Source organism: Streptococcus sp. CM6, from assembly GCF_000526095.1.
Lineage (GTDB): Bacteria > Bacillota > Bacilli > Lactobacillales > Streptococcaceae > Streptococcus > Streptococcus oralis_BW.
The window spans coordinates 1-57,671 of the sequence record NZ_JATS01000020.1 but is presented as its reverse complement, the minus strand read 5'-3'; the positions used below and the strand labels follow the sequence as shown (position 1 = coordinate 57,671).

The 57,671-nt window shown below is 41.2% G+C and carries 54 protein-coding genes (1 of these 54 running past the window's edge); 51 read left to right on the top strand and 3 right to left on the bottom strand.

Annotation, left to right across the window (positions count from 1 at the left end; translation table 11 throughout):
- A protein-coding gene (locus HMPREF1516_RS06900) for a hypothetical protein (RefSeq protein WP_033606155.1) crosses the window boundary here: on the top strand, window positions 1-552 show its 3' portion. Its footprint begins 1,044 nt before the window's first position; the window shows 552 of its 1,596 coding nt (coding positions 1,045-1,596); the start codon falls outside the window, past its left edge; it ends in the stop codon at window positions 550-552.
- Between the two features lie 76 nt (window positions 553-628).
- On the top strand, window positions 629-1,357 hold the full coding sequence (yaaA, locus tag HMPREF1516_RS06895) for a peroxide stress protein YaaA (RefSeq protein ID WP_033606154.1): 729 nt from the start codon (window positions 629-631) through the stop codon (window positions 1,355-1,357).
- Window positions 1,358-1,388: 31 nt separating this feature from the next.
- On the opposite strand, the gene HMPREF1516_RS06890 is transcribed toward yaaA, so the two are convergent.
- Window positions 1,389-1,937 (bottom strand): NADPH-dependent FMN reductase, encoded by a 549-nt coding sequence (locus tag HMPREF1516_RS06890; RefSeq protein WP_033606153.1) that lies wholly within the window; start codon window positions 1,935-1,937, stop codon window positions 1,389-1,391.
- A gap of 91 nt (window positions 1,938-2,028) precedes the next feature.
- Complete coding sequence (locus HMPREF1516_RS06885; protein WP_050595437.1) at window positions 2,029-2,475, bottom strand: MarR family winged helix-turn-helix transcriptional regulator; 447 nt, start codon at window positions 2,473-2,475, stop codon at window positions 2,029-2,031.
- Between the two features lie 118 nt (window positions 2,476-2,593).
- Between HMPREF1516_RS06885 and HMPREF1516_RS06880 the strand changes: the two genes are divergently transcribed.
- From HMPREF1516_RS06880 to HMPREF1516_RS06790, 19 genes are all read left to right on the top strand, one after another.
- Window positions 2,594-3,070, top strand: coding sequence for a cell wall elongation regulator TseB-like domain-containing protein (locus tag HMPREF1516_RS06880; protein ID WP_000776862.1), 477 nt, complete (start codon window positions 2,594-2,596; stop codon window positions 3,068-3,070).
- A gap of 9 nt (window positions 3,071-3,079) precedes the next feature.
- Window positions 3,080-4,258 carry a pyridoxal phosphate-dependent aminotransferase gene (locus tag HMPREF1516_RS06875; RefSeq protein ID WP_033606152.1) on the top strand — a complete coding sequence of 393 codons (1,179 nt, stop codon included), beginning with the start codon at window positions 3,080-3,082 and terminating at the stop codon, window positions 4,256-4,258.
- A gap of 152 nt (window positions 4,259-4,410) precedes the next feature.
- Complete coding sequence (gene asnS, locus HMPREF1516_RS06870; protein WP_033606151.1) at window positions 4,411-5,754, top strand: asparagine--tRNA ligase; 1,344 nt, start codon at window positions 4,411-4,413, stop codon at window positions 5,752-5,754.
- Between the two features lie 149 nt (window positions 5,755-5,903).
- Complete coding sequence (gene rpsF / locus HMPREF1516_RS06865; RefSeq protein ID WP_033606150.1) at window positions 5,904-6,194, top strand: 30S ribosomal protein S6; 291 nt, start codon at window positions 5,904-5,906, stop codon at window positions 6,192-6,194.
- A gap of 11 nt (window positions 6,195-6,205) precedes the next feature.
- A complete protein-coding gene (gene ssbA, locus HMPREF1516_RS06860; protein ID WP_000609595.1) occupies window positions 6,206-6,676 on the top strand; it encodes a single-stranded DNA-binding protein SsbA in 471 nt (156 codons plus the stop codon).
- 31 nt (window positions 6,677-6,707) lie between these two features.
- Window positions 6,708-6,947: a 30S ribosomal protein S18 gene (rpsR, locus tag HMPREF1516_RS06855; RefSeq protein ID WP_000068664.1), complete on the top strand. Its 240-nt coding sequence runs from the start codon at window positions 6,708-6,710 to the stop codon at window positions 6,945-6,947.
- Between the two features lie 230 nt (window positions 6,948-7,177).
- Window positions 7,178-7,687 carry a GNAT family N-acetyltransferase gene (locus HMPREF1516_RS06850; RefSeq protein ID WP_033606149.1) on the top strand — a complete coding sequence of 170 codons (510 nt, stop codon included), beginning with the start codon at window positions 7,178-7,180 and terminating at the stop codon, window positions 7,685-7,687.
- Window positions 7,688-8,117: 430 nt separating this feature from the next.
- Window positions 8,118-9,272: a non-hydrolyzing UDP-N-acetylglucosamine 2-epimerase gene (gene wecB / locus HMPREF1516_RS06845; RefSeq protein WP_033606148.1), complete on the top strand. Its 1,155-nt coding sequence runs from the start codon at window positions 8,118-8,120 to the stop codon at window positions 9,270-9,272.
- Window positions 9,272-10,051 (top strand): hypothetical protein, encoded by a 780-nt coding sequence (locus HMPREF1516_RS06840; RefSeq protein ID WP_033606147.1) that lies wholly within the window; start codon window positions 9,272-9,274, stop codon window positions 10,049-10,051. The genes wecB and HMPREF1516_RS06840 overlap by 1 nt, the downstream gene beginning before the upstream one ends.
- A gap of 142 nt (window positions 10,052-10,193) precedes the next feature.
- A complete protein-coding gene (locus tag HMPREF1516_RS06835) occupies window positions 10,194-11,504 on the top strand; it encodes a glycosyltransferase family 2 protein (protein WP_033606146.1) in 1,311 nt (436 codons plus the stop codon).
- An 8-nt stretch (window positions 11,505-11,512) separates the two neighbouring features.
- Window positions 11,513-12,616, top strand: a complete 1,104-nt coding sequence (locus HMPREF1516_RS06830; RefSeq protein WP_033584484.1) for a glycosyl hydrolase family 8 — start codon at window positions 11,513-11,515, stop codon at window positions 12,614-12,616.
- A 122-nt stretch (window positions 12,617-12,738) separates the two neighbouring features.
- A complete protein-coding gene (locus tag HMPREF1516_RS06825; protein WP_033606145.1) occupies window positions 12,739-14,139 on the top strand; it encodes a bifunctional Cof-type HAD-IIB family hydrolase/peptidylprolyl isomerase in 1,401 nt (466 codons plus the stop codon).
- 1 nt (window position 14,140) lies between these two features.
- The gene (locus HMPREF1516_RS06820; RefSeq protein WP_033606144.1) at window positions 14,141-14,500 is read left to right on the top strand and encodes a S1 RNA-binding domain-containing protein; all 360 of its coding nucleotides are present in this window, start codon (window positions 14,141-14,143) and stop codon (window positions 14,498-14,500) included.
- Between the two features lie 53 nt (window positions 14,501-14,553).
- Entirely contained in the window at window positions 14,554-15,303 is a 750-nt protein-coding gene (locus HMPREF1516_RS06815; RefSeq protein ID WP_033606142.1) for a tRNA1(Val) (adenine(37)-N6)-methyltransferase, read from the top strand.
- Window positions 15,293-15,577: a GIY-YIG nuclease family protein gene (locus HMPREF1516_RS06810; protein ID WP_033606141.1), complete on the top strand. Its 285-nt coding sequence runs from the start codon at window positions 15,293-15,295 to the stop codon at window positions 15,575-15,577. The genes HMPREF1516_RS06815 and HMPREF1516_RS06810 overlap by 11 nt, the downstream gene beginning before the upstream one ends.
- Window positions 15,578-15,662: 85 nt before the next feature.
- Window positions 15,663-16,598, top strand: coding sequence for a manganese-dependent inorganic pyrophosphatase (locus HMPREF1516_RS06805; RefSeq protein ID WP_033606140.1), 936 nt, complete (start codon window positions 15,663-15,665; stop codon window positions 16,596-16,598).
- A gap of 85 nt (window positions 16,599-16,683) precedes the next feature.
- Window positions 16,684-17,196, top strand: coding sequence for a YiiX/YebB-like N1pC/P60 family cysteine hydrolase (locus tag HMPREF1516_RS06800; RefSeq protein ID WP_033606139.1), 513 nt, complete (start codon window positions 16,684-16,686; stop codon window positions 17,194-17,196).
- The gene (locus HMPREF1516_RS06795) at window positions 17,180-17,830 is read left to right on the top strand and encodes a DUF1803 domain-containing protein (RefSeq protein ID WP_033606138.1); all 651 of its coding nucleotides are present in this window, start codon (window positions 17,180-17,182) and stop codon (window positions 17,828-17,830) included. Before HMPREF1516_RS06800 ends, HMPREF1516_RS06795 begins: the two co-directional genes overlap by 17 nt.
- A 101-nt stretch (window positions 17,831-17,931) precedes the next feature.
- The gene (locus HMPREF1516_RS06790; protein ID WP_000051178.1) at window positions 17,932-18,132 is read left to right on the top strand and encodes a CsbD family protein; all 201 of its coding nucleotides are present in this window, start codon (window positions 17,932-17,934) and stop codon (window positions 18,130-18,132) included.
- Between the two features lie 31 nt (window positions 18,133-18,163).
- Here the strand turns inward: HMPREF1516_RS06790 and HMPREF1516_RS06785 are convergent, their stop codons facing one another.
- Window positions 18,164-19,609, bottom strand: coding sequence for a UDP-N-acetylmuramoyl-L-alanyl-D-glutamate--L-lysine ligase (locus HMPREF1516_RS06785; protein ID WP_033606137.1), 1,446 nt, complete (start codon window positions 19,607-19,609; stop codon window positions 18,164-18,166).
- Between the two features lie 105 nt (window positions 19,610-19,714).
- Here HMPREF1516_RS06785 and HMPREF1516_RS06780 point away from each other — a divergent pair, with 105 nt between their 5' ends.
- The 30 genes from HMPREF1516_RS06780 to HMPREF1516_RS06635 all read left to right on the top strand — a co-directional run bounded on the left by HMPREF1516_RS06780 (window position 19,715) and on the right by HMPREF1516_RS06635 (window position 57,564).
- Entirely contained in the window at window positions 19,715-21,337 is a 1,623-nt protein-coding gene (locus tag HMPREF1516_RS06780; protein ID WP_000064201.1) for a putative polysaccharide biosynthesis protein, read from the top strand.
- Between the two features lie 202 nt (window positions 21,338-21,539).
- Window positions 21,540-23,498 (top strand): peptide ABC transporter substrate-binding protein, encoded by a 1,959-nt coding sequence (locus tag HMPREF1516_RS06775; RefSeq protein ID WP_000748550.1) that lies wholly within the window; start codon window positions 21,540-21,542, stop codon window positions 23,496-23,498.
- Between the two features lie 145 nt (window positions 23,499-23,643).
- The gene (locus tag HMPREF1516_RS06770; protein ID WP_000031953.1) at window positions 23,644-24,738 is read left to right on the top strand and encodes a cystathionine gamma-synthase; all 1,095 of its coding nucleotides are present in this window, start codon (window positions 23,644-23,646) and stop codon (window positions 24,736-24,738) included.
- 7 nt (window positions 24,739-24,745) lie between these two features.
- Window positions 24,746-25,912, top strand: a complete 1,167-nt coding sequence (locus HMPREF1516_RS06765) for a MalY/PatB family protein (RefSeq protein WP_000521345.1) — start codon at window positions 24,746-24,748, stop codon at window positions 25,910-25,912.
- Window positions 25,913-26,004: 92 nt separating this feature from the next.
- Window positions 26,005-29,100: a DEAD/DEAH box helicase gene (locus HMPREF1516_RS06760; RefSeq protein ID WP_033606136.1), complete on the top strand. Its 3,096-nt coding sequence runs from the start codon at window positions 26,005-26,007 to the stop codon at window positions 29,098-29,100.
- A gap of 47 nt (window positions 29,101-29,147) precedes the next feature.
- Complete coding sequence (locus HMPREF1516_RS06755; protein WP_033606135.1) at window positions 29,148-29,759, top strand: hypothetical protein; 612 nt, start codon at window positions 29,148-29,150, stop codon at window positions 29,757-29,759.
- A gap of 11 nt (window positions 29,760-29,770) precedes the next feature.
- On the top strand, window positions 29,771-31,105 hold the full coding sequence (gene murC, locus HMPREF1516_RS06750) for a UDP-N-acetylmuramate--L-alanine ligase (protein WP_000048097.1): 1,335 nt from the start codon (window positions 29,771-29,773) through the stop codon (window positions 31,103-31,105).
- 9 nt (window positions 31,106-31,114) lie between these two features.
- Window positions 31,115-31,582 (top strand): GNAT family N-acetyltransferase, encoded by a 468-nt coding sequence (locus HMPREF1516_RS06745; RefSeq protein WP_033606134.1) that lies wholly within the window; start codon window positions 31,115-31,117, stop codon window positions 31,580-31,582.
- Window positions 31,579-32,067, top strand: a complete 489-nt coding sequence (locus tag HMPREF1516_RS06740; RefSeq protein ID WP_033606133.1) for a GNAT family N-acetyltransferase — start codon at window positions 31,579-31,581, stop codon at window positions 32,065-32,067. The genes HMPREF1516_RS06745 and HMPREF1516_RS06740 overlap by 4 nt, the downstream gene beginning before the upstream one ends.
- A gap of 90 nt (window positions 32,068-32,157) precedes the next feature.
- Window positions 32,158-33,909 (top strand): endolytic transglycosylase MltG, encoded by a 1,752-nt coding sequence (gene mltG, locus HMPREF1516_RS06735; RefSeq protein WP_084647658.1) that lies wholly within the window; start codon window positions 32,158-32,160, stop codon window positions 33,907-33,909.
- Window positions 33,910-33,971: 62 nt separating this feature from the next.
- Window positions 33,972-34,454: a transcription elongation factor GreA gene (gene greA, locus HMPREF1516_RS06730; protein WP_000818770.1), complete on the top strand. Its 483-nt coding sequence runs from the start codon at window positions 33,972-33,974 to the stop codon at window positions 34,452-34,454.
- Between the two features lie 76 nt (window positions 34,455-34,530).
- Window positions 34,531-35,895 (top strand): amino acid permease, encoded by a 1,365-nt coding sequence (locus HMPREF1516_RS06725; RefSeq protein ID WP_033606132.1) that lies wholly within the window; start codon window positions 34,531-34,533, stop codon window positions 35,893-35,895.
- Between the two features lie 99 nt (window positions 35,896-35,994).
- Window positions 35,995-36,405, top strand: coding sequence for a GNAT family N-acetyltransferase (locus HMPREF1516_RS06720; protein WP_084647657.1), 411 nt, complete (start codon window positions 35,995-35,997; stop codon window positions 36,403-36,405).
- A gap of 59 nt (window positions 36,406-36,464) precedes the next feature.
- A complete protein-coding gene (locus tag HMPREF1516_RS06715; RefSeq protein ID WP_033584516.1) occupies window positions 36,465-37,061 on the top strand; it encodes an HAD family hydrolase in 597 nt (198 codons plus the stop codon).
- Between the two features lie 147 nt (window positions 37,062-37,208).
- A complete protein-coding gene (locus HMPREF1516_RS06710) occupies window positions 37,209-37,418 on the top strand; it encodes a helix-turn-helix transcriptional regulator (protein WP_001107495.1) in 210 nt (69 codons plus the stop codon).
- On the top strand, window positions 37,408-37,896 hold the full coding sequence (locus HMPREF1516_RS06705) for a DUF6773 family protein (protein ID WP_033606131.1): 489 nt from the start codon (window positions 37,408-37,410) through the stop codon (window positions 37,894-37,896). Before HMPREF1516_RS06710 ends, HMPREF1516_RS06705 begins: the two co-directional genes overlap by 11 nt.
- A 116-nt stretch (window positions 37,897-38,012) precedes the next feature.
- A complete protein-coding gene (locus tag HMPREF1516_RS06700; RefSeq protein ID WP_033606130.1) occupies window positions 38,013-39,473 on the top strand; it encodes a nicotinate phosphoribosyltransferase in 1,461 nt (486 codons plus the stop codon).
- Window positions 39,470-40,294 carry an ammonia-dependent NAD(+) synthetase gene (gene nadE / locus HMPREF1516_RS06695; RefSeq protein WP_033606129.1) on the top strand — a complete coding sequence of 275 codons (825 nt, stop codon included), beginning with the start codon at window positions 39,470-39,472 and terminating at the stop codon, window positions 40,292-40,294. Before HMPREF1516_RS06700 ends, nadE begins: the two co-directional genes overlap by 4 nt.
- Before the next feature lie 349 nt (window positions 40,295-40,643).
- Window positions 40,644-41,195, top strand: a complete 552-nt coding sequence (locus tag HMPREF1516_RS06690) for a GNAT family N-acetyltransferase (protein WP_033606128.1) — start codon at window positions 40,644-40,646, stop codon at window positions 41,193-41,195.
- Between the two features lie 163 nt (window positions 41,196-41,358).
- Window positions 41,359-42,069: a thiol-disulfide oxidoreductase-associated membrane protein CcdA2 gene (ccdA2, locus tag HMPREF1516_RS06685; RefSeq protein ID WP_033606127.1), complete on the top strand. Its 711-nt coding sequence runs from the start codon at window positions 41,359-41,361 to the stop codon at window positions 42,067-42,069.
- A 13-nt stretch (window positions 42,070-42,082) separates the two neighbouring features.
- The gene (locus tag HMPREF1516_RS06680) at window positions 42,083-42,646 is read left to right on the top strand and encodes a redoxin family protein (protein WP_000759267.1); all 564 of its coding nucleotides are present in this window, start codon (window positions 42,083-42,085) and stop codon (window positions 42,644-42,646) included.
- Between the two features lie 9 nt (window positions 42,647-42,655).
- On the top strand, window positions 42,656-43,768 hold the full coding sequence (msrB, locus tag HMPREF1516_RS06675; protein ID WP_033606126.1) for a peptide-methionine (R)-S-oxide reductase MsrB: 1,113 nt from the start codon (window positions 42,656-42,658) through the stop codon (window positions 43,766-43,768).
- A 70-nt stretch (window positions 43,769-43,838) separates the two neighbouring features.
- Window positions 43,839-44,576 (top strand): response regulator transcription factor, encoded by a 738-nt coding sequence (locus HMPREF1516_RS06670; protein WP_033606125.1) that lies wholly within the window; start codon window positions 43,839-43,841, stop codon window positions 44,574-44,576.
- Window positions 44,573-46,264 (top strand): cache domain-containing sensor histidine kinase, encoded by a 1,692-nt coding sequence (locus tag HMPREF1516_RS06665; protein WP_033606124.1) that lies wholly within the window; start codon window positions 44,573-44,575, stop codon window positions 46,262-46,264. Before HMPREF1516_RS06670 ends, HMPREF1516_RS06665 begins: the two co-directional genes overlap by 4 nt.
- Window positions 46,265-46,373: 109 nt before the next feature.
- Window positions 46,374-46,937: a TIGR01440 family protein gene (locus tag HMPREF1516_RS06660; protein WP_033606123.1), complete on the top strand. Its 564-nt coding sequence runs from the start codon at window positions 46,374-46,376 to the stop codon at window positions 46,935-46,937.
- Window positions 46,938-46,939: 2 nt separating this feature from the next.
- A complete protein-coding gene (locus HMPREF1516_RS06655; protein WP_033606122.1) occupies window positions 46,940-52,873 on the top strand; it encodes a ZmpA/ZmpB/ZmpC family metallo-endopeptidase in 5,934 nt (1,977 codons plus the stop codon).
- A gap of 74 nt (window positions 52,874-52,947) precedes the next feature.
- A complete protein-coding gene (gene pabB / locus HMPREF1516_RS06650; protein WP_033606121.1) occupies window positions 52,948-54,669 on the top strand; it encodes an aminodeoxychorismate synthase component I in 1,722 nt (573 codons plus the stop codon).
- A gap of 96 nt (window positions 54,670-54,765) precedes the next feature.
- On the top strand, window positions 54,766-55,566 hold the full coding sequence (locus tag HMPREF1516_RS06645) for an excalibur calcium-binding domain-containing protein (protein ID WP_084647655.1): 801 nt from the start codon (window positions 54,766-54,768) through the stop codon (window positions 55,564-55,566).
- Between the two features lie 100 nt (window positions 55,567-55,666).
- A complete protein-coding gene (locus HMPREF1516_RS06640; RefSeq protein WP_000078550.1) occupies window positions 55,667-56,626 on the top strand; it encodes an ROK family glucokinase in 960 nt (319 codons plus the stop codon).
- A 98-nt stretch (window positions 56,627-56,724) separates the two neighbouring features.
- On the top strand, window positions 56,725-57,564 hold the full coding sequence (locus tag HMPREF1516_RS06635; RefSeq protein ID WP_033606120.1) for a thymidylate synthase: 840 nt from the start codon (window positions 56,725-56,727) through the stop codon (window positions 57,562-57,564).
- The last annotated feature ends 107 nt before the right edge of the window (window positions 57,565-57,671 follow it).

Sequence of the window (57,671 nt, the reverse complement as noted above, 5' to 3'; positions counted from 1 at the left end):
ACGGGTGTGACTTCAGCAAATGCTGACGAAAGTAATCTAGGATTTATCCTTGAAAACATGCGCACTGGTGAAATCACCAAGTACAATCTAGCTTCAGCAACTGAAGAATCAGCCCGTGCTTCCGCAGAAGGAGCAGTTCAGGAGAAGGCCTACAAGGCGACCTTCCCTATTCTTGTCAATCTCAATGACAAACCTCTCTATATCATGGGCTTGAAGGACAATGCAGGCTTGGTCAAGGAGTATGCATTGGTCGATGCAGTGGAGTACCAAAACGTCATCGTAGCAGCTACGGTAGATGAACTCCTCATCAAATATGCCAATAAAAATGACCTCGAGCTGGATAATGAAACGATAGAAAATATCAAGGGTGTGGTTGCGGATCTGAAATCAGCTGTTATCAAGGGTGACACCGTCTACTTCTTTAAAGTTGATGGCAAGATATACAAGGTCAAGGCTTCGGTATCAGACGACCTTCCTTACCTTGAAAATGGCCAATCTTTCGAAGGTCAAGTCGGTAAAGATAATTATCTCAAAACCTTTAAAGTCAAGTAAAAGAAACCTCGGTATGAGCCGAGGTTTTTAAGATGAAATTCTTGGTCGTGATTGAAAAATATGCTACACTAACAATATGAAAATTTTAATCCCAACAGCCAAAGAAATGAACACAAACCTTCCTCTTGTCGAAGCGCTACCCTTGAGTGAAGAAAGTCAGGCAGTCCTTGACTCACTGGCGCACTACTCAGCTAGTGAATTGGAAAGCTTTTATAAGGTATCTGCCGAGAAAGCAGAAGAAGAGTACGCTCATATTCAAGCTCTAAAAGATCAGAGCGCTAAGAATTATCCAACCTTGAAACTTTTTGATGGTCTCATGTATCGCCACATCAAACGAGATGGGTTAACCGAGGCTGAACAAACCTATCTTAAAAATCATGTCCTAATTACATCAGCTTTGTATGGCGTAGTTCCAGCCCTATCTCCAATGGCTCCTCACCGTTTGGACTTCTTGATGAAGTTAAAAGTCACTGGTAAGACTTTAAAGAGTCATTGGAAGTCAGCCTACGATGAGGCGCTAGAGGATGAGGACTTGATATTTTCTCTCTTGTCATCAGAGTTTGAAACAGTATTTTCTAAGGAAATCAGAGAAAATATGGTGACCTTCAAATTTATGGAGGACAAGGCAGGCCAGTTGAAAATCCACTCAACCATTTCAAAAAAAGCCCGTGGCGCCTTTTTGACAGCCTTGATAGAAGGGCAAGTTCAAACAGTCGAACAAACTCGTAAGCTCCGCTTCGCCGGCTTTGAATACCAACCTGATTTATCAAGTGACTTAGAACTCGTCTTTGTGAAACAAGCATAAAACCAGCTCGAATGAGCTGGTTTTTGCTGGATTAGTTGATGGCTGCAAGAAGGTTGTCAGCTTGTTTTTCAAGTGATGAAGCAGTTGCTTCTTCTAACACCAATTTTCCGTCTGCCCAAGCAGAGTCATTGACACGAGCGGCAGTAAAGTCACCAACGACTTGTGTGCGGATAAATGGCAAGAGGTCTTTATAAATCGCAAAGAGTTGTTCGTGACCGGCATTGGCTACAGATGAGACAGTAACAAACTTGTCTTGGAGGGCAGAAGCACCACGTGTATCAGACAAATCAATGGCACGAGAGAGCCAGTCAAGCAAGTTTTTCACTGTTCCAGGGATAGAGAAGTTGTAGACTGGAGAGAAGATCCAGATTGCATCCGCAGCAAGGACTGCTTCACGAGCAGCAGCTACAGCTGGATGAGTTGGAACTTCCAAATCTTGGCTGAAGAGAGGAACAGCTGAGTAATCAAGATAGCTGACTTCTGCTTTTCCGGCAAGTGCTTTCTCAGCTTCGAGGGCCATTTGGTGGTTGAAAGAACCTTGGCGTAGTGAACCGACGATAAATAATACTTTTTTAGACATGATGTGTCTCCTTTAGTTTAAAATTCAAAGAGCGAACTCTTTTGTTACCATCCATGTTACAACAAATGATACTAATTAGCAATAAATGTGCTCACAAATTTTTAAATTTTTTTAAAATGCGGATTAAGTCTTCCTTTTCGCCATCTTCCAAGATGCTGAGTGCTTCTACGATAGAATCAATATGGTCAGGAAGAACCTCTTCGATTTTTCTGCGTCCTGCAGGTGTTAATTTCAGGAAAAAGGATCGACGATCCTTGGGGTCGCAAGTTCTAGAAATCCACCCATCTCGAACCATATTTCGAATGACAACAGTCATGTTTCCAGAAGTGGCTAGCATTTTTTCAATCAAATCCTGAATGCGTAGTTCCCCCTTGCTATAGAGGGTTTCCAAAACTGAAAATTGAGTAGGTGTTAGCCCGTGTTCTTTAGCAGCCTTGGCTTCATATGGTTTAAAGGTTCGTATGGCTTTGTTGAGGATGATAGCTGTTTTTAAGTCTAGTTGATTATCGGAAATTTTCTCTTTCAAATATTGTTTCATAAGGTTATTTTATCAATAATGAGAGAGAAAAACAAGAACTTACATTTTATAGGAAAAGAATCTTAGAATGTTCCTGTCTTCACTTGTAATAAAAGAGGAGAGATGGTAAAATAGACGAGTGAAACTAAGACAGAAAAACGCAAAAAACAAGCTACTTTTACAGTATGGAATTGGCATTGCTCTGGTAGTACTAGTCATGACAACTTCCTTCCTTTATCTGATATCACTCAGCATGAAACCCTATCAAGATGCTAGGGTTGAAGGAGAAAAACTAGCCAAGCAGTATGCAGAATTGGAAAAGGCAGATCAGGTTGATTTCTACAATGGTCTAGAGGGCTATTACAGTGTTCTGGGACATAATAAAAAGCAAGAGGCCATTGCCGTACTGATTGAAAAGAATGACCACAAGATTTATGTCTATCAGCTTGATAAGGGGATTTCTCAAGACAAGGCAGCGACGATTTCGAGGGAAAAAGGAGCTAGCGACATTGACAAGATTACTTTTGGTCGCTATCAGGACAAGCCGATTTGGGAAGTTAAGTCAGGAAACCAGTACTATCTGGTCGACTTTGAAACAGGAGCAGTGATCCAATAAGGAGGGCATATGAAACTATCCAAACGTGTACTAGAAATGGAAGAAAGCGTCACTCTAGCTAGTGATGCAAGAGCCAAAGCATTAAAAGCTCAGGGAAAGGATGTTCTTTTCTTAACCTTGGGACAGCCTGATTTTCATACTCCTGAAAACATTCAGGATGCAGCGGTAGAAGCGATTCGTGATGGACGTGCTTCCTTCTATACAGTTGCTTCAGGCCTACCAGAGTTAAAAGCGGCTGTTAATACCTATTTTGAACGCCACTATGGGTATTCCGTAGCGGCTAACGAGGTTACCTTTGCCACTGGTGCCAAGTTCTCTCTCTACACCTTCTTTATGGCTGTGGTCAATCCAGGTGATGAGGTCATCATTCCTACACCATACTGGGTCAGCTATGGAGACCAGGTCAAAATGGCAGAAGGAGTGCCAGTCTTTGTCCAGGCAAAGGAAGACAATCACTTTAAAGTAACTGTAGAGCAGCTAGAAGCAGCCCGAACAGATAAGACCAAGGTCTTGGTTCTCAATTCGCCATCGAATCCGACTGGTATGATTTACTCTCGTGAGGAACTCATGGCTATCGGAAATTGGGCTGTTGCGCATGATGTCCTTATCCTAGCAGATGATATTTATGGTCGTTTGGTTTATAACGGGAATGAGTTTGTTCCAATTTCTAGTCTGTCAGAAGCCATTCGCAAGCAAACCATCGTGATTAATGGTGTATCTAAGGCCTATGCTATGACTGGTTGGCGGGTAGGTTATGCTGTGGGAAATCCTGAGATTATTGCTGCCATGAGCAAACTAACAGGACAAACGACCTCAAATCTGACAGCAGTATCCCAATATGCTACCATTGAAGCCCTAACTGGACCACAAGACTCTGTTGAAACCATGCGCCAGGCTTTTGAGGAACGTTTGAATACCATTTATCCTCTCTTGTGCCAAGTCCCAGGTTTTGAAGTTGTCAAGCCCCAAGGAGCCTTCTATCTTTTCCCAAATGTTAAAAAAGCGATGGAGATGAAGGGTTATACCGATGTGACAGAATTTACAACAGCTATCCTCGAAGAAGTCGGTCTTGCCTTGATTACAGGAGCTGGATTTGGAGCACCAGAAAATGTTCGTCTCAGCTATGCCACAGACTTGGATACTTTGAAAGAAGCTATTCACCGTTTGCATCAGTTTATGGAAAAATAAAACTTAGAATCTTCGCCTTTTTAGCGAAGATTTTTTGTAACGAAAATCTCGCGATTTTTCTCTAGTAGAACCTAGCTATCGCAGTCTATTTATGGTAAAATAGTGGGTAATGACGTCTTCGGACAAGTTAAACGAAAAAAGGAAGATAGATTATGACAAAACGTGTAACAATTATCGATGTAAAAGACTACGTTGGTCAAGAAGTGACCATCGGAGCCTGGGTTGCCAACAAATCTGGAAAAGGGAAAATTGCCTTCTTGCAATTGCGTGATGGAACAGCCTTCTTCCAAGGTGTAGCCTTTAAACCAAACTTTATTGAAAAGTTCGGTGAGGAAGTGGGACTAGAGAAGTTTGATACAATTAAACGCCTAAGCCAAGAAACTTCTGTTTATGTGACAGGAATTGTTAAAGAAGATGAGCGTTCTAAGTTTGGCTATGAGCTCGATATCACAGACATCGAAGTGATCGGTGAATCTCAAGACTACCCAATCACACCAAAAGAACACGGAACAGACTTCTTGATGGACAACCGTCACTTGTGGCTCCGCTCTCGTAAGCAAGTAGCGGTGATGCAAATCCGTAATGCCATCATCTATGCAACTTATGAGTTTTTTGACAAGAACGGCTTCATGAAATTTGATAGCCCAATTCTTTCAGGAAACGCGGCAGAAGATTCAACTGAACTCTTTGAAACAGACTACTTTGGAACACCAGCCTACTTGAGCCAATCAGGTCAGCTTTACCTAGAAGCAGGGGCTATGGCTCTTGGTCGTGTCTTTGACTTTGGTCCAGTATTCCGTGCTGAAAAATCAAAAACACGCCGTCACTTGACTGAGTTCTGGATGATGGACGCGGAGTACTCATACCTGACACACGATGAGTCACTTGACTTGCAAGAAGCTTATGTGAAAGCTCTTCTTCAAGGCGTTTTGGATCGTGCGCCTCAAGCCTTGGAAACCTTGGAACGTGATACAGAGCTCTTGAAACGCTACATTGCAGAGCCTTTCAAACGTATCACTTACGATCAAGCCATTGACCTTTTGCAAGAGCATGAAAACGATGAAGATGCAGACTACGAGCATCTTGAGCATGGCGATGACTTCGGTTCACCACACGAAACCTGGATTTCAAACCACTTTGGTGTGCCAACATTTGTCATGAACTACCCAGCAGCTATCAAGGCCTTCTACATGAAACCAGTTCCTGGAAACCCAGAACGCGTGCTTTGTGCAGACTTGCTTGCCCCAGAAGGTTACGGAGAAATCATTGGTGGATCTATGCGTGAGGAAGACTACGATGCCCTTGTTTCTAAGATGGAAGAACTAGGTATGGATCGTACAGAATACGAGTTCTATCTTGACCTTCGTAAATACGGTACAGTACCACATGGTGGATTTGGTATCGGTATTGAACGTATGGTCACTTTCGCAGCAGGTACAAAACACATCCGTGAAGCTATTCCATTCCCACGTATGTTACACCGTATCAAACCATAAACTAGAAAAAAGAAGATAATTTCATCTTCTTTTTTTCACTTTTATCTTGCTATCTATCAGTTTTTCTAGTATAATAGTTTATTGTGAGCAAACCTCACTTACCCCTTGCAAAGACTAGGGGTCATTAGACCAAAAGGAGGAACATATCAATGGCTAAATACGAAATTCTTTATATCATTCGTCCAAACATTGAAGAAGAAGCGAAAAACGCTTTGGTAGCACGTTTTGACTCTATCTTGACTGACAACGGTGCAACTGTTGTTGAATCAAAATCATGGGAAAAACGTCGTCTTGCATACGAAATCCAAGATTTCCGTGAAGGACTTTACCACATCGTTAACGTTGAAGCAAACGACGACTTAGCTCTTAAAGAGTTTGACCGTCTTTCAAAAATCAACGCTGACATTCTTCGTCACATGATCGTCAAACTTGACGCGTAAGAAGGTAAATTATGATTAACAATGTTGTACTTGTAGGGCGTATGACACGTGACGCTGAGTTGCGTTATACCCCATCAAATGTAGCAGTTGCGACTTTTACTCTTGCAGTAAACCGTACATTTAAGAGTCAAAATGGCGAACGTGAGGCTGATTTCATCAATGTCGTTATGTGGCGCCAACAGGCTGAAAATCTTGCTAACTGGGCTAAAAAAGGCTCTCTTATCGGGATCACAGGCCGTATCCAGACTCGTAGTTACGATAACCAGCAAGGACAACGTGTCTACGTAACAGAAGTCGTGGCTGAGAATTTCCAAATGTTGGAAAGCCGCGGAGTGCGTGAAGGACATTCAGGTGGAGCTTATTCTGCACCAACTGCTGGTCAATCAGCACCTGCAAACCCAGTACCAGACTTTTCACGTTCTGAAAATCCATTTGGAGCAACCAATCCATTGGATATTTCAGATGATGATTTACCATTCTAATGGACAATTAATACTATAAAGGAGAAAAAACATGGCTCAACAACGTCGTGGCGGATTCAAACGCCGTAAAAAAGTTGATTACATCGCAGCAAACAAAATTGAATATGTTGATTACAAAGATACTGAGCTTCTTAGCCGTTTCGTTTCAGAACGTGGGAAAATCCTTCCTCGTCGTGTAACAGGAACTTCAGCTAAAAACCAACGTAAAGTAACAACAGCTATCAAACGCGCTCGCGTAATGGCTTTGATGCCTTTCGTAAACGAAGATTAAAAAAGAGGTCCGAGGGACCTCTTTTTCAGACTCTGACGGGTCTTTTTTTCACGAGCATGGAAATGAGAAGGCGAGTTCGGTCTGGGTGGACCTCTTTTTCAGATTTTTATGGGACTTTGTTAGAAAGGATTCCCTGTTGATCTAGTAAGATTCTTTTATCTTACTAGGTTTTTCTTTTAATCTTTATTATCGTGCTATAATGGTAGGAGAAAGCTATAAAGGAGCAACTTATGAAGACGATATGTTCAATTAGAAAAATGCAAGAATCTGACATTAAAGATCTCTCTCGAGGATTTACTAGCCAAGGTTGGCCAAGTAGAGAGGAGATTTTAACTCGATATTTTAAGGAGCAGAAAAGTGGGGAGAGAGAGGTATTAGTTGCAGAGGTTGAGGGTGCTTTAGCGGGTTATATCACAATTTTGCCCTGCGCTAAGCAGGGGCCTTTTGCAGAAATCTATCCAGAACTCTCAGATTTCAATGTCTTTGAGCCCTTTCAAAATCAAGGTATTGGAAATCTCTTGATGGAAGAAGCGGAAAAACGAGTTAAGCTCATATCGGATAAGGTGACCCTTGGTGTTGGGCTCCATTCAGGGTATGGGCCTGCCCAGAGATTGTACATCAAACGAGGTTATATTCCAGATGGTTCGGGCGTCTGGTATCAAAATCACAGACCGGCTATGGATGCTATTTGTGAAGATATCGGTGACCTTGTTTTATATCTGTCAAAAGATTTGTTTTAAGACGGATTTTATAAGGTTTAACTTTAAAATAGCAAGAAGTCGTAAATTCCTTTTTCATTAGAGAGGGATTTTTTCGTATTAGAAAATGAGATGCATTCTATGAAACGCTAAAATATAATTATCTGAATTGTTAAGAAAAAATAAATATTTAGATAATGGTAAGTTTTAGAATGTTTAAAAAATACTTCACTCAAAAAAATTTTAAGGAAACTTTAAGGCATAAGGTTTACAAGCTGTAAATCACAGCGTTACAAAAATATTACGATTATTTAAAATTAAATTAAATGCAATAATATACTTGGAAAAATTTGACATATAAATTAATTAGCGGTAAAATAATTAAGATAATCAAATTAATTGATTTGCGCAATAATTCGATATAAAGATTAATCTGATGTGTCAAATTTTATTATAGTAGAAGGATACCATAATGAAGAAATTGAAAGTGATGGTTGTTTTTGGAACACGACCAGAAGCTATTAAAATGGCCCCTTTAGTGTTAGAATTGCAAAAACATAGTGATAGTATTGAGACGATCACAGTTGTGACAGCTCAGCACCGTCAAATGCTAGATCAAGTTCTTGAAACGTTTAGCATCGAGCCACATTATGACTTGGATATTATGGGGCAAAATCAATCCCTTTTAGATATTACTGGAAAAATTTTAGAAAAGTTTGATCCAATTGTTAAGCAAGAACGTCCAGATATGATTCTTGTTCATGGAGATACAACGACAACTTTTGCAGCAAGTTTAGTTGCTTTCTATAATCAGGTACGTATCGGCCACGTTGAAGCTGGTTTGAGGACCTTTGATAAGTATTCTCCTTTCCCAGAGGAAATGAATCGTCAGATGACAGATAACCTTGCGGATCTTTATTTTGCTCCAACAAGTGAGAGTAAGGAAAATCTCCTCAAGGAAAATCATCCTGAGTCTGCTATTGTCATTACGGGAAATACAGCCATTGATGCATTGAAACTAACCGTTCAATCGGATTACTATCATGAAGTTCTAGATCAATTGGATCCAAATAAGAAACTTGTATTGGTAACCATGCACCGTCGTGAAAATCAAGGTCAACCAATGAGAAATGTCTTTACAGCTTTACGTGAGATGGTCGATCTTCATCAGGAAATTGAAGTTGTTTATCCTGTTCACCTTAGCCCTGCTGTGCAAGAAGTAGCAAAAGATATCTTAGCTGGTCACGATCGTATTCACTTGATTGAACCTTTAGATGTACTCGATTTTCATAATTTGGCTTCAAGAAGTGATTTTATCATGACTGACTCTGGCGGTGTCCAGGAAGAGGCGCCTTCCCTCGGCAAACCTGTTCTCGTCCTTCGTGATACGACGGAACGCCCAGAAGGGGTTCGCGCAGGAACCTTGAAGTTAGTTGGTACGAATCCTGCACGTGTAAAAGAAGCGATGACAGCCCTCTTAACAGATGAACCCCTTTATAGACAAATGTCTCAGGCACCAAATCCTTATGGAGATGGAAAAGCCTCTGAACGAATCGTTCGTGCTATACAACATTATTTTGGTATTGCTGAATCTGTATCCGAATTTAAAGAGGGGGAAGAGGCGTAATGAAAAAATGGAATAAATTTAGAAATTGGCTCCTCGCTTTTCTGGGGTGCGAGTCACTTCTTTTAGGGCTTTCTTTTTTCTTTGCTCGAGAGATTATTTTAGAACAAATCTTGTTTTTAGCTTTAGCCTTGTTTGCAGTATTGGTATTATCTGACCTTTTGCTTACTTGGACCCTTATCTTAACATTTGGGCTTGGACTTATCGTTTTGGTTGCGGGTGTAGTTTATATCCCAATCACTCAACTGGTGTTCTTATTGATCAGTTTTCCACTTTTGATTGGGATTCTACTTAAAGTTCGTTATTATTTCTTCAAGGTAGCTTCAAAGGTCCAAGAACAGGAGGACGCAGCTCGAGCAGATTACCAGGCTATGGTAACTGCACAAAGTGATGTGACGGTTCAATCTCTATTGATTCATTGGGCACATGAAGATTTGTTCTTCCAGATAAAACCTAAAGAGTATAACCAGATGCTCAGTCGCATTCAAGAGGTCATTGCTCAGGAATTGAGTTACAATGATAAGCTCTATTATGTTTCAGAAGGTAATTTTCTCGTTCTATCTAGTAGTAATAAGCGTTCTTTAAAGGAAGTCTATCTGAGTGATTTGCAGGAGAAACTGAGCAGTTTAGTTTTTCATGGAGAAGATGGCAATCAAGGAATTCAGTTCCAAACAGGCTATTTGGTGATTAACTCTGATAATAAAGATAAATACCAAGACTATTCGGATATTGCCAGTCATCTCAAACGTCAATTAGAGACAGATGTAATTGTAGAATATTAGGAGGGAAACATGACTCTAACCAATATATTTTTTGGCATTGCTTTGGGACTCAGTCTTACCTTTGGCATTTGTTTTGTCATATTATTTATTGCATACAGTATTCTCTACCATCGAGTGAACAAAAATTTTAAGGCGGTGAATCATGATTAGTCAAATGTTAATGATTTTTACCCTGCTTACTATTTGGATTTCTCTAGCATGGGGCTTGGTAATTCTCTTTTCAGCTGTTCACTTTTGGTTCAAACATAGTGATTTTCGTGTAGATACCTCGCCACTTCCTTATTACCCTAAGGTTACCATTGTCGTACCTGCTCATAATGAGGATGTGGTTATTGCACAGACGGCAAAAGCTATCTTGGATATGAACTACCCTCACGACCGTGTGGAGTTGCTTCTATTTGCAGATAATTGTTCGGACAACACCTATGCAGAGTGTTTGTCTGTACAAGCTATGCCTGAATATGCAGAAAGAAATCTGACTATTATCGACCGTACTGGGACAGGAGGAAAAGCAGGTGTTCTAAACGATGCCCTGAAGATGGCAACGGGAGAATACATCTGTGTCTATGATGCGGATGCTATGCCTGAAAAAAATGCCCTTTATTTCCTTGTAAAAGAAGTGATGAAGGATCCAGAACGCCACGTGGCATCTTTCGGTCGCAACAAGACTCGAAATGCCAATCAAAATTTCTTGACTCGTTGTATCAACCAAGAAATCGTTGTTACTCAGCGCGTGCACCACGTTGGAATGTGGCATCTCTTTAAAATTGGGCGTATCCCAGGGACCAACTTTATTATTCAAACCGACTTTGTAAAGAGCATCGGGGGTTGGAAAAATGGTGCCTTAACCGAGGATACCGATATTTCCTTCAAAATCATGCAGAGTGGGAAATTGATTGCCCTTGCCTATAATTCAGAGGCTTTCCAACAAGAACCTGAGACCTTAAAGAGTTACTATATGCAGCGTAAACGTTGGGCTAAAGGAAATTATGAAGTAGTTCTCTCGAACTTTAAGCATTTATTTGGCAGAGCAAACTGGCGTGTTAAACTAGAAGTCTTTAACTATTCTTGTGTTTTCTTTTGGTTTAACTTTGCCATTGTCCTCTCGGATTTGATTTTCCTAGCGAATGTGCTAGCAATCTGTCTTAATCTTTTCTTCCCAGATGTCAGGGTTCCATTTGCTTTTGATGCGGACAATATCTACATCGCCCAGCTCATGCTCTTCAACTGGATTCTCATGATTGGTCTTTATTTGATGCAAATTATGACAGCATTGGCAAGTCAATTTGGACAAGCTACTACAAAGCAAATCTGGTTGGCTTTGGCTGCCTATTTCACTTATGCACAGATGTTTATCGTTGTTTCCATTGATTCCATTTCTTCAATCGTGCTGGACAAAGTACTCCGACGGAAAGAAACCAAGTGGGTTAAAACCAAGCGATTTGCAGGATAGGAGGTTCTATGAAAACGAATAAATTAAAATATGTCTGGTTTGTGCTCATTCTTTCTATCTTTTGTTTAGCCTTGTTTTTGGCAAGAGGAAGGACTAAAATCGAGATGCGGAATCGAATTTACAGCCAATGGAGCCAACAGTTTCTCGTTACAAAAGGCGATCAGTCTTATGTTCGTACGACGAGTGATTCGGAGGGAACAACAGTTCTATCTGAAGCCCAAAGTTACGGCATGCTCATAACGGTTTTAGCAGCCCAAAAAGGGCAAGCGACACAAGCAGATTTTGAGAATCTTTATCGCTATTATCAAAATCATCGTATTGAGGGAACGCAGTTGATGTCTTGGAAGCAAGTGATCACAAATGGTAGCGAAACGGTTGAGAAGCAAAACGCAACCGATGGTGATCTCTATATCGCTTATTCTTTGATTGAAGCTGCCAAGCAGTGGCCAGATAAAGCGCAGGAATACCAAGCGCAAGCTAAAAAAATCTTAGAAGATATTCTTCGATACAATTACAATGAAGAGACAGGTGTTTTAACAGTAGGAAACTGGGCAAACAAGGATTCCGATTATTATTACTTAATGCGGACGTCTGATACCCTTCCCCACTATTTCCAGTCTTTCTATGACCTGACTGGAAACCAACAGTGGTTAGACATTAAGGATAAGATGCTTGGGCAACTGGAGCAAATCAGTTCTCATTCTGATACGGGTCTTTTGCCAGACTTTATCTGGGCTGAGAAGTCAGGGGCACGTCTTGTTGATGCCAACACTATCGAATCTCAATATGATGGAGCGTACTCTTATAACGCTTGTCGTTTGCCTTATCACTTGTCACAGAGCCAGGATGAAAGAAGCCAAAAACTCGTTCAAAAGATGATGGATTTCTTTATGAAAGAGCAACGCATTTATGCTGGTTATGACTTGAACGGAACGGCCCTCAATCAATACCAGGCAGGTAGTTTCTTGGCACCGATTACCTATGCGTCTGACAAGGGAGAAGGTTATCTGAAACTTCTTCAGCAAAATAAATACATTTTCACACAAGATTTACCTTTGGACAACTACTATGATGCAACGATGATTACCATGATTGCTCTAGAGATGTTCTAGAATGAAAAGAGAGGGCTAGTTATACTGGCTCTCTTTTTGATAGGATTTTCATCTTTTTTCAAAAAAGGAATTTCCTAAGGTTTATGGTATAATGGAAGGAGTGATAAAAAAGAGGTAGAGAGATGGATGCAAAATTAAAATACAAGGCAAAGAAGATTAAAATCATCTTTTTTGATATTGATGATACCTTGCGTACGTCAAAGACAGGTTTTATTCCAGCTACAATTCCCACTGTCTTTAAACAGTTACGTGAAAAAGGAATTTTAACAGGAATTGCCTCTGGGCGAGGTATTTTCGGTGTTGTTCCAGAGATTCGTGAGCTCAAACCTGACTTTTTTGTAACCCTAAATGGGGCCTATATAGAAGATAAAAAAGGTCAGGTCATTTATCAACATCAGATTGACAAGTCAGATGTTGTGGAGTACATCTCTTGGACGAAGGAAGAGGGAATTGAGTATGGTTTGGTTGGCAGTCATGACGCCAAACTCTCTACTCGAACAGAACTGATCAGTGAGGCTATTGACCCGATTTACCCAAACTTGGATGTGGATCCTAACTTCCATGAAAAAGCGGATATATACCAGATGTGGACCTTTGAGGATAAAGGGGCTGATTTGCACCTACCAGATAGTCTCTCAGGTAAACTTCGAATGGTGCGTTGGCATGAACATTCATCAGATATCGTGCCTATTTCAGGTTCAAAAGCTACTGGTGTTGCCAAGGTTGTAGAATATCTAGGCTTGAAACCAGAAAATGTTATGGTCTTTGGAGATGGGCTCAATGACTTGGAACTCTTTGATTATGCTGGAATCAGCATTGCTATGGGTGTTTCCCACGAAAAAATCAAAGAAAAAGCAGATTATATTACAAAAACAGTAGAAGAAGATGGCATTTTTGATGCCTTAGAAGGATTTGGTATGGTAGAAAAAGAATTGCATTTCCCACAAGTAGAAATTGAAACAGTAGAAGGTCCGCTAGCGACCATTAAAACAAATCACGGAGACTTGCGTATCAAGCTCTTCCCTGAACATGCTCCTAAAACAGTGGCTAACTTTGTTGCTCTTTCAAAAGACGGTTACTATGATGGTGTCATTTTCCACCGAATTATCAAGGACTTTATGATCCAAGGCGGAGACCCAACTGGTACTGGTATGGGGGGAGAGTCAATCTACGGTGACTCTTTTGAAGATGAATTTTCTGAAGAACTCTATAATATCCGTGGTGCCCTTTCTATGGCCAATGCGGGTCCAAATACCAATGGCAGCCAGTTCTTTATCGTTCAAAACCAACATTTGCCATATTCTAAGAAAGAGATTGCGCGTGGTGGCTGGCCTGAACCAATCGCTGAGATTTATGCAGAACAAGGTGGAACTCCTCACCTTGACCGCCGCCATACTGTTTTTGGGCAATTGGTAGATGCAGAATCTTTTGCGGTCTTGGATGCCATTGCAGCTGTTGAGACAGGTGCAATGGACAAGCCAGTTGAAGATGTAGTAATTGAAACGATTGAAATTGAGGACTAGAATGAAAATTGGTGATAAGCTAACTGGGCGTATTATAGGAATTCAGCCCTATGGTGCCTTTGTCGAGTTAGAGACAGGGGTGACAGGGCTGATTCACATCTCGGAGATTCGGACGGGATTTATTGAAAATATCTATGACATTTTAAAAATTGGTGATGAAGTCCAAGTTCAGGTGGTGGATTTTGACGAATACACTGGGAAGGCCAGTCTTTCTATCCGTACCTTGGAAGAGGAAAAACATCAATTGCCAAGACGGAGACGTTTTTCAAATGATCGGATCAAGCACGGTTTTGCACCACTTGGACGAATGATGCCTGTTTGGACGCGTGAGGCACTAGAGCATTTAAAGAAGAAGCCATAAATACGATTATCTAAATCATTTGTAATATTAACATTGTTTGTTATAATAAAAGTATGAAAGAAGAACAATTATTAAAACCAGGAGAGCGAATCAACCAGCTCTTTTCGACAGATATCAAGATCATTCAAAATAGAGAGGTGTTTAGCTATTCGGTGGATAGTGTTCTCTTATCACGCTTTCCTCGCTTCCCTAAACGGGGCTTAATTGTGGACTTTTGTGCTGGAAATGGTGCAGTGGGACTTTTTGCAAGTAGTCGTACCAAGGCAAAAATTCTCTCTGTAGAGATTCAGGAGCGCTTGGCGGATATGGCAGAGCGTTCGGTTCGGTTGAATGGCTTGGAAGAGCAGATGCAGGTCATCTGTGATGATTTGAAAAATATGCCTGCCCACATTCAGGGAAGTAAGGTGGATATGATTTTGTGTAATCCGCCTTATTTTAAGGTGGATCCGCATTCTAATCTTAACGAGAGTGAACACTACCTTCTGGCCAGACACGAAATTACGACGAACCTAGAAGAAATCTGCCGAAGTGCTCAGAGTATTCTCAAGTCTAATGGCCGTTTGACCATGGTCCATCGTCCTGATCGGCTCTTGGATATCTTGGACATGTTGAAATGCCATAATTTGGCACCCAAGCGCCTGCAATTTGTCTATCCAAAACGAGAGAAGGAGGCCAATATGCTCTTAATCGAAGCTATCAAGGATGGCTCGACCAGTGGCTTCAAGGTCTTACCACCACTCATTGTTCACAATGATGATGGTTCCTATACCCCAGAAATTCAAGAGATTTACTATGGATCATAAGGCCTATATGTATGTGGTGGAGTGTCGTGATGGTTCTTACTATACAGGCTATACAACGGATGTGAAGAGGCGCCTTGCCGTTCATAATAGTGGTAAGGGAGCCAAGTATACCCGAGCTCGCTTGCCAGTCAAGCTTATCTATGTAGAGGGTTTTGCCAGTAAGGAAGAAGCCATGTCTGCCGAGGCTCTCCTCAAACGAAAGAAACGTTCACAGAAAGAACGATTTTTATCTGAAAATCAAGAGAAAAATCTAGTTAACGATATTGATGTCTAACGAGGAGTCCTTTGACTCCTCTTACTTTTGTCAAAAGAGGAAAAAAGTGCTACAATAAGATGAATAAATTTAAAGAGGTATTATCATGTCTAAGATTCTAGTATTTGGTCACCAAAATCCAGACTCAGATGCCATCGGGTCATCTGTAGCCTTTGCCTATCTTGCAAAAGAGGCTTATGGATTGGACACAGAAGCAGTGGCACTTGGAACTCCTAATGAAGAAACAGCTTTCGTTTTGAACTATTTTGGTGTAGAAGCACCACGCGTCATCACATCTGCTAAAGCAGAAGGTGCAGAACAAGTCATCTTGACTGACCACAATGAATTCCAACAATCAGTGTCAGATATCGCTGAAGTAGAAGTTTACGGAGTTGTGGACCACCACCGTGTGGCTAATTTTGAAACTGCAAGCCCACTTTACATGCGCTTGGAACCAGTTGGATCAGCTTCATCTATCGTTTACCGTATGTTCAAAGAACATGGTGTAGCAGTTCCTAAAGAAATCGCAGGTTTGATGCTTTCAGGTTTGATTTCAGATACCCTTCTTTTGAAATCACCAACAACACACCCATCTGACAAAGTCATTGCTCCTGAATTGGCTGAATTGGCTGGTGTGAACTTGGAAGAGTACGGTCTTGCTATGCTCAAAGCTGGTACTAACTTGGCTAGCAAATCTGCTGAAGAATTGATTGACATTGATGCTAAGACTTTTGAACTCAACGGAAATAAGGTTCGTGTTGCCCAAGTCAATACTGTTGATATTGCTGAAGTCTTGGAACGCCAAGCAGAAATCGAAGCAGCAATGCAAGCAGCTAATGCAGCAAACGGCTACTCTGACTTTGTCTTGATGATTACAGACATCATCAACTCAAACTCTGAAATTCTGGCTCTTGGATCAAACATGGACAAGGTGGAAGCAGCTTTCAATTTCAAACTTGAAAACAACCACGCTTTCCTTCCAGGTGCTGTTTCACGTAAGAAACAAGTGGTGCCTCAGTTGACTGAAAGCTTTAATAGCTAATAGTCTGAGAGATAATTAAAATGATGAAACGTTAGTTTCCTTATAGCTAAAGGGGTTTCGGCTCCTTTTTTTCTAGGAGAGAAAGATGTTAGAAAATGGTGACTTGATTTTTGTGAAGGATCTTTCAGATATGGGGCAGGCTATCCAGGCTTCTACTGGGAACTATAGTCATGTAGCTATCTTTTTAGACGGTTTGATCTATCATGCTAGTGGGCAAGAAGGTGTTATCTGTCAAGAACCAGCTGAATTTTTTGAACCGACTCATCTTTACGACCTTTATGTCTATCCAGAGCTGGAAGCTGACTTGGTAAAGGAGAAGGCTTGCCAGCATCTGGGTGCTCCTTATAATAGCTCGTTTTACCCAGATGGGTATGGCTTTTACTGCTCCCAGTACATCGCTGAAATCCTACCGATTTTTGAGACCATACCTATGAAATTTGGGGATGGGGAGCAGGAGATTAGTGATTTTTGGAGAGAGTATTATAGAGAACTAGGTTTGCCTGTTCCTCTGAACCAAGCTGGGACCAATCCTAGTCAGTTGGCAGCATCGCCTCTGTTAGAATGTAAAGAAAGGAATCTTCATGATTCAGATTTTTAATCCATCTCGTTTGACGAGACAGCCATTTTTTGGAGAATTGATCCGCTATCTAGACCAGCATGAGGATGTTATTTTGCGAGAAATTAAGGCCAAGTTTCCAGATGTAGCAGTTGACAAACTCATGGAAGAGTATATAAAGTCAGGCTTGATTCTACGAGAAAATAAGCGTTATTACCTTAATCTTCCTATGCTTGAATCACTCGATAGTCTCGAACTGGATCAAGAGATTTTTGTCAGCGAAGATAGTCCAGTCTATCAAGCTTTGTTAGAGAAGGATTTTGAGACAGAATTGCGCAATCAAACCAATGCAGCTATTTTAGTTGAAAAGACGGACTTTGCGAGATCAAAAATGACCCTGTCTAATTATTTCTACAAGGTCAAACATCAGTATCCTTTGACAGAAAAACAACAGAAACTTTATGCTATTTTGGGAGATGTTAATCCTGAGTATGCTCTCAAATATATGACGACTTTTTTGTTGAAATTTCTCAAAAAAGATCAACTGATGCAGAAACGCCGTGATATCTTTGTGGACAGTTTAGTTGTCCTAGGTTATATTATTCAAAATGAAGATGGAAAGTATGAGTTGGCTGTTGATTTCGACAAGGAACGGTTGACTTTCTATTTACTTTAATTGCTTCATTTTGAGCAGATTGTTTGACTTTACTAAAGAATAAGCATAAACTGAATGTAAGCGATAACGATTATCGTATTAAAAGCAAAGGAGACAGAGCTATGTCACTTGAAAATAAATTGGATCAAGCAACTGGTGCTATCAAAGAAGGATTTGGTAAAGTTACTGGCGATAGCAAGACAGAAGCAGAAGGTGCTGTAGAAAAAACAGTTGCGAAAGCAAAAGAAGTTGTAGAAGATGCTAAAGGTGCTGTAGAAGGTGCCGTTGAAGGTCTTAAAAATTCATTTAAAAAAGAAGACTAAAAAAAATCAAGGGAATGTTTCCCTTGATTTTTTATAGATAACGTTCTGCGATAGCCGCATCTCCAGGATAGTCTTCTTTCTTTCCTTGGACGATCTGGTAGCAATCAGCTCCCTTACCAGCAATAATCACGGCATCAAGTTCTTGATTTGTGATGGCCATAGCTGCCTTGATGGCTTGTTCACGATCGGCAATCTTTTCAACAGGATGACTGATATAGCTGCTGATTTCTTCAGCAATGGCCATTGGATCTTCATAGTTGGGGTCATCCGCTGTGAGAAAGACTTGAATCTCAGGATGTTGATTGAGGAGGAGACCAAAGTCTTTGCGACGACTTTCACCCTTGTTTCCAGTCGAACCGAGAACCAGAGCGATCTTTCCAGTTTGATGGGTTTCAACAACAGAAATCAGTTTTTTCAGACTGTCGCCATTGTGAGCATAGTCGATGAAGACCTTGGCTCCATTTTTCTGAGTGAGAACTTCCATACGTCCAGGGACGCGGGTTGCAGCGATCCCTTTTTTGATGTCCTCCAGACTGGCACCTAGACGAAGACAGGCAAGTCCTGCAGCAACTGCATTTTCTTGGTTAAAGTGGCCGATGAGTTGGATATCATAATCACCAGCGAGTTTACCTGTAGCGGAAAAGCTAAAGGCTTTGGAGTTCTCGATTTGGTTACTTGACTGGCTACCATAGAAGTCATGCTCTTGATCTTCCACTTGTTCTTTCAATACAGAAAAGTGGTCCATGTCGCTATTAATGACAACTGCTCGGCTATTTTTCATCAAGAGACGTTTGTGGTAGAAGTAATCTTCAAAGCTAGGATGCTCAATCGGACCGATATGGTCAGGAGTAATGTTAAGAAAGACACCTACATCAAAGGTCAGACCATAGACTCGATGAACAAGATAGGCTTGGCTAGATACTTCCATTACAAGATGGGTTCTTCCATTCTTAACAGCCTGGGCCATCATGTCGAAAAGATCGATGTTTTCAGGTGTTGAGAAGGAAGATTTAAAGAAGGTCTTGCCATCTAGAGTTGTATTCATAGTTGACAAGAGAGCTGTTGGGTAGCGTTGAGATAGAATGTGGTAAGCAAAGTAAGCAGATGTTGTCTTTCCTTTTGTCCCTGTGAAAGCGAGAATTTTTAGTTTCGCTTGCGGATTACCATAAAATTCCATCGCAATCAAACTCATGGCTTTCTTGATATCGTTCACAACGATAACGGGGATACCGACCTCGTAGTCCTTTTCTGCGACGTACCAGGCTAAGCCCTGAGTTATAGCAGAAAGAAGGTATTCTTTTTTAAAGGCAGCGCCTTTTGCAAAAAAAAGAGTGCCTTCTTTTACTTTTCGGCTGTCGTAACTGATGCTATCAAAAACAACTTCACTGTAGTTGTAGTGGTAGTGTCCTTGGTCGATAATCTCGCGGAAGAGATCATCTTTCTTTAATATATCTAATACGGTTTCAATCTTTATCATACTTTCTATTGTAAACCGAAAGTCTGAATTTTACAAGTAACAAGGAAAAGTTTATAATGGAAGATGAGGAAAATTTCCTAGTTATCAAAATTGAATGAGGAAGCTATGTCTAACGAAAACAATCACCAGCAAGCCCAGATGTTGCGAGGGACTGCTTGGCTAACAGCTAGTAACTTTATTAGTCGCCTCCTTGGGGCTATCTACATTATTCCCTGGTATATTTGGATGGGAACCTATGCAGCCAAGGCAAATGGTCTCTTTACCATGGGCTACAATATTTACGCCTGGTTCTTGCTGATTTCGACGGCGGGTATCCCAGTTGCGGTCGCCAAACAAGTGGCTAAGTACAATACCATGCGAGAAGAAGAGCACAGCTTTGCCTTGATTCGGAGTTTCCTAAGCTTTATGACGGGCTTGGGTCTAGTCTTTGCCTTAGTCTTGTATCTCTTTTCTCCTTGGCTAGCAGATTTGTCAGGTGTGGGGAAAGACCTGATTCCCATCATGCAGAGTTTGGCTTGGGCAGTTTTGATTTTCCCATCTATGAGTGTTATCCGAGGCTTCTTCCAAGGGATGAACAACCTGAAACCCTATGCTATGAGCCAAATCGCCGAGCAGGTGATCCGTGTTATCTGGATGTTGATGGCAACCTTCTTCATTATGAAGATGGGTTCTGGTGACTACTTATCAGCCGTTACTCAATCGACCTTTGCAGCCTTTGTGGGGATGGTGGCAAGTTTTGCAGTTTTGATTTATTTCCTTGCCCAAGAAGGTTTGCTTAAGAAAGTCTTTGAAACACGGGATAAGATCAATAGTAAGCGACTTTTGGTTGATACCATCAAGGAAGCCATTCCCTTTATCCTGACAGGATCAGCCATTCAACTCTTCCAAATCTTAGACCAGATGACCTTTATCAATAGTATGAAGTGGTTTACCAACTACAGCAATGAAGACTTGGTTGTCATGTTTTCTTATTTCTCTGCCAATCCTAATAAAATTACTATGATTTTAATCTCTGTAGGGGTTTCGATTGGGAGTGTCGGCTTGCCGCTGTTGACGGAAAACTATGTAAAAGGTGACTTGCAGGCAGCGGCTCGCCTAGTCCAAGATAGCCTCACTATGCTCTTCTTATTTTTACTGCCGGCAACGGTTGGAGTGGTCATGGTAGGGGAGCCTCTTTATACAGTCTTTTACGGTAAGCCAGATAGTTTGGCCATGGGCTTATTTGTCTTTGCAGTTTTACAGTCTACTATCCTAGGCTTGTATATGGTCTTGTCTCCTATGCTTCAGGCCATGTTCCGAAATCGCAAGGCAGTTCTTTATTTTGTCTATGGTTCCATTGCTAAGATCGTCTTGCAATTGCCAACCATTGCCATTTTTCACAGCTACGGTCCCTTGATCTCAACGACTATTGGCTTGATTATTCCGAATGTCTTGATGTACCGAGACATCTGCCAGGTAACGGGTGCTCGTCGAAAGATAATCTTGAAGCGGACTATCTTGATTACCATCTTAACCCTTGTCATGTTCATCCTAGTTGGCTTCTTGCAGTGGCTACTCGGTTTTGTCTTCCAACCAAGTGGACGTTTCTGGAGTTTCCTTTATGTGGCTCTCATCGGAGGGCTTGGAGGAGGTCTTTATGGTTTGATGAGCCTACGGACACGACTCTTGGACAAGATAATCGGCAAAGCTCAAGCAGACCGACTACGTACACGATTGAAAATATCGTAAAAAGATTTATAAATAAAAGTAATGAATTTAACCTTTCTTTAATAGAAAGGTTTTTATACTACATTTTTCTTAAAAAAAGAGAACTTTTTCTAAAATTAAGAGTAGAAAAATATGTTTTTTAAGTTTTTCTTCAGAAATTACTTGACTAAATAAAACCAAAGCTGTATAATAAGACAAATCTTTAAAACAGGAGGTTCTGGAAATGAAAAAGTCTAAGGCCAAGTATCTGACACTTGCAAGTGTCGTGTTAAGCGCAGGTATCTTACTGAGCGCATGTGGAAACTCAACTAGTTCTTCTAAAACATATAACTATGTTTATTCGAGCGATCCATCTAGTTTGAACTATCTTGCAGAAAACCGGGCAACAACCAACGACATCGTTACTAATTTGGTAGATGGATTGATGGAAAATGACCAATACGGTAACTATGTTCCATCGTTGGCAGAGGATTGGACTGTTTCTCAGGACGGTTTGACCTATACTTACAAATTGCGTAAGGATGCAAAATGGTATACCTATGAGGGTGAAGAATACGCCCCTGTAACGGCGCAAGATTTTGTCACTGGGTTGAAATATGCTGCTGATAAAAAATCCGAAGCCTTGTACCTGGTTCAAGACTCTGTAGCAGGTTTGGATGACTATATCAACGGGAAAACAACTGACTTTTCAACTGTCGGTGTTAAGGCGATTGACGACCAAACAGTTCAGTATACTTTGACACGTCCAGAACCTTATTGGAATTCTAAAACAACTTCAACCATTCTCTTCCCTGTCAATGCAGACTTCTTGAAATCAAAAGGGGATGATTTTGGTAAGGTAGATCCTTCTAGCATTTTGTACAGTGGACCTTTCTTGATGAAATCGTTTGTTTCAAAATCTGTTATCGAATACAAGAAAAATCCAAATTACTGGGATGCCAAAAATGTCTTTGTGGATGATGTGAAATTGACTTACTATGATGGTAGTGACCAAGATGCCCTAGCTCGTAACTTCGTAGAAGGAGTCTACAGCTACGCGCGTCTCTATCCAAATAGCTCAAGCTTTGAAGGAATTAAAGAGAAGAACAAGGATAACATCATCTATAGTATGCAAAACGCAACTTCTTATTACTTGAACTTCAACTTGGACAGAAAATCTTATAACTTCACGTCTAAGACATCAGATATCGAAAAGAAATCAACCCAAGAAGCAGTTCTGAATAAAAACTTCCGTCAAGCCTTCAACTATGCTTATAACCGTACAGCCTATGGAGCACAATCTCAAGGGGAAGAAGGAGCAACAAAGATTATTCGTAACTTGGTTGTACCTCCAACATTTGTAAGTATCAACGGAAAAGACTTTGGCGATGTTGTTTCAGAAAAGATGGTCAACTATGGCCAAGAATGGCAAGGAATCAACTTTGCAGATGCGCAAGATCCATACTACAATCCTGACAAGGCTAAAGCTAAATTTGCAGAAGCTAAGAAAGAATTGGAAGCTAAGGGTGTGCAATTCCCAATCCACTTGGATGTATCTGTAGACCAATCATCTAAAAAAGGTGTACTTGAAGCGAGCTCTTTGAAACAATCCATCGAATCTGTTCTGGGAGCTGAGAATGTGGTTATCGATATCCAACAGCTATCAACAGATGACTTTGACAACTCTAGCTACCTAGCTCAAACTGCAGCTCAAAAAGACTTTGATATCTATAATGGCGGTTGGAGTGCGGACTACTTGGATCCATCAAGTTATCTTGATATCTTAAATGTCAATAACGGTGGTATGTTGCAAAACATTGGTCTAGAACCAGGTGAGGTCAATGACAAGGCTAAGGCGGTTGGTCTGGATACCTACACTCAAATGTTGGAAGAAGCTAATAAAGAGCAAGATCCAGCAAAACGTTATGAAAAATATGCTGAAATTCAAGCTTGGCTCGTTGATAGCGCCCTTGCAATTCCAAACGTTTCCCAAGGTGGAACACCTGGCTTGAGAAAGACAGTTCCATTCTCAGCGCCATTCTCACAAGCTGGAAATAAGGGTGTCGAATCATACAAGTACCTCAAGTTGCAAGATAAGACTGTAACGACTGATGAGTATGAAAAAGCTAAAGAAAAATGGCAGAAAGAAAAAGAAGAATCAAATAAAAAAGCGCAAGAAGAACTGGCAAAACACGTTAAATAACCAGTCTATTCAACAGGAAAAACGATAGTTTCTTAAGGAACTATCGTTTTTATATAGTTTGAAACTATAACTAGCTCTTGAAAACAAGAAAATGAGTTGGCGAAAATAAATGATACAATAGTTACTATAGATTTGGAGGTATTGTATGAGCAAAGAACTACACATCAACACAATTTTGGCCCAGGCAGGGATCAAGTCAGATGAGGCAACAGGTGCCTTGGTGACGCCGCTTCATTTTTCAACCACTTATCAGCATCCAGAGTTCGGTCAGTCTACGGGATTTGACTATACTCGGACTAAAAACCCAACTCGCAGTAAGGCGGAGGAAGTCTTGGCGGCAATCGAATCAGCAGATTATGCCCTAGCGACAAGCTCAGGTATGGCTGCGATTGTACTGGCCTTTAGTGTCTTTCCGGTAGGAAGTAAAGTCTTGGCTGTGAGAGATCTTTATGGGGGTTCTTTCCGTTGGTTTAACCAAGTCGAGCAAGAAGGCCGTTTCCATTTTACCTATGCCAATACAGAAGAAGAGTTGGTTGATGAGTTAGAGAAAGATGTGGATGTTCTCTATATCGAAACACCAACTAATCCCTTGATGTTGGAATTTGATATTGCCAAACTAGCCAAACTGGCTCATGCCAAGGGTGCCAAGGTAGTGGTGGACAATACCTTCTACAGTCCGATTTACCAACGTCCGATTGAAGATGGTGCGGATATCGTTCTTCATTCAGCCACCAAGTATCTAGCAGGGCACAATGATGTCTTAGCTGGGGTGGTTGTGACTAATAGTTTAGAACTATATGAGCAACTTTTCTACAATTTGAATACGACTGGTGCGGTCTTGTCACCATTTGATAGTTATCAGTTGATTCGCGGTCTTAAAACTCTACCTCTTCGTATGGAGCGTTCTACAGCCAATGCTCAAGAAGTGGTTGCCTTTTTGAAGGCTTCACCTGCTGTCAAGGAAGTTCTCTATACTGGACGTGGGGGTATGATTTCCTTTAAAGTAGTGGATGAAAAGCGTATTCCTCATATTTTAAATAGCTTGAAGGTCTTCTCATTTGCAGAAAGTTTGGGTGGGGTAGAGAGTCTGATCACCTATCCGACAACTCAGACTCATGCGGATATTCCAGCAGAAGTGCGCCATTCCTATGGCTTAACAGATGACCTCTTGCGCTTGTCAATCGGGATTGAAGATGCTAGAGATTTGATTGCGGACTTGCGCCAAGCTTTGGAAGGATAAGATAGATATGGGAAAATATGATTTTACAAGCCTGCCCAATCGTTTTGGACACCATACCTATAAATGGAAAGAAGCGGAAGTTGATCGCGAAGTTCTACCAGCCTGGATAGCAGATATGGACTTTGTGGTTTTGCCTGAGGTTCGACAAGCTGTACAAGCCTACGCAGATCAGTTGGTCTATGGCTATACTTATGGAAGTGATGCTTTGATTCAGTCGGTTCAGGACTGGGAAGCCAGTCAACACGGGTATCACTTTGACAAGGATGCCCTCGTCTTTATCGAGGGAGTGGTACCAGCTATTTCAACAGCTATTCAAGCCTTTACAAAAGAAGGAGAGGCGGTTCTGATTAACACACCGGTCTATCCACCTTTTGCCCGCAGTGTCAAACTGAACAATCGCAGATTGATTACCAATTCTTTGGTGGAAAAGGATGGGCTGTTTGAGATTGACTTTGACCAGCTGGAGAAGGAATTGGTGGAAGAGGATGTGAAGCTTTATATCCTTTGCAATCCTCACAATCCTGGTGGACGTGTTTGGGAAAAGGAAGTGTTAGAAAAGATTGGGCATCTCTGCCAAAAACACGGTGTTTTGTTGGTTTCAGATGAGATTCATCAAGATTTGGCCCTCTTTGGTCACAAACACCAGTCTTTCAACACCATTGATCCTGCTTTTAAAGACTTTGCCCTTATTTTGAGTAGTGCCACTAAAACATTTAATATTGCTGGGACCAAAAATTCCTATGCAGTTATTGAAAATCAAAAGCTTCGTGTGGCTTTCCAAAAACGGCAGTTGGCCAATAACCAACATGAAATCTCAGGCTTGGGGTATTTGGCAACAGAAGCTGCCTACCGTTATGGTAAGGACTGGTTAGAAGAGTTAAAAGAAGTCATCGAGGACCACATTAACTATGTAGTGGATGTTTTGGGCAACGAAACCAATATTAAGGTCATGAAACCGCAAGGTACCTACTTGATCTGGCTTGATTTTTCAGCCTATGACCTAACGGATGACCGCTTGCAAGAGCTTTTGAAGAATGAAGCCAAGGTTATCTTGAACCGAGGTTTGGACTTTGGGGAGGAGGGAGCTCTTCATGCCCGCCTCAATGTGGCTATGCCGAAGTCAGTACTGGAAGAGGTTTGCCAACGCATCGTGACTACTTTTGCTACACTTTAAAAATCCAGCCTTCTAGGAGAAAAGTCTTCCTAGAAGGCTATTTTCATAGGGGAAAATGTGGTATAATGAAAAGATAAGATAAAGGGGTAACTATGGCTAAATTGATTCCAGGAAAGTTGCGCATGGAGGGTGTTACTCTCTATGAAACGGGCAACATTGAGATTATCAAGGAAAAAGGGAATCGCCTCTATACTCGTGTGGCGGGAGAAGACTTGCGCTACAGTTTAGAGGATGATCTTGTTTTTTGTGCTTGTGATTTTTTCCAAAAAAGAGGTTACTGTGTTCACCTAGCGGCTCTCGAGCATTATCTGAAGAACGACGAAGAAGGCCAGGTAATTTTACAAGCCTTAGAAAAAGGACATGAAGAGCAAGAAGAGGTCGAAACCAAGGTTAGTTTTGGCGGTAGTTTTTTGGAGCGTATCCAACCTCAGAAAAGAGAAAAAATCTACACTTTGTCGGCTCAAGGTCAGGTAGAGGCTGGAACCAATCGCCTCCTTTGGACTCTCCGAATCGGTTTAGTTGATAGTCAAAAATATTATGTCATTCGTGACATCCCACTCTTTTTGAAGGTCTTAGTCCATCGAAAGCCATATATGATTGGGAAACACTATGAAAATGACTTGTCTTGGGAGGCTTTTGATACAGCTAGTCAAGAAGTTCTTACTTTTTTATGTGGCTTGATTGAGGAGGGACTGAGTCAAGACCTCTTTTTCCCCAATCAAGGTCGTCACCTCTTTTTCCCTCTGACCTTTTTTGAGCAGGGAGTGGAGTTGCTGATGAATTTGGAGGATTTTCATTTTGAACACCAGATCGATAGTTATGAAAATCTTCTCTTTCATGATTTAGATCCCGATGCGAAACTGTTCTCTTTTTCCGTGCAGGAGTATCCCGATTATTTTGAGATGGAGATTTCTGAAAGTGAGCGAGTTAACGTATTCTATGGAGGGGCAGTTCTCTTTCGTAAGGGGAATCTTTATCTCTTAAACCCTAAACAAATCAGCCTCCTAAAGGAAATCAAAGAGCTCCCTCAGGAGGAAAGAGGGAGAAAATGCCTCCAGTTTGACAACAGTGATCGTGACCGTCTGGCCGCCTGTCTGCCTTTGTTTGGACAGCTGGGCACAGTTTCTGCTCCTGAGCGCTTGCAAATCAGACCCTTTTCACCAATCTTTTACTTTGATAGGGAGGATGACGGCCGTATCCGCTTGGATATCCAGTTTGACTATGGAGATGTTAAGGTGACTAGTCGTCAACAGCTGGAACAATTACCTTTTTCAAGCGATGCTGTCTTGGAAAACCAGCTATTTCAAGTCTGTCTAGGAGCTGGTTTTGAGGCCGATTTTCAGTCTTGGAGACAGGCTTTGAAGTCGGAAGTGGTTTATTCTTTCTTTCACCATACGATTCCAGCTTTTGAGAAGTTGGGTCAGGTTTTCTTGTCTGATGAGATGAATCAGCTCTACAGCGTCCAAGCCCCTCAGGTTCAGATTGAGTCCAAGGGAGGACTGTTGGAAATCCAATTTGATTTCCAAGGGATTGCCCAAGAAGAGATTGATCAAGCTCTCAAAGCCCTGACCAGCAATCAGGATTTCTATATCAGTTCTTCTGACCAAGTGTACTTTTTTGATGAGGAAACCAAGCAGATTCGTCAAAATTTACAGGAATTGGGGGTTGAGCTAAAAGATGGTTCTTTTCAGGCTCGGAAATCCTTAGCTTACAGTCTGTCTCAGCTTTTTGAAGGTCGAGATAGGATCTCCTTCACAGAGGAATTTCAGCATTTGGCTCATGATTTGACCCATCCAGAGGACTTTCCTTTGGGAGATATACAGGTGCAGGCGAGTTTGAGAGACTATCAGGAAAAGGGTGTCCGTTGGCTTCAGATGCTTCACCGCTATGGCTTTGGTGGTATCCTAGCTGATGATATGGGACTGGGAAAAACACTGCAAACTATCGCTTTTTTGACGAGTCAGGTGACAGAAGATAGTCGTGTCTTGATTATAGCGCCGTCAGGTTTGATCTATAACTGGGCAGATGAATTCAGGAAATTTGCACCACAGTTGGATTTGGCTGTCGTTCATGGTTTGAAAGCGAATCGAGAAGCAATTCTTTCTGAAAATCACCAAATCTATGTAACTAGCTATGCTACCTTTCGTCAAGACAGCGAGCTTTATCAAGAGATGGCTTTTGATTTTCTCTTCTTAGATGAAGCCCAGGTCATGAAAAATGCCCAGACTAAGATTGCTCAGAGTTTGCGCCAGTTTGTGGTGCCGGCAGTCTTTGCTTTGTCAGGTACGCCCATCGAAAATCATTTAGGAGAGTTGTGGTCTATCTTTCAAATTGTGCTTCCGGGGCTCTTGCCAAGTAAAAAGGAGTTTATAAAATTACCGGCTGACCGAGTCGCGCAGTTTATCAAACCCTTCGTCATGAGGCGTAAGAAAGAAGAAGTTCTTACAGAACTGCCTGACCTGATCGAAGTCGTCTATAAAAATGAACTGGAAGACCAGCAGAAGGCCATCTATCTGGCCCAGTTGCAACAGATGCGAGACCGTCTAGCCCAAGTGACAGACCAAGAATTCCAGAGAAGTCGGGTAGAAATCTTATCCGGTCTTATGCGTTTGCGCCAGATCTGCGATACGCCAGCTCTCTTTATGGACGATTATCAGGGATCCAGTGGTAAATTGGATAGTCTCCGAGATTTATTGCTACAAGTGGCTGATGGTGGGCATCGGGTCTTGATTTTCTCCCAGTTCAAAGGAATGTTGGAGAAAATCGAGCAAGAACTCCCAAATTTGGGCTTGACCTCCTTCAAAATTACGGGCTCAACTCCTGCTCAAGACAGACAAGAGATGACTAAAATATTTAATCAAGGGGAAAGAGATATCTTTCTCATCTCCCTTAAGGCAGGTGGTGTCGGTCTCAATCTGACAGGAGCTGACACCGTCATCCTAGTGGACCTCTGGTGGAATCCTGCTGTCGAGGCTCAAGCTATCGGACGAGCTCACCGAATGGGACAGGAGCGGAAGGTAGAGGTTTACCGTTTGATTACTAGAGGGACCATTGAAGAAAAGATTCAAGAACTCCAAGAACAGAAGAAACACCTGGTTTCCCAAGTTTTGGATGGAACGGAATCGCGTGCGAGTCTTAGTCTGGCAGAAATTCGAGAAATTTTAGGGATTTCTGAAGCCAGCACTTGAAAAATCAAGACAATACGCTATAATGAAGTGTTGAAAGGAAATACAAAATGAAACAAGATCGATTTCCACTGGTGTCAGATGATGAGATCATGCTGACTAAAATGCCAGTCATGGACTTGTACGATGAGTCAGACTTTATTAGCAATATCAAAGGTGATTACCGCGATAAGAACTATTTGGAATGGTCTCCTATCAATGAGGAACAGGCTGTAACTCCTTCGGTAGCTAGTAAGGAGTCAAAACCAGGCCCAGAACCTAAAAAAGTTGAAAAAACGTATGCTGAATTGGCTCGAGAAGAGGCGCGTGCGGATCTGAAGAAGAAACGTTCGGCCAAGTATTTGACTCAGGATGTTAGTCATACTAGACGACACAATGGTTCAACACTTGTTCGTCAAGGAAACCAACCAACAGCACCATTTCAAAAGGAAAATCCAGGTGAGTTTGCCAAGTTTAGCAGAAACTTGAGTCAGTCACACTATATCTTAGCTGAGGAGGTTGGCCAAGTGGCGAATCCAACTCCGAAATCTCAAACGGAAAAGGCTAAAAAGAACAACTATGATTTTCTAAAGAAGAGTCAAATCTATAATAAAAAGAATAAGCAAACAGAACAGGAACGTCAGGTTGCCCAAGAGTTGAATCTGACAAGAATTACTGAGTAAGGGAGAAAAGCATGTCAAAAACATATCATTTTATTGGAATCAAGGGATCAGGGATGAGTGCCCTAGCCTTGATGTTGCATCAAATGGGACACAAGGTTCAAGGTTCAGACGTTGAAAAATACTACTTTACTCAACGTGGACTAGAGCAGGCAGGAATTACGATTCTTCCTTTTGATGAAAAGAACCTGCAAGGGGATCTTGAAATTATTGCTGGAAATGCCTTTCGTCCAGATAACAATGTTGAAATCGCCTATGCCGACAAAAATGGTATCAGCTACAAACGTTACCATGAATTCCTAGGTAGCTTTATGCGTGACTTTGTCAGCATGGGGGTTGCAGGAGCGCATGGAAAGACATCAACGACTGGGATGCTGTCTCACGTTTTGTCTCACATCACAGACACTAGCTTCTTGATTGGGGATGGAACGGGTCGAGGTTCTGAAAATGCTAAGTATTTTGTTTTTGAATCTGACGAATATGAGCGTCATTTCATGCCTTACCACCCAGAATACTCTATTATCACCAATATTGACTTTGACCATCCAGACTACTTTACGAGTCTAGAGGATGTATTCAATGCCTTTAATGACTATGCTAAACAAATTACCAAAGGTTTATTCGTCTACGGTGAGGATGCTGAGTTGCGTAAGATTACAGCCAATGCGCCAATCTATTACTATGGCTTTGATGCTGAGGGAAATGACTTTGTAGCTAGCGACCTTCTACGTTCTACAACTGGTTCGACCTTCACAGTTCATTTCCGCGGACAAGAGTTGGGTCAATTCCACATTCCAACCTTTGGTCGTCACAATATCATGAATGCGACAGCCGTTATTGGTTTACTTTATACAGCAGGGTTTGACTTGAACTTGGTACGTGAACACTTGAAAACATTTGCTGGTGTCAAGCGTCGTTTCACTGAAAAGGTTGTCAATGGTACCATTATTATTGATGATTTCGCCCACCATCCAACGGAAATCATTGCGACCTTAGATGCGGCTCGTCAGAAATACCCAAGCAAGGAAATTGTTGCAATCTTCCAACCACACACTTTCACTAGAACCATTGCCCTATTAGACGACTTTGCTAAAGCTTTGAGCCAGGCAGATGCTGTTTATTTGGCGAAAATCTATGGATCAGCCCGTGAGGTGGACCATGGTGACGTCAAGGTAGAAGACCTAGCAGATAAAATTAAGAAGAAAAGCCAAGTCATCACAGTTGAAAATGTATCACCACTCCTTGAGCATGATAATGCAGTCTATGTCTTTATGGGAGCAGGAGATATCCAAACCTATGAGTACTCATTTGAACGTCTTTTGTCTAATTTGACAAGTAACGTCCAATAAGAAAAAAGAATGGAAATTCCAATCACCATAGGACGGGCTACTTTATCGGATTTAGAAGAAATTGTAGCAATTGAAGAATCTTGTTTATCCTCAGAAGAAATAGTGAGCTACGAATTTTTAGAAGAGAGTATCCGTAAGATTGCGGATACCTTTCTTGTAGCTAGAGATGAAAACCAGCTCGTGGGCTATGTTTTAGGAGAATCTCAGTCTCTTCATCCCACATGGATAGAAATAAGATCATTTGCTATTCATCCTGACCGTCGCGGGCAAGGTTTGGGGACCCTTCTTCTTGCTAGCTTGAAACAAGTGGCGGTGGAAGGAGGGTATGAGTATCTTCGCTTGACTTGTCCTGATGACTTGCTCTCTTATTTTGAGATGAATGGCTTTGTTGAGGAAGAAGTGCCAGAAGCTTCATGCGCAAGATTTTCGGGATGGAATCTGATTTGGGCCAATCCTTTTTATCAGGAGGAAGTATGAAAATCAGACAAGCAAGATTTTCGGATTTAGATCAAATTTTAGAGATAGAGCTGGAGAATTTCTCCCTTGAAGAAGCCATTCCTCGTGCGGTCTTTGAGGCGCACTTACGTGAAATTCAGACCAGTTTTCTCGTAGCCGAAAAGGAGGGACGTATCCTTGGGTATATCGAAGGTCCAGTCGTCCCACATCGTCATCTACAAGATCAGTCCTTTACAGAAGAGATAAAAGACTATAGCCATCGACCTGGAGGTTATATCTCTGTGACCTGTCTCTCCATAGCTAAGGAGGCACAAGCCTTAGGCGTGGGGAAAAGACTGTTAAGGGATCTGAAAGAAGTTGCTTTAGAACATGAACGAGAAGGTATCAATTTGACCTGTCATGACTATCTCATTCCTTATTATGAAAAAAATGGATTTGTGAATGAAGGAGTATCCCAGTCAAGCTTTGCGGGTGAAAGTTGGTATGATATGGTTTGGCAACCTTAAAAAATGAGAATCATAGCTATAGAAAGGGATGTTTTGTTGCTTTTCTGTAACTTTTAAGATATAATATTATGGATTGTCAACAAGGAGGTAATGCTTTTGACTGAAAAATCAAGAGAAGAAGAAAAATTAAGCTTTAAAGAGCAGATTCTACGTGATTTAGAGAGAGTAAAAGAACAAGATAGAAAAGAGAAAGAAGTAGACATTCCAAATCTGACAGCTTCATCATCTCAAGCTAGTTCAGTAACTCCTGCAAATCCTGAATCTGATACTTCAACAGAAGAGTTGATGGCTGATTCCCTATCTGTTGTCGATAAAATTCTAAAGAATGCGCCGAGTGTTCCTCCACTTTCGAGTGCTGAAGCTGATAAAACGGATGAAAAAGGAGAGAAAGAGATTAGACAACCTATCATTGACAAGATTGAAGTTGTAGAATCTGAAGAACCTCTAGTAGAACCGATTCATCCAGCTGAAGAACCTGTAGTGGAGTCCGTTCAACCTAAGGTGGAACCAGTTGAACTTGAACCTGAAGAAAAAGAATTTAACGATACTCCGACCAAGATAGATGTGACTTATAAGACAGAAGAGGCCAATACATCAATTCCTTCTTCTGAGAATAAAGCTGAAGCGCTAGCTTCAACTGGATCCTCAGACAGATTAACGGAAGAATCACGTCGTAACCGTCGCCGTAAAGGTAAAAAACCAACCAAGAAAAAGAAAAAATCAAAAGCCAAAGGTTTCCTAGTAACCTTTTTAGTTCTTTTGGTGCTTGTGGCTGCTGGTGGATACTTTGGGTACGGTTATGTTCAAGACTCTTTGAAACCTGTTGATGCGAGCTCTAAGGAGTATATGACAGTTCAAATTCCAGAAGGATCAAATGTGCAACAAATTGGGAGCACTTTGGAAAAATCTGGTTTGGTCAAACATGGACTTATCTTTAGTATTTATGCTAAGTATAAGGGTTCAGACTTGAAGTCAGGTTATTACAATTTGAAGAAGAGCATGAGTACGGATGACTTGATTCAAGAATTGCAAAAAGGTGGAACTCCTGAACCTCAAGAACCAGTGCTTGCAAACTTAACTATTCCGGAAGGTTATACCTTAGAGCAAATTGCTCAGACAGTAGGTCAACTCCAAGGTGATTTTAAAGAACCTCTTACAGCGGATGCTTTCATGGCAAAAGCTCAAGATGAAACCTTCCTCTCCCAACTAGTAGCCAAGTATCCAAACCTTCTTGGAAGTCTACCAACAAAAGACAGTGGCGTTCGTTATCGCCTTGAAGGTTACCTTTTCCCAGCAACCTACACTATCAAAGACAGCACCACAGTTGAAAGCTTGATTGATGATATGTTAGCAGCTATGGACAAGGCCATGTCACCGTATTACACTACGATCAAAGAAAAGAATCTGACAGTTAATGAATTGCTCAGTATTGCTTCTCTTGTCGAAAAAGAAGGTGCTAAGACCGAAGATCGTAAATTGATTGCGGGAGTCTTCTATAACCGCTTGAATCTTGGTATGCCACTTCAAAGCAACATTGCTATCTTGTATGCTGAAGGAAAACTTGGCCAAAAGATTAGCTTGGCTGATGATACTGCAATTGATACTACGATTGATTCACCTTATAATGTTTATACACATCTTGGCCTCATGCCCGGACCAGTTGATAGTCCAAGCCTCGATGCGATTGAAGCAAGTGTAAATCAGACAAAGAGTGAGTACTTATACTTTGTAGCCAATGTTGAAGACGGTAAAGTGTACTTTGCAACGACAAAAGAAGAGCATGATCAAAACGTTGCAGAGCATATCAATAGCAAGTTACCTCAAGCAAGTAGTTCAAACTAAAATTATGTGGTTTTCCACATAATTTTGTTTTAAAAAAGTAAATAGAAAAGAAAGTTAAAAAAATGGCAGAAAAAACTTACCCAATGACCCTTGAAGAAAAGAAAAAGTTAGAAAAAGAATTAGAAGAATTGAAACTCGTTCGTCGTCCTGAAGTCGTAGAGCGTATCAAAATTGCTCGTTCGTACGGGGATCTTTCAGAAAATAGTGAGTACGAAGCAGCTAAGGATGAACAAGCTTTTGTTGAAGGACAAATTTCAAGTCTAGAAACCAAAATTCGCTATGCTGAAATTGTTAATAGCGATGCAGTTGCCCAAGATGAGGTAGCTATCGGTAAGACCGTAACCATCCAAGAAATCGGTGAAGAGGAAGAGGAAGTCTACATCATCGTCGGTTCTGCAGGTGCGGATGCTTTCGCTGGGAAGGTATCAAATGAAAGTCCGATTGGACAAGCTTTGATCGGCAAAAAAACAGGCGATATTGTTACGATTGAGACACCTGTTGGTAGTTACGATGTCAAAATTTTAAAGGTTGAAAAAACAGCCTAAATAGAATGAAAATGGAGTAGTGGAGGTCTTGACTTGCTCAACTCCTTTTTGATTTTTTGAATAAATAGGAGACTATATGAGTTCAAATAAGAAAAAAAATAAAATGGAGCGTGGTTTAACCAATCGCCATGTTCAGGTGATGGCCATTGCGGGGACAATCGGAACAGGACTTTTCCTAGGTGCTGGTCGTTCTATCAGCCTTACTGGACCTTCTATCATCCTGATTTACATGATTACAGGAGCCTTTATGTTTTTGATGATGAGGGCTGTTGGGGAGATGCTATATCAGGATCCAGAACAACATACTTTTATCAACTTTATCACCCGTCATTTGGGGAAAGGCTGGGGGTATTTCTCGGTTTGGTCTTATTGGTTGTCTGTTGTCTTTATCGGTATGGCAGAAATCACTGCCATCTCAGACTATGTCCGCTTCTGGTTCCCTACCTGGCCTAGCTGGATGATTCAGCTTGTCTTTTTAACGATTTTGGCTTTGGTCAATCTGATTGCGGTTAAGCTCTTTGGAGAAGTCGAGTTTTGGTTTGCTATGGTCAAGATTGTGGCGATTTTAGCCATGATTGCCACTGGGGTCTTTATGGTTTTGACAGGCTTTAAGACACCGCATGGTGTTGCAAGCTTGGCAAATATCAGCGACCAGTTCTCTCTTTTTCCAAATGGAGTTATGAACTTTGTCATGGCCTTTCAAATGGTATTTTTCGCCTATCTGATGATTGAGTTTATCGGGGTGACAACTTCTGAAACAAAGAACCCTCGTCAGGTCTTGCCCAAAGCTGTTAAGGAAATTCCTCTCAGAATTATCTTCTTCTATGGGGGAGCTCTTATTGCGATTATGGCCATTATTCCTTGGTCTTATCTTAATTCTTCAGATTCTCCATTTGTAACGGTTTTTGAACTGGCAGGGATCAAGTGGGCAGCGGCTCTAATCAACTTTGTTGTCTTGACCTCAGCAGCGTCTGCTCTTAACTCAACTCTCTACTCAACAGGGAGACACTTATATCAGATTGCCCATGATTCGCCCAATCGTTTCTTAAAGGCCATCAAGGTCGATACCCTTTCTCGCCACAATGTTCCACAAAATGCCATCATTGCCTCAGCAATCTTGATTGCTCTCGCCGCCTTTATCAATGTGTTGCCAGGTGTTTCAGATGCCTTTGCTTTGATCACAGCATCCTCATCAGGTGTTTATATCGCTATTTATATCTTGATTATGGTGGCTCATCTAAAATACCGCAAGTCACAAGATTTCATGGCTGATGGCTACCTCATGCCTCAGTATCGCTTGCTTAATCCCCTAACCATTCTCTTTTTTGTCTTTGTTTTTGTGACTCTCTTTTTGCAAGAGTCGACTTTCATGGGGGCAGTTGGTTCTGCTATCTGGATCCTTGTTTTTGGGGTTTATAGTCAGTGGAAATTTAGAAAATAACTCATGAACTCATCAACTCTGCTTGGTGAGTTTTTCTAGTTTGACAGTCTATTGAAATAGGATTATAATCAAGCTGTAGCAGTTTATTAGGAGGTTTGAATGCACGTTAGATTGGAAAATAAGGAATCGCATAAAGCGCAAGAAATAGGGGATTTGATTCGTGCTTATAATCGCTCTAAAAGAGAAGAGGCTGAAAGCGAGCCGCTGAACCTTTATGTCGAAGACGAAATGGGCAATCTCATGGCAGGCTTAGTAGCTGAGACTTTTGGAAATTGGCTGGAAATCGAATATTTGTTTGTGAAAGAGGAATTGCGAGGACAGGGAATCGGTTCAAAACTATTGGAGCAAGCTGAAAATGAAGCTAAGAATCGAAACTGTCAGTTTGCTTTCGTGAATACTTACCAGTTTCAAGCACCAGATTTTTATAAAAGGCATGGCTACAAGGAAGTCTTTACCTTGCAAGACTATCCCTACACAGGGCAAAGATTTTATTACCAAAAGGATTTGTAAGCTGAATATGAAAGTATAAAGCAAAGAGGAAATCTTCACATCACTATGGAGGTGGGCTGATGGATATCATACTAGATATGGGCAACGTTTTATTAGAATGGAACAAGGATAAGATTTTACAAAGTGTTTCGAATACGAAGAAAGATTATCTCATTTTAGATAAGAGCATTTTTCAGTCGGGGCTTTGGGAAAGATTAGATCTTGGGACTATGACGAGAGAAGAGTTGGTGCTTAAACTTGTGTCGATGATTGGAAGGGGCTATCAAAAGAAGGTTGAAGAAGTTATCTGGAATTGGCCTAGCTACATTGATATTTATAGGGAAGTCTTTCCTGTCTTGTCAGAACTAAAGAAAAAGGGGCATCGCATCTTCGTCTTGTCCAATACCTCAAAGGTATTTTATGACTTGCTGGAAGAGCAACTGTCTCCCTTAAAAGAACTTTTAGATGGCTTTGTCCTATCCTGTGATATAAAAGCTATAAAGCCTGATTTGGCAATGTTTAAGGGGATTCTCGATAAATACCAGCTAGATCCTACAAATTGTGTCTTTCTAGACGATATTGAGGACAATACAATAGCAGCTGAGAAATTGGGCATCAAGTCCTATCAGGTCAAGAAAAGAAGTGATGTCGTCGATATTTTGAAATCCTATATTTGAACTCAACACTCTCTATTTTTTGTGGTAGAGAGTTTTTTTGTTAATAAAATCTTACAAAATGACATTTATATGTTGCATTAAGTTAGATATATGGTATAATATTTTTAAAAGAAGCGCAACTTTTTAAAAATGTGAAGGAGGACGCTAGTGGCTAAAAATTTAAAATTAAAACTAGCTCGTGTGGAGCTTGACTTGACACAAGGGGACTTGGCAGAGGCTGTGGGTGTTACTAGGCAGACCATAGGCTTGATTGAAGCTGGGAAATACAATCCTAGTCTCTCGCTCTGCCAGTCCATTTGCAGATGCTTAGGCAAAACTTTAGACCAACTATTTTGGGAGGAAGAAGATGAAAAATAGATTTTTTTATTATCAATTATTAGACGAAAGAGAAGAACAACTGATTAACAAAGCTGGGACAGAGTCTTTTCATGTGTTTATCGGGCTCATTCTTCTAAGTTATTTGGTGGCTGTATTAGCACCTGCTCTTTTTAATCCTGATATTCTTCTGGTTACCCTTCTTTTAGGAATTTTCTTCTTTTTCAATCGTGCACGACAACTTGGAGTGACCTACTATAGTCGTTTTCATTTTACGATTGTAGGGTGCTTGCTGGTGACTCTCGCTATTACGACTCTCTTGATGTTGCAGAATTATCAATTCAATATCGAAATTTATCAGCACAATCCTCTGAACGTTAAATACTTGTCTGCTTGGGTCATTACTTATCTGATTTACCTTCCTTGGGTTTTTATCGGCAATCTCGGCCTTAAAAGTTATGGCGAATGGGCTCAAAAAAAGTTTGAGCAAGATATAGATGAACTGGAGAATGGAGAATAGCTTGTTAGCTTTTTATCAATCTCGGTAAAATGTGTTATAATAGTACTGATTTATCGGATGGTGTGAAAGTGGTAGAATACGTTCATACCTTTATAAAGAAGGAAGAAGGAAAACAGATGTATCCAGATGATAGTTTGACATTGCACACGGACTTGTACCAGATTAATATGATGCAAGTTTACTTTGACCAAGGGATTCACAATAAGAAGGCGGTCTTTGAAGTTTACTTCCGCCAGCAACCATTTAACAACGGTTATGCGGTTTTTGCTGGTTTGGAAAGAATTGTACATTATCTTAAAGACTTACGCTTTTCAGATAGTGATATTGACTACTTGGAGTCGCTAGGCTATCATGGAGCATTCTTGGATTACCTTCGCAATTTCCAGTTGGAGTTGACCGTTCGTTCTGCCCAAGAAGGGGATTTGGTCTTTGCTAATGAACCGATTGTTCAAGTTGAAGGCCCTCTAGCCCAATGCCAGTTGGTCGAAACGGCTCTCTTGAACATCGTTAACTTTCAAACCTTGATAGCGACAAAGGCAGCACGTATTCGTTCAGTCATTGAAGATGAGCCTTTGATGGAATTCGGGACACGTCGTGCGCAAGAAATGGATGCAGCTATTTGGGGAACACGCGCAGCCGTGATTGGTGGAGCCAACGGAACTAGCAATGTGCGAGCAGGTAAGCTCTTTGATATTCCAGTCTTGGGGACTCATGCCCATGCCTTGGTACAGGTTTATGGAAACGACTATGAAGCCTTCAAGGCCTATGCGGCGACCCATCGTGATTGTGTCTTTTTAGTAGATACTTATGATACACTTCGCATCGGTGTGCCAGCTGCTATTCAGGTGGCGCGTGAACTGGGTGATCAGATTAACTTTATGGGTGTGCGGATTGACTCTGGGGATATTGCCTACATTTCTAAGAAAGTCCGTCAGCAACTGGACGAGGCTGGATTCACAGAGGCTAAGATCTATGCTTCTAATGACCTAGATGAAAATACCATCCTCAATCTCAAGATGCAAAAGGCTAAAATTGATGTCTGGGGTGTGGGAACCAAGCTGATTACAGCCTATGACCAGCCAGCTCTTGGGGCAGTTTATAAGATTGTTGCCATCGAAGATGAAAATGGTCAGATGCGCAATACCATCAAACTGTCTAATAATGCGGAAAAAGTGTCTACGCCAGGTAAGAAGCAGGTATGGCGCATTACCAGTCGTGAAAAAGGCAAGTCAGAAGGTGACTACATTACTTATGATGGTGTGGATGTGAGTGACATGACGGAAATCAAAATGTTCCATCCAACTTATACCTACATCAAAAAGACCGTTCGAAATTTTGATGCCGTTCCTCTCTTGGTGGATATTTTCAAAGCAGGAACATTAGTTTACAACTTGCCTAGATTGACTGAGATTCAGGCCTATGCTCGCAAAGAATTTGACAAGCTTTGGGATGAGTATAAACGGGTTCTCAATCCGCAACATTACCCAGTAGACTTGGCGCGTGATATTTGGCAAGATAAGATGGATTTGATTGATAAGATGCGCAAGGAAGCTCTTGGTGAAGGAGAAGAAGAATGAGTTTGCAAGAGGCCATTATCCAGCAACTGGGTGTCAAGCCAGTGATTGACGCTCAGGAAGAAATCCGTCGTTCGATTGATTTCTTAAAGAGATACTTGAAAAAACACCCCTTCCTTAAAACTTTTGTACTAGGAATTTCTGGAGGTCAGGACTCAACCTTAGCAGGGCGCTTAGCGCAATTAGCTATGGAAGAAATGCGAGCAGAGACAGGAGATGACAGCTACCAATTTATCGCTGTCCGCCTGCCCTATGGCGTGCAAGCTGATGAAGTAGATGCTCAAAAAGCCCTCGCTTTCATCCAGCCAGATGTCAGCTTGGTTGTGAATATCAAGGAATCAGCTGATGCCATGGCAGATGCAGTTGAAGCGACAGGAAGTTCTGTTTCAGACTTTAACAAGGGCAATATTAAAGCTCGTAGTCGTATGATTGCCCAATATGCCCTTGCAGGTGCCCATAGCGGAGCGGTCATTGGAACAGACCATGCCGCGGAAAATATCACAGGCTTTTTTACCAAGTTTGGTGATGGTGGTGCAGACATTCTCCCACTTTATCGCCTCAATAAACGCCAAGGGAAACAACTCTTGAAGGAACTTGGTGCAGACCCAGCTCTTTATGAAAAAATCCCAACAGCAGACCTAGAAGAAGACAAACCTGGACTTGCTGACGAAATAGCCCTCGGAGTCACTTACAATGAAATTGATGACTACCTCGAAGGTAAAACAATCAGCCCAGAAGCCCAAGCGACTATTGAAAACTGGTGGCACAAAGGCCAACACAAACGCCACCTACCAATCACCGTATTTGATGACTTTTGGGAGTAAAAAGGTCCGGGGGACCTTTTTAGCTTCTTGCCTTGAAACTCGAGAGCAAGAATAACCTCCAGTGGAGGTTTTTACCCTGAGCCTAGAAATGAGAAAGCGAAGAAGGCCCGGGGGACCTTTTTAGCCCGAGTCTAGAAACAGGAAAACGAGGTAGATTCGGTAACTCGAAGAGTTTGATTTTCCTTGTCTCACCCCCGCAAGGATGACTAGGTTTGAAAAAGCTTGGTAAAGCGCATTTCAAACCAGACAGCGACTGCGTCAAGTAACTAGATGAAAAACTTGTTTTCTAGCTGTTACTGAGTATAGTCTTTTTACCATGAGCCTTAAGCTTAGAAAGCGAGGTAACATTATGAAAGCAATCGGTACGCAAATGTTACAGACAGAACGTTTGATTTTGAGAAGATTTGTGGAGAGTGATGCGGAAGCCATGTTTCAAAATTGGGCTTCATCTGCTGAGAATCTGACCTATGTCACCTGGGATCCTCATCCTGATGTTGAGGTGACTCGGAATTCGATTCGAAATTGGGTTGCATCCTATACCAATCCCAACTATTACAAATGGGCCATTTGTCTCAAAGAAGATCCTGAGCATGTGATAGGAGATATCAGCATCGTTGAGATGAATGAGTCTGATTCAAGTTGTGAAATTGGGTATATTTTAGGAAAAAATTATTGGGGTCGTGGTATGATGACGGAGGCCTTGAAAGCTGTGCTAGACTTCTGTTTTACTCAAGTTGGTTTTCAAAAGGCCAGAGCTCGATATGCTAGTCTCAACCCAGCTTCAGGCCGTGTTATGGAAAAAGCGGGAATGTCTTATCTAAAAACCATTACCAATGGTGTGGAGAGAAAAGACTACGTTGCGGACCTTATTTATTACCAGATAAGCAGGGAAGACAGGTGATTCTCTTTTCTGTTTCTACCAAAGTCAGACCTTGTCTGGCTTTTTTTGTGCCAGATTTCTAAATAAACTGATTAAATTCCTATTTTTCCCTATCATGTTCCCTGTTTTTTCTGGAGTTTTGGGGATATAATATACCTATCAAATCAAAGAATGGAGGAAGGCAATGGACAATGTAATCTTTTTTATCAGTGTTTTTCTTGCTGGAATTCTTTCCTTCTTTTCTCCTTGTATTTTACCCTTGTTGCCAGTCTATGCAGGAGTCTTATTGGATGATAAGAATGATGCTCAGGCTTCTAGCGGAAAATTTTCAATCTCAGTTGTAAGTTTATTGCGAACTCTGGCCTTTATAGCGGGGATTTCCTTTGTTTTTATCTTACTGGGTTATGGAGCTGGTTTTTTAGGCAATTTGCTGTATGCTTCTTGGTTTCAGTATGTGACGGGTGCGATTATCATTCTCTTGGGCTTGCACCAGATGGATGTTTTACATTTGCAGGGACTCTACAAGGAAAGAAGGCTACAATTAAAGAGACAGGGTCAAAATGCTAACGGCTATAGTCAGGCATTTTTACTGGGGTTGACCTTTAGTTTTGCTTGGACACCGTGTGTAGGGCCGGTTTTGGGCTCTGTTTTGGCTTTGGCGGCTTCAGGTGGTTCAGGAGCTTGGCAGGGAGCTGGTCTCATGTTAGTCTACACGCTGGGTTTGGCGCTACCATTTTTGGTTCTAGCTCTTGCTTCCAGCTATGTTTTGAAACATTTCCGAAAACTCCATCCTTATCTCGGAACCCTCAAAAAAGTGGGTGGTCTTCTCATTATCGTGATGGGAATCTTGGTGCTTTTGGGAAATGCTTCCATTTTGACTACATTATTTGAATAGAGAGGAAAAAGAAATGAAAAAATGGCAAACATGTCTCCTTGGAGTAGGCTCAATTTGTTGCTTGGCAGCCTGTTCGACTAAAAACATGTCAGACGAGTCTACTATGAAGGAGCAATCCAAAACAGAACAAGTTAGTTCGAAAACTGCGACTAAAGGTCAGGAAGTCGCTGATTTTGAACTGATGGGAGTAGATGGTAAGACCTATCGTTTATCTGATTACAAGGGCAAGAAAGTCTATCTTAAATTCTGGGCTTCTTGGTGTTCCATCTGTCTAGCTAGCCTTCCAGATACGGATGAAATCGCTAAGGATGCTGGTGATGACTATGTAGTTTTGACAGTGGTCTCTCCTGGACACAAAGGTGAACAAGCAGAAGCGGACTTTAAGAATTGGTACAAGGGATTGGATTATAAAAATTTTCCAGTTTTAATTGATCCATCAGGTAAACTCTTGGAAAGTTATGGTGTCCGTTCTTATCCGACTCAAGCCTTTATAGACAAGGAAGGCAAGCTGGTCAAAACGCAACCAGGTTTTATGGATAAGGAAATGATTTTAAAAGAATTGAAAGAAATGGGGTAGAGAAAGGCTATGAATGATAAAGTAAAACTTTTTGTCTTGGCAGGAGTCATTCTCCTAGCCATAACCGGTTTTTATTTTCTATTGATGCGAAATACAGGGCAGACAGATAGCTCGCAAATTGAGAAAGCATCCGTTAGCCAAGGAGGAAAAACAGTGAAAAAAACAGAAGTGAGTAAAGACGCAGACTTGCACGAAATTTATCTAGCTGGGGGATGTTTCTGGGGAGTGGAGGAATACTTCTCACGCGTGCCTGGAGTAACCGATGCCGTTTCAGGCTATGCAAATGGTAGAGGGGAAACAACCAAGTACGAATTGATTAACCAAACAGGCCATGCAGAGACTGTCCATGTTACTTATGATGCTAAGCAAATTTCCCTCAAGGAAATTCTGCTTCATTACTTCCGCATTATCAATCCAACCAGCAAAAATAAACAAGGAAATGATGTGGGGACCCAGTACCGTACTGGTGTTTATTACACAGATGAAAAGGATTTGGAAGTAATCAACCAAGTCTTTGATGAAGTTGCTAAAAAATATGACCAACCTCTGGCAGTTGAAAAGGAAAACTTGAAGAATTTTGTGGTGGCTGAGGATTACCATCAAGACTACCTCAAGAAAAATCCAAATGGCTATTGTCATATCAATGTCAATCAGGCTGCCTATCCCGTCATCGATGCCAGCAAATATCCTAAACCAAGTGATGAAGAATTGAAAAAGACCTTGTCACCTGAGGAGTATGCAGTCACACAGAAAAATCAAACAGAACGAGCCTTTTCAAACCGCTACTGGGATAAATTCGAATCTGGTATCTATGTGGATGTGGCCACTGGCGAACCCCTCTTTTCATCAAAAGACAAGTTTGAGTCTGGTTGTGGTTGGCCTAGTTTCACCCAACCAATCAGTCCAGATGTTGCTACCTACAAGGAAGATAAGTCTTACAATATGACACGCATGGAAGTGCGGAGCCGAGTTGGAGATTCTCACCTTGGCCATGTCTTTACAGATGGGCCTCAGGACAAGGGTGGCTTACGCTACTGTATCAATAGTCTCTCTATCCGATTTATTCCCAAAGACCAAATGGCAGAAAAAGGCTATGCCTATTTACTAGATTATGTTGATTAAGAAGTCTTTCCTAAGCAGTTAGAGGAGAATTTTGCTATACTGATACTAGTAAGTGGTAAAGGAGCAGAGCATGACCTACACAATCTTAATCGTAGAGGATGAATATCTAGTAAGACAAGGCTTGACCAAGCTGGTCAATGTAGCAGCCTACGATATGGAGATCATCGGTCAGGCTGAAAATGGAAGACAGGCTTGGGACTTGATTCAAAAGCAGGTGCCAGACATCATTTTAACCGATATCAACATGCCTCAGCTAAATGGCATCCAGTTGGCCAGTCTGGTACGAGAAACCTATCCACAAGTTCATTTGGTCTTTTTGACAGGTTACGGTGATTTTGATTATGCCTTGTCTGCTGTCAAACTAGGTGTGGATGACTACCTGCTCAAGCCCTTTTCTCGTCAGGATATTGAGGAAATGTTGGGGAAAATCAAGCAAAAACTAGACAAGGAAGAAAAGGAAGAGCAGTTACAAGATTTATTGACTGATAAGTTTGAGGGAAATATTGCTCAGAAGATCCAGTCTCATCTGGCTGATAGTCAATTTAGTTTAAAGTCTTTGGCCAGTGACCTAGGTTTTAGTCCGACTTATTTGAGTTCCTTGATTAAGAAAGAGTTGGGCCTGCCTTTTCAGGATTATTTGGTGAGAGAGCGTGTCAAACAAGCCAAGCTCTTGCTTCTGACCACAGATTTAAAGATTTATGAGATAGCCGAAAAGGTTGGTTTTGAAGATATGAACTATTTTACTCAACGTTTTAAACAGATTGCAGGTGTGACACCTCGTCAGTTTAAGAAAGGGGAAGGCCGATGAAGCGTTCTTCTCTTTTAGTCAGAATGGTTATCTCCATCTTTCTGGTCTTTCTCATTCTCCTAGCTCTGGTTGGAACTTTCTACTATCAATCTAGTTCTTCAGCCATTGAGGCTACCATTGAAGGCAATAGTCAAACGACTATCAGTCAAACTAGCCACTTTATCCAGTCTTATATCAAAAAATTAGAAACCACCTCGACCAGTTTGACCCAGCAGACGGAAGTCCTAGCCTATGCTGAGAATCCCAGTCAAGACAAGGTCAAGGGAATCCGAAATCTGTTTTTGACCATCTTAAAGGCAGACCAGGACCTGAAAACTGTTGTGCTAGTGACTAAATCCGGTCAGGTCATTTCTACAGATGATAGTGTGCAGATGAAAACTTCCTCTGATATGATGGCTGAGAACTGGTACCAAAAGGCCATTCATCAGGGAGCTAAGCCAGTTTTGACACCAGCTCGTAAATCAGACAGTCAATGGGTCATTTCTGTTACTCAGGAACTGGTTGATGCAGAGGGGGCCAATCTTGGGGTGCTTCGATTAGACATTTCTTACGAAACCTTGGAAGCTTATCTCAACCAACTCCAGTTAGGCCAGCAGGGTTTTGCCTTTATTATCAATGAAAACCATGAATTTGTTTACCATCCTCAACACACAGTTTATAGTTCGTCTAGCGAAATGGAGGCCATGAAACCTTACATTGAGACAGGGCAGGGTTATACTCTAGACCACCAATCCTATGTGAGTCAGGAAAAGATTGCAGGAACTGATTGGACGGTTATAGGCGTGTCTTCACTGGAGAAGTTAGACCAGGTTCGGAGTCAACTCATGTGGACCTTGCTTGCTGCTAGTGCCTTATCTCTTCTTGCCTGTCTCTGCTTGGTGTGGTTCAGTCTCAAACGATGGATTGCCCCTTTGAAGGACCTAAGAGAAACCATGCTGGAAATTGCTTCTGGTACACAAAATCTGCGTGCTAAGGAAGCTGGTGCCTATGAACTGAGAGTAGTAACTCGCCAGTTTAATGCCATGTTGGATCAGATTGATCAGCTGATGGCAGCTATTCGCAGGCAGGAAGAAGCGACCCGTCAGTATGAACTTCAAGCCTTGTCAAGCCAGATTAACCCCCATTTCCTCTACAATACTTTGGATACTATCATCTGGATGGCTGAATTTCAGGATAGTCAGCGAGTGGTTCAGGTGACCAAGTCTTTGGCAACCTATTTCCGCTTGGCGCTCAATCAGGGAAAGGATTTGATTTCTCTTTCTGATGAAATCAATCATGTCCGCCAGTATCTCTTTATCCAGAAACAACGCTATGGTGATAAGCTGCAGTATGAGATTGATGAAGATCCTGCTTTTGCTAACCTAGTCTTGCCCAAGCTGGTGTTACAACCTCTTGTAGAAAATGCTCTTTACCATGGCATTAAGGAGAAGGAAGGTCAGGGCCATATTAAAGTCTCTGTTCAGAAAAAGGATACAGGGCTTGTCATCCGCATTGAGGATGATGGTGTTGGTTTCCAAGCTGCTGGCGATAGTAGTCAAAGTCAGCTCAAACGTGGGGGAGTTGGCCTTCAAAATGTCGACCAACGACTCAAACTTCATTTTGGAGACAATTACCAGATGAAGATTGATTCTGCACCCGAAAAAGGAACGATAGTTGAAATATACCTCAATAAAATCGCAACAAGCTAACTCCCAGTCTATTCTGGGAGTTTTGCTTTTAAAAATCAGAATGATTAGTTGGTCTTGATAAAATCAGTAAAAAAAGATATGATAGATAGTGACAAAAGAGGTATCAAGTATGACGGAAAAAGACATTCAAAGAGCAACAGGCCAGATTGTAGAAGATGTAATAGAAAAGGCTAATTTGAAGCAAGGGGCTATCTTTGTTTTGGGCCTTTCTTCTAGTGAGGTGATGGGTGGTCAGATTGGCAAGGGATCCAGTCAAGAAATTGGGGAAATCATCGTGAAAACCATCCTAGATATCCTAGAGGAAAAAGGAATTCATCTAGCTGTTCAAGGTTGTGAACATGTCAATCGAGCCCTCGTTGTTGAACGTCAGGTGGCAGAGCAGTTTGGTCTGGAAATCGTCAGTGTCCTTCCTACACTTCATGCAGGAGGTTCGGGTCAGTTGGCAGCCTTTAAGTTTATGCAGGATCCAGTTGAGGTCGAATTCATCAAGGCTCATGCTGGATTGGATATCGGAGACACTGCAATTGGCATGCATGTCAAGCATGTTCAGGTTCCGATTCGCCCTCTTTTGAGAGAAATTGGGCATGCTCATGTAACGGCTCTTGCAAGTCGTCCCAAACTAATCGGAGGTGCGCGTGCGCAGTATCCAGAAGATTCTATCAGAAAGTCGTGAGAATGAGAAAAACAAAACAACAACTAGAAAAAATCACCAAATATTCGATTCGTAAGCTAACTGTTGGGGTAGGTCCTGTAGCCATCGGGGCCTTCCTTTTTGGTGCTAGTACCCTTTCAGTAGATAAGGTGCAAGCCAATGAAGTTGGCGGAGCTCATAGCGTTCATTACCGTTATCTGGCGGAGCAGGAATTGACTGAGTCTGAAAAAGCCTTGATTCACCATGAGGTTCCAACAGAATTTCAAGATGATGATATTCTTTATGTAGTTTATCGTAAGAAGGCAACTAACAGTCAACAACTTCCTTACACAGGAAGTAAGGAACTAGCTTTGGCAGGTCTTGGCTTGGCAACTGCTTCTCTAGCAGTCTTTTTGGTGTCCAAAAAAGGTCGTAGAGAAGTTCTAGGTGTTCTCTTGATTAGTTCTTTAGGAGCTAGCACCTTTGTTCCTTATGGGACATTTGCTTTTGAAAATAAGGAATTGCTTTCTTATAACCAAACTATTTCAGCCTCTACACATGAAGGCTTGGCTGAAGGGATTATTCATATTGATGGCTATGAGTACATCGGTTACTTCAAGGAAGCGGAACTCCATCCATCAAGACCAGCTTCAGCTGAAAAGTCTCAGTTGCCAGTAGAAAAGCAAAGTTCAAAAGAAATCGAGAAAACAGAAGTAGCTCAGGAAAGACCTGCTGTTGCTTCGGAAATTGCCGTCGAAAAATCTGTAGTAGAGAATCCAGTTGCGCCTGCGGTTGAAGAAAAACCAGTTTCTGAGAAGCCTCAGGCTAGACAGGAAGAGAGCTTGGTAGAGATTCCTTTTGAAACGGTCACAAGCCCAGATGCTAATCTAGCAGAAGGACAGACTCGTATCGTCACAGCCGGAGTAAATGGTCAGCGTCGTCTTGTAACCAAAGTTTCGATGGTTAACGGTCAAGAAGTTAGAGAAGTCATCGAAGACCAAGTGGTTCGAAAACCTGTGTCGCAAGTCATTGCAGTCGGAACTAAGAAAGAGGTGCAACCTGCTCCAACTCCAGTACCACAAGCTGAACCAACTCACCAAGTAGCTAAAGGTACGCAAGAAGAAGGCAAAGAAGGTCAATCTTTAACGCAACCCGAATTACCAGAGGTTACAGTAGAGTCTAAAGGAACTCAAGAGGCAGGTAAAGTAGGTCAATCCTTAACACAACTATCCTTACCAGAAGCTACGATAGATGCCAAAGGAACTCAAGAATCTGGCAAAGAAGGTCAAGCTTTAACTCAACCTGTATTACCAGATGCTCCAGTAGAAGTAAAAGGTACACAAGAGGAAGGTAAAGTAGGTCAAGCTCTTGTACAAGAACAGTTACCTGAGTACAAGGTAACTGAGGGAACCCTTGTTGAAACATCGACTACAGACCTAGACTACAAAACTGAAACGACTGAGGATCCAACCAAGTATACGGACGAAGAAACTGTCGTAAGAAATGGTGAAAAAGGTAGTCAAGTTACTAAAACAACTTATAAAACAGTAGAAGGTGTTAAAACTGACCAAGTTCTTTCAACTAGCACAGAAGTTACCAAGGAGCCTGTAAACCAACAGGTAAGTCGTGGGACTAAACCAATTGAAGGAACTCTTGTAGAAGAAAGTCTTGAAAAGATTCCATTTAAGGAAGTTGTTAAAGAAGATGACCAACTGAAAAAAGGCTTAGAAGTTGTAGCTCAAGAAGGAAAAGAAGGCCAGAAAAAAATCACCAAGACCTTTAATACCATTAAGGGAGTTAAAATAGAGGACGCTCCAAAAGTTACAGAGGAAATTCTTGAGGCACCTCAAGACAAAATTTTGAAACGTGGTACCAAGACCTTTGAAAAACCAGTATTGACCATCACAGCAGTTGAGCCTAAGGATTTGAAGCGTACTTCAGATGTTAAGTATAGTCTAGAAAATCCAAGTAAGGCAGCCATTAAATCTATTACCTTAACTCTGAAAAAAGGTGATGAGATTGTCAAAACCTTGAATGTTTCACCAGACGACTTGACAACTACCCTGACAGATTTACAGTACTACAAGGATTATAAACTTGAAACGAAGATGGTTTATGACCGTGGTGAGGGTGATGAGGAAGAAGTTCTGAAAGAAGAACCGCTAAGACTTGACCTTAAAAAAGTTGAAATCAAAAATATCAAAGAAACAAGCTTGATGAGTGTGGATGATGCTGGTGTTGAAACAGATAAGAGCTTACTTACTGAAAAACCGACAGACGTTGCTCCACTTTACTTACGAGTGACAACTCATGATAATAAGACAACAAGACTTACGGTAAGTTCTGTTGAAGAAGTGGTTGTCGATGGAAAAATATTGTACAAAGTGGTAGCAAAAGCTCCAAACTTAGTTCAACGTAGAGCAGATGATACTTTCAGTGAAGAGTATGTTCATTACTTTGAAAAACAAAAATTAAAAGAAGGTAATGTATATTACAACTTCAATGAGCTTGTAAAAGATATGCAAGCTAACCCAACGGGTGAGTTTAAACTTGGTGCGGATCTTAATGCAGCAAATGTTCCGACTCCGAATAAACAATACTTGACGAACATTTTTAAAGGTAAGTTGTATAGTGAAGGTGATAAACGTTATACCATTCACAATCTAGCTCGACCATTGTTCAACCGTGTTGAAAATGCTTATATTCATGACATCAACTTTGGTAATGTGAATATCAATATGCCGTGGGCTGATAAAACAGCTCCACTTGGAGATGTGTTTAAGAACTCAACGATTGAGAATATTAAGGTTACGGGTAATGTGGTTGGTAATAACGACGTTACAGGTATGGTCAACAAACTAGATGAATCCAATATGCGTAATGTAGCCTTTATCGGTAAAATCGAAAGCGTAGGTAACAAAGGTTGGTGGTCTGGTGGACTCGTAAGTGAAAGCTGGAGAAGCAATGTAGATAGTTCTTATGTTGAAGCTGACATTAAAGCCAACAATGCTAAATTTGGTGGATTGATTGCCAAAGTCAACCATGGTGGAAATCCAAATGATGTTAAACAAAAAGGTCGTTTAACTAAATCTGTGGTCAAAGGGACATTGACACTCAAAACCAATAATCAAAGCGGTGGTTTAATTCACGAAAACTATGACTGGGGTTGGGTTGAAAATAACGTCAGCATGATGAAAGTGACAAATGGTGAAATGATGTATGGTTCAGGGTCAGTTGACTCAGGTGACCCATACTTCGGATTTGATTACTTCAAGAACAATGTGTATGTGAACGATGTTGCATCAGGTAACGTTTCTTATAACCGTTCAAAACAGATTAAGGGTGTCGACCAAGCAGAAGCGGATAAACGGATTGCTTCGTTCAATATCACAGCCGATAAATATGAAATCACACCATATTTGACTGATAAATTAAATCACGTAGCGTATAAAGAAGACACGTACAAAACTACTCAAGATTATAATGCAGAACGTGAACTTGCTTACCGAAATGTTGAAAAACTTCAACCGTTCTACAATAAAGAGTGGATTGTGAATCAAGGTAATAAGACTCCTGAAGGATCTAAATTATTAACTACAGAAGTATTATCTGTGACAGGTATGAAAGATGGGCAATTTGTAACTGACTTGTCAGATGTTGATCATATTATGATTCATTATGCTGATGGTACTAAGGAAGAAAAAGTTGTCACACGTAAAGCTGATTCTCAAGTCCAACAAGTTCGTGAATATAGTATCGAAGGTCTTGGTGACGTCGTTTATACACCGAATATGGTTGTTAAAGATAGAACACAATTAATCAACGATATTAAAGCAAAATTAGCAGGTGTTGAATTGATTTCACCTGAAGTGCGTGCGTTAATGGACAAACGTAACAAACCAGCTGAGAATAGTGACAATCATAAGAACAATTACATTCGTAACTTGTTCCTTGAAGAAAGCTTTGAAGAAACGAAAGCTAATTTAGATAAATTAGTCAAAGCTTTAGTTGAAAACGAAGACCATCAATTGAATAGTGATGATGCGGCTATGAAAGTTCTTCTTAAAAAAGTGGAAGACAATAAAGCTAAGATTATGATGGGTCTTACTTATTTAAATCGTTATTATGGATTTAAATACAATGATATGAGCATTAAAGACCTTATGATGTTCAAGCCTGATTTTTATGGTAAGAACGTTAGCGTTATCGATAGATTGATTCAAATTGGTTCACGTGAACATTTCTTGAAAGGGGATCGAACTCAAGATGCTTATCGTGATGTGATTGCGGGAGCAACAGGTAAAGGTAATTTAAATGACTTCTTAACATATAACATGAAACTCTTTACAGAAGATACTGATATGAATGTATGGTATAAGAAAGCTATTTCTCATACTAACTATGTAGTTGAGAAACAATCATCTAACCCTGATTTTGCTAATAAGAAATATCACTTATATGAAAACTTAAATAACGGTGAACATGGTCGATACATTTTACCACTTCTTAATACGAAGAAGGCTCACATGTTCTTAATTTCAACGTACAATACGCTAGCGTTTAGTGCATTTGAGAAATATGGTAAGAATACAGAATCTGAACGTGAAGCGTTTAAGAAAGAAATCAATTTACGTGCACAAGAGCAAATTAATTACTTAGACTTCTGGTCAAGACTTGCTGCTGATAATGTACGTAATCAATTGTTGAAATCTGAAAATATGGTTCCATCAGCAATTTGGGATAACCAAGATGTTCCAGGTAATGGATGGGCTGACCGAATGGGTCATAATAAGAATGGTGACTATGCTCCAGTTCGTGAGTTCTATGGACCTACAGGTAAATGGCACGGATATAACGGTATGGGTGCGTATGCTTATATCTTTTCTAACCCACAAAATTCAGAAGCTGTATACTACATCATTTCTAGTATAATTAGTGATTATGGTACATCTGCATTCACTCACGAAACGACTCATATCAATGACCGTATGGCCTACTTAGGAACATGGCGTCACCGTGAAGGGACAGATATTGAATCATTTGCTCAAGGTATGCTACAATCACCATCTCTTACAAACTATAATGGTGAATATGGTTCACTTGGATTAAATATGGCGTACGAACGTAAAAATGATGGTACACAAATTTATAACTATGATCCTAATATGTTAAGTAGTCGTGAGAAGATTGATCACTACATGAAGAACTATAACGAATCAATGATGATGCTTGATTACTTAGAAGCAGAATCTGTCATCAAGAAAAATACTGGAACTAACGATAAGTGGTTCAAGAAAATCGATAAGAAATATCGCGAAAAAGCGAGCTATAATAAGTTAGAAGGTGCACCACACCAATGGGATTTAGTTCGTGATTTAAATGATGATGAGAAGAGTATGAAACTGACAGCTATTGATCAACTTGTAGATAACAACTTCGCTACTAAACACGGGCTACCAGGTAATGGTCATTACCGTACTGAAGGATTCGATTCTGCTTATACTGTTGTGAATATGATGACTGGTATTTACGGTGGTAACACAAGTAAGAGTACGGCTGGCTCAATCTCATTCAAACACAATACATTCCGTATGTGGGGCTACTACGGTTACCTTGATGGATTCTTAGGGTATGCATCTAACAAGTATAAACAAGAATCTAAAGCAGCCGGTAACGTAGGTCTAGGTGATAACTTTATCATCCAAAAAGTTTCTAAAGGTAGATTTAATACATTAGAAGAGTGGAAGAAAGAATGGTATAAAGAAGTCAGAGCTAAAGCTGAGAAAGGTTTTGTAGAAATTGAAATTGATGGTCAAAAGATTTCAACATATGAAAAACTTCAAGAGCTATTCGATGCTGCAGTTGAAAAAGACCTTCAAGGTAATAAATTTGATAATACAGTGAATCTTAAATGGAAAGTTTACAAACAACTCTTGCAGAAATCAGACGGATTTACTGGAGATTTATTCACTAAATAGTAGATAGGACTAGTAAAATGAAAAAAGGTAGATCAGCTTTGTCTGTATCTGCCTTTTTGTGCTATACTTAAGATATGCATAGAAAAACAGTGATTGATTTTAAAGCTTTGGGCGAGAGATACATCTTTACCCAGCCGATCAAAGAGTTAAAAACGAGAGATTTAGCAGAAGTGACGGACCTGCTGGCACAAGTGGAAAGCTACCAAGAACAAGGCTATTATGTGGTGGGCTACGTCAGTTACGAGGCTGCACCTGCTTTTGAGGAGAAATTAGCAGTTCATAAAGCTCCTTTACTGGCAGAGTACCTGCTTTACTTTACCGTTCACGATAGGGTGGAAACATCCCCTATTCCTCTGACTTATGAGGAAGTAAATCTGCCTTCAAAGTGGCGAGAACAAACATCTGCAGAGAACTATGAAAAAGCTATTTCCCAGATCCACCATCATTTGCGACAGGGAGACACCTATCAGGTAAATTACACTGTCCAACTCAAGCAAGACTTAAGTGCCAATCCTTTTGCTATCTACAATCGCATGGTGGTAGAACAGGAGGCGGGTTACAATGCCTATGTTGAACATGATGAGATGGCAGTGATTTCCATGAGTCCAGAACTCTTTTTTGAGCAAAATGACCGGGAATTAACGACTCGCCCAATGAAGGGAACAACCCAGCGGGGACTGACTGACCAAGAAGACCTTGCCCAAGCTAGCTGGTTGGAGCAAGATCCTAAAAATCGCTCTGAAAATATGATGATTGTGGATCTCTTGCGCAATGATATGAACCGTATTTCTGAAGTGGGTAGTGAGCATGTGGAGCGTCTGTGCCAAGTGGAGCAGTATTCGACTGTTTGGCAGATGACTTCGACCATCAAGAGTCAGTTGCGAGAGGATGTGGACTTGGTTGCCATTTTTCGCTCTCTCTTTCCTTGTGGATCAATAACGGGAGCTCCGAAAATTGCGACCATGGAAATCATCAAGGACTTGGAGCCACAACCTCGTGGAGTTTACTGTGGAACGATTGGTCTCTTGCTTCCAAATGGGCGACGGATTTTTAATGTCGCCATTCGGACCATTCAACTCTACAAGGGCCAAGCAATCTATGGAGTTGGCGGAGGGATTACTTGGGATAGCACCTGGGAATCTGAATACCGTGAAGTTCATCAAAAAGCAGCTGTTCTCTATCGTAAACAAGCTCGTTTCAAACTGATTACAACGGGGAAAATCAGCCAGAAGAGCCTGCTGTTTGAAGATCAACATCTGGAAAGACTGATAAAGGCGAGTCGTTATTTTGCTTATCCTTTTGATCCAGAAGACTTGATACAAAAAATAGATGAAGAGTGTCAAGCTTGTGATTTCCACCACGACTACCGCTTGCGAATTTCTCTCAGCAAATCTGGAGAGATTGAACTCAGTAGCCAAATCTTAACACCCCTCAGTCCGATCTTCTGCCAAGCCAAACTTTGCCTTCAAGAAGCTGATTTGCAACAAGCATTTACCTACTTCAAAACCACTCACAGACCACATTTAAGCCTAGGTAAACAGGAAATCATTTACCATAATGCAGCAGGAGAACTGCTTGAGACCTCTATTGGAAATCTGGTCTTAAAAATTAATGGTAAACTCTACACACCACCCATCAGTCAAGGAATTTTACCAGGAATCTACCGCCAGCATTTGTTGGAAACAGGACAGGTAGAGGAAAAAGTTCTGACTTTGGCAGACTTGAACCAAGCGGAAACTATCTATGGCTGTAACGCAGTCAGAGGTTTGTATGAGTTGGAAGTGAATTCTAAATAAACTTCATAAACTAAAAAACATAATGGATATGTTGAATTGTTGAATTAAGTTTGATAAAATATAAAGAAAACGATGTCATTTTATTAGGAGGAAATGATGAAAAAAACAATTTTGCTGAAAGCGATTTTTACTGTTCTTCCAGTTTTAGGTTTGTTTGCTCAACCGGTTAGTGCAGAAGAAAATATTCATTTTTCTAGTTGTAAAGAAGCATGGGAAAATGGTTATTCTGATATTCATAGAGGAGAGCCTGGCTACTCATCTAAACTAGATCGTGATGGTGATGGGATAGCTTGTGAACGTGCAAATGCACCTCGGGGAGTCTTTAAACCACGCCAGTCTAGTCCACAGAATAGAGTTTCTTCTAGTGGATGGGTTAAGCAGGATGGATATTGGTATTATTATTCTGACAATGGTAATCCAGTAACAAATTCTTGGAAGGGAGACTACTATCTCAAATCAAATGGTACAATGGCTCAGAGTGAATGGATCTATGACTCATATTATAAAGGCTGGTACTATCTCAAATCGGATGGTTCATATGCACGAAACACATGGATAGGAAGCTACTTCCTTAAACCAAATGGTAAGATGGCACAAAATGAATGGATCTATGACTCATCATATCAAGCTTGGTATTATTTGAAATCAAATGGATCCTATGCAAGAAATGCTTGGCAAGGAGATTTTTACCTCAAATCGAACGGTAAAATGGCACAAGGTGAGTGGATATATGACTCTTCTTATCAATCCTGGTACTACTTGAAATCAGATGGTTCATACGCTCGTAATACTTGGCAAGGGAATTACTATTTGAAATCAGATGGTAAAATGGCAAAGAATGAGCGAGTTGATGGTGGCAGATACTACGTAGATGGTTCTGGCCTTTGGAAACCATAAATCAGAATAATTTCTAGGAAGTTAATGCAAACCTTTGCACAAAACAGACGATTTTGTTATACTATATCTGTAAGCATTTTCAATTAAAAAGGAGAAGACGATGAGTCAAAAGATTATTGGGATTGACCTTGGTGGAACATCTATCAAGTTTGCAATTTTAACTCAAGAGGGAGAAATCCAAGAAAAATGGTCTATCAAGACCAATATTTTGGACGAAGGAAGCCATATTGTAGATGATATGATTGAGTCTATTCAACATCGTTTGGACTTGCTTGGATTGTCAGCTACGGACTTTCGAGGCATTGGAATGGGGTCGCCTGGTGTGGTTGACCGTGAAAAAGGGACTGTTATCGGTGCCTACAACCTAAACTGGAAAACCCTTCAACCAATTAAAGAAAAGATTGAAAAAGCCTTGGGTATTCCATTCTTCATCGACAATGATGCCAATGTAGCTGCTCTTGGTGAGCGCTGGATGGGTGCTGGTGACAACCAACCGGACGTTGTCTTTATGACACTCGGTACCGGTGTTGGTGGCGGTATCGTGGCAGAAGGAAAATTGCTCCACGGTGTTGCTGGTGCAGCAGGTGAGCTTGGCCACATCACTGTTGACTTTGACCAACCAATCGCATGTACCTGTGGTAAAAAAGGCTGTCTTGAGACAGTTGCTTCTGCAACGGGGATTGTCAACTTGACTCGTCGTTATGCAGATGAATACGAAGGCGATGCAACCTTGAAACGCTTGATAGACGACGGTGAAGAAGTAACAGCAAAAACTGTTTTTGACCTTGCAAAAGAAGGGGACGACCTTGCTTTGATCGTTTACCGTAACTTCTCACGTTACTTGGGAATCGCTTGTGCCAACATCGGCTCAATCCTCAACCCATCAACAATCGTTATCGGTGGTGGGGTGTCAGCTGCAGGAGAATTCCTTCTCCAAGGTGTTCAAAAAGTCTACGACGAAAATACCTTCCCACAAGTACGCACATCTACTAAATTGGCTCTTGCAACTCTAGGAAATGACGCTGGAGTTATCGGAGCAGCATCACTTGTATTGCAATAAGATAATAAAAAGGAGAAAACACTACTTTAAAGCCAGTGATTTTCCTCCTTTCTTTTTTTATGCTATACTAGTTAGGACAATAAATGAGGTGAGAGTAAATGACAAAAGCTGATACGATTTTTAAAGAAAATATTGAACGAATCCTCAAAGACGGTGTCTTTTCTGAGCAGGCTCGTCCCAAGTACAAGGATGGGACCGTAGCCAACTCCAAGTACGTAACGGGTTCCTTTGCCGAGTATGATTTATCTAAGGGCGAATTTCCCATCACAACCTTGCGTCCCATTGCGATCAAATCCGCCATCAAAGAAGTGCTCTGGATCTACCAGGATCAGTCTAATAGCCTAGAAGTGCTGAATAACAAGTACAATGTTCACTACTGGAATGACTGGGAAGTGGGAGATACGGGAACCATCGGTGAGCGCTACGGTGCGGTCGTTAAGAAACACGATATCATCAACAAGATACTCAAGCAGTTGGAAGCCAACCCTTGGAATCGTCGCAATATCATCTCTCTCTGGGATTACCAAGCATTTGAGGAGACGGACGGCCTCCTTCCATGCGCCTTTCAGACCATGTTTGATGTCCGTCGCGTTGATGGGGACATCTATCTGGATGCGACCTTGACTCAGCGTTCTAATGATATGCTGGTGGCCCACCACATTAACGCCATGCAGTACGTAGCTTTGCAGATGATGATTGCCAAGCATTTCGGCTGGAAGGTTGGGAAGTTTTTCTATTTTATCAACAACCTTCATATCTATGATAATCAGTTTGAACAAGCTCAGGAATTGCTCCGTCGTGAGCCGTCAAACTGCCAACCACGCTTGGTCTTGAATGTTCCTGATGGGACTAATTTCTTTGATATCAAAGCGGAAGACTTTGAGTTGGTTGACTATGATCCGGTTAAGCCACAGCTGAAGTTTGACCTAGCTATTTAATACTCTTCGAAAATCTCTTCAAACCACGTCAGCGTCGCCTTACCGTAGATATGGTTACTGACTTCGTCAGTTCTATCCACAACCTCAAAGCAGTGCTTTGAGCTGTC

Bases quoted from the DNA above. Each gene is read 5' to 3' on its own strand.
- yaaA (WP_033606154.1), top strand. From the start codon at position 629: ATGAAAATTTTAATCCCAACAGCCAAAGAAATGAACACAAACCTTCCT.
- HMPREF1516_RS06890 (WP_033606153.1), bottom strand. From the start codon at position 1,937: ATGTCTAAAAAAGTATTATTTATCGTCGGTTCACTACGCCAAGGTTCT.
- HMPREF1516_RS06885 (WP_050595437.1), bottom strand. From the start codon at position 2,475: ATGAAACAATATTTGAAAGAGAAAATTTCCGATAATCAACTAGACTTA.
- HMPREF1516_RS06875 (WP_033606152.1), top strand. From the start codon at position 3,080: ATGAAACTATCCAAACGTGTACTAGAAATGGAAGAAAGCGTCACTCTA.
- asnS (WP_033606151.1), top strand. From the start codon at position 4,411: ATGACAAAACGTGTAACAATTATCGATGTAAAAGACTACGTTGGTCAA.
- rpsF (WP_033606150.1), top strand. From the start codon at position 5,904: ATGGCTAAATACGAAATTCTTTATATCATTCGTCCAAACATTGAAGAA.
- ssbA (WP_000609595.1), top strand. From the start codon at position 6,206: ATGATTAACAATGTTGTACTTGTAGGGCGTATGACACGTGACGCTGAG.
- rpsR (WP_000068664.1), top strand. From the start codon at position 6,708: ATGGCTCAACAACGTCGTGGCGGATTCAAACGCCGTAAAAAAGTTGAT.
- HMPREF1516_RS06850 (WP_033606149.1), top strand. From the start codon at position 7,178: ATGAAGACGATATGTTCAATTAGAAAAATGCAAGAATCTGACATTAAA.
- wecB (WP_033606148.1), top strand. From the start codon at position 8,118: ATGAAGAAATTGAAAGTGATGGTTGTTTTTGGAACACGACCAGAAGCT.
- HMPREF1516_RS06840 (WP_033606147.1), top strand. From the start codon at position 9,272: ATGAAAAAATGGAATAAATTTAGAAATTGGCTCCTCGCTTTTCTGGGG.
- HMPREF1516_RS06835 (WP_033606146.1), top strand. From the start codon at position 10,194: ATGATTAGTCAAATGTTAATGATTTTTACCCTGCTTACTATTTGGATT.
- HMPREF1516_RS06830 (WP_033584484.1), top strand. From the start codon at position 11,513: ATGAAAACGAATAAATTAAAATATGTCTGGTTTGTGCTCATTCTTTCT.
- HMPREF1516_RS06825 (WP_033606145.1), top strand. From the start codon at position 12,739: ATGGATGCAAAATTAAAATACAAGGCAAAGAAGATTAAAATCATCTTT.
- HMPREF1516_RS06820 (WP_033606144.1), top strand. From the start codon at position 14,141: ATGAAAATTGGTGATAAGCTAACTGGGCGTATTATAGGAATTCAGCCC.
- HMPREF1516_RS06815 (WP_033606142.1), top strand. From the start codon at position 14,554: ATGAAAGAAGAACAATTATTAAAACCAGGAGAGCGAATCAACCAGCTC.
- HMPREF1516_RS06810 (WP_033606141.1), top strand. From the start codon at position 15,293: ATGGATCATAAGGCCTATATGTATGTGGTGGAGTGTCGTGATGGTTCT.
- HMPREF1516_RS06805 (WP_033606140.1), top strand. From the start codon at position 15,663: ATGTCTAAGATTCTAGTATTTGGTCACCAAAATCCAGACTCAGATGCC.
- HMPREF1516_RS06800 (WP_033606139.1), top strand. From the start codon at position 16,684: ATGTTAGAAAATGGTGACTTGATTTTTGTGAAGGATCTTTCAGATATG.
- HMPREF1516_RS06795 (WP_033606138.1), top strand. From the start codon at position 17,180: ATGATTCAGATTTTTAATCCATCTCGTTTGACGAGACAGCCATTTTTT.
- HMPREF1516_RS06790 (WP_000051178.1), top strand. From the start codon at position 17,932: ATGTCACTTGAAAATAAATTGGATCAAGCAACTGGTGCTATCAAAGAA.
- HMPREF1516_RS06785 (WP_033606137.1), bottom strand. From the start codon at position 19,609: ATGATAAAGATTGAAACCGTATTAGATATATTAAAGAAAGATGATCTC.
- HMPREF1516_RS06780 (WP_000064201.1), top strand. From the start codon at position 19,715: ATGTCTAACGAAAACAATCACCAGCAAGCCCAGATGTTGCGAGGGACT.
- HMPREF1516_RS06775 (WP_000748550.1), top strand. From the start codon at position 21,540: ATGAAAAAGTCTAAGGCCAAGTATCTGACACTTGCAAGTGTCGTGTTA.
- HMPREF1516_RS06770 (WP_000031953.1), top strand. From the start codon at position 23,644: ATGAGCAAAGAACTACACATCAACACAATTTTGGCCCAGGCAGGGATC.
- HMPREF1516_RS06765 (WP_000521345.1), top strand. From the start codon at position 24,746: ATGGGAAAATATGATTTTACAAGCCTGCCCAATCGTTTTGGACACCAT.
- HMPREF1516_RS06760 (WP_033606136.1), top strand. From the start codon at position 26,005: ATGGCTAAATTGATTCCAGGAAAGTTGCGCATGGAGGGTGTTACTCTC.
- HMPREF1516_RS06755 (WP_033606135.1), top strand. From the start codon at position 29,148: ATGAAACAAGATCGATTTCCACTGGTGTCAGATGATGAGATCATGCTG.
- murC (WP_000048097.1), top strand. From the start codon at position 29,771: ATGTCAAAAACATATCATTTTATTGGAATCAAGGGATCAGGGATGAGT.
- HMPREF1516_RS06745 (WP_033606134.1), top strand. From the start codon at position 31,115: ATGGAAATTCCAATCACCATAGGACGGGCTACTTTATCGGATTTAGAA.
- HMPREF1516_RS06740 (WP_033606133.1), top strand. From the start codon at position 31,579: ATGAAAATCAGACAAGCAAGATTTTCGGATTTAGATCAAATTTTAGAG.
- mltG (WP_084647658.1), top strand. From the start codon at position 32,158: ATGCTTTTGACTGAAAAATCAAGAGAAGAAGAAAAATTAAGCTTTAAA.
- greA (WP_000818770.1), top strand. From the start codon at position 33,972: ATGGCAGAAAAAACTTACCCAATGACCCTTGAAGAAAAGAAAAAGTTA.
- HMPREF1516_RS06725 (WP_033606132.1), top strand. From the start codon at position 34,531: ATGAGTTCAAATAAGAAAAAAAATAAAATGGAGCGTGGTTTAACCAAT.
- HMPREF1516_RS06720 (WP_084647657.1), top strand. From the start codon at position 35,995: ATGCACGTTAGATTGGAAAATAAGGAATCGCATAAAGCGCAAGAAATA.
- HMPREF1516_RS06715 (WP_033584516.1), top strand. From the start codon at position 36,465: ATGGATATCATACTAGATATGGGCAACGTTTTATTAGAATGGAACAAG.
- HMPREF1516_RS06705 (WP_033606131.1), top strand. From the start codon at position 37,408: ATGAAAAATAGATTTTTTTATTATCAATTATTAGACGAAAGAGAAGAA.
- HMPREF1516_RS06700 (WP_033606130.1), top strand. From the start codon at position 38,013: ATGTATCCAGATGATAGTTTGACATTGCACACGGACTTGTACCAGATT.
- nadE (WP_033606129.1), top strand. From the start codon at position 39,470: ATGAGTTTGCAAGAGGCCATTATCCAGCAACTGGGTGTCAAGCCAGTG.
- HMPREF1516_RS06690 (WP_033606128.1), top strand. From the start codon at position 40,644: ATGAAAGCAATCGGTACGCAAATGTTACAGACAGAACGTTTGATTTTG.
- ccdA2 (WP_033606127.1), top strand. From the start codon at position 41,359: ATGGACAATGTAATCTTTTTTATCAGTGTTTTTCTTGCTGGAATTCTT.
- HMPREF1516_RS06680 (WP_000759267.1), top strand. From the start codon at position 42,083: ATGAAAAAATGGCAAACATGTCTCCTTGGAGTAGGCTCAATTTGTTGC.
- msrB (WP_033606126.1), top strand. From the start codon at position 42,656: ATGAATGATAAAGTAAAACTTTTTGTCTTGGCAGGAGTCATTCTCCTA.
- HMPREF1516_RS06670 (WP_033606125.1), top strand. From the start codon at position 43,839: ATGACCTACACAATCTTAATCGTAGAGGATGAATATCTAGTAAGACAA.
- HMPREF1516_RS06665 (WP_033606124.1), top strand. From the start codon at position 44,573: ATGAAGCGTTCTTCTCTTTTAGTCAGAATGGTTATCTCCATCTTTCTG.
- HMPREF1516_RS06660 (WP_033606123.1), top strand. From the start codon at position 46,374: ATGACGGAAAAAGACATTCAAAGAGCAACAGGCCAGATTGTAGAAGAT.
- HMPREF1516_RS06655 (WP_033606122.1), top strand. From the start codon at position 46,940: ATGAGAAAAACAAAACAACAACTAGAAAAAATCACCAAATATTCGATT.
- pabB (WP_033606121.1), top strand. From the start codon at position 52,948: ATGCATAGAAAAACAGTGATTGATTTTAAAGCTTTGGGCGAGAGATAC.
- HMPREF1516_RS06645 (WP_084647655.1), top strand. From the start codon at position 54,766: ATGAAAAAAACAATTTTGCTGAAAGCGATTTTTACTGTTCTTCCAGTT.
- HMPREF1516_RS06640 (WP_000078550.1), top strand. From the start codon at position 55,667: ATGAGTCAAAAGATTATTGGGATTGACCTTGGTGGAACATCTATCAAG.
- HMPREF1516_RS06635 (WP_033606120.1), top strand. From the start codon at position 56,725: ATGACAAAAGCTGATACGATTTTTAAAGAAAATATTGAACGAATCCTC.